This window comes from Streptomyces sp. NBC_00353 (assembly GCF_036108815.1).
Classification (GTDB): domain Bacteria; phylum Actinomycetota; class Actinomycetes; order Streptomycetales; family Streptomycetaceae; genus Streptomyces.
Genome location: NZ_CP107985.1, coordinates 1,827,639 through 1,885,158 on the forward strand (window position 1 = coordinate 1,827,639; position 57,520 = coordinate 1,885,158).

47 protein-coding genes and 1 pseudogene (2 of these 48 only partly in view) are annotated in these 57,520 nt (G+C 70.2%); 12 read left to right on the forward strand and 36 right to left on the reverse strand.

All coding sequences use genetic code 11. The features are described 5' to 3' along the window. Positions 1-631, forward strand: partial view of a PP2C family protein-serine/threonine phosphatase gene (locus OHA88_RS08695; protein ID WP_328624970.1) — the 3' portion only. Its footprint begins 188 nt before the window's first position; only the last 631 of its 819 coding nucleotides appear in the window; the start codon falls outside the window, past its left edge; it ends in the stop codon at positions 629-631. Positions 632-824: 193 nt separating this feature from the next. Here the strand turns inward: OHA88_RS08695 and OHA88_RS08700 are convergent, their stop codons facing one another. The 3 genes from OHA88_RS08700 to OHA88_RS08710 form a co-directional block, all read right to left on the reverse strand. Continuing rightward, positions 825-998 (reverse strand): hypothetical protein, encoded by a 174-nt coding sequence (locus tag OHA88_RS08700; RefSeq protein WP_267008580.1) that lies wholly within the window; start codon positions 996-998, stop codon positions 825-827. A gap of 273 nt (positions 999-1,271) precedes the next feature. Then, positions 1,272-1,403, reverse strand: a complete 132-nt coding sequence (locus tag OHA88_RS08705; RefSeq protein ID WP_328624971.1) for a hypothetical protein — start codon at positions 1,401-1,403, stop codon at positions 1,272-1,274. Beyond that, a complete protein-coding gene (locus tag OHA88_RS08710; protein ID WP_328624972.1) occupies positions 1,400-2,854 on the reverse strand; it encodes a purine-cytosine permease family protein in 1,455 nt (484 codons plus the stop codon). Before OHA88_RS08710 ends, OHA88_RS08705 begins: the two co-directional genes overlap by 4 nt. Before the next feature lie 69 nt (positions 2,855-2,923). On the opposite strand from OHA88_RS08710, the gene OHA88_RS08715 reads away from it, so the two are divergent. The 3 genes from OHA88_RS08715 (at position 2,924) to OHA88_RS08725 (ending at position 8,141) form a co-directional block, all read left to right on the forward strand. Then, entirely contained in the window at positions 2,924-3,637 is a 714-nt protein-coding gene (locus OHA88_RS08715; protein WP_328624973.1) for a TetR/AcrR family transcriptional regulator, read from the forward strand. A gap of 31 nt (positions 3,638-3,668) precedes the next feature. Then, a complete protein-coding gene (locus tag OHA88_RS08720) occupies positions 3,669-5,291 on the forward strand; it encodes an amidohydrolase (RefSeq protein ID WP_328624974.1) in 1,623 nt (540 codons plus the stop codon). A gap of 468 nt (positions 5,292-5,759) precedes the next feature. Beyond that, entirely contained in the window at positions 5,760-8,141 is a 2,382-nt protein-coding gene (locus OHA88_RS08725; protein ID WP_328624975.1) for a phosphoketolase family protein, read from the forward strand. A 167-nt stretch (positions 8,142-8,308) separates the two neighbouring features. On the opposite strand, the gene OHA88_RS08730 is transcribed toward OHA88_RS08725, so the two are convergent. Further along, positions 8,309-8,725 carry a MerR family transcriptional regulator gene (locus OHA88_RS08730; RefSeq protein WP_328624976.1) on the reverse strand — a complete coding sequence of 139 codons (417 nt, stop codon included), beginning with the start codon at positions 8,723-8,725 and terminating at the stop codon, positions 8,309-8,311. 238 nt (positions 8,726-8,963) lie between these two features. Between OHA88_RS08730 and OHA88_RS08735 the strand changes: the two genes are divergently transcribed. Next, entirely contained in the window at positions 8,964-9,941 is a 978-nt protein-coding gene (locus OHA88_RS08735; RefSeq protein ID WP_328624977.1) for an aldo/keto reductase, read from the forward strand. Positions 9,942-10,193: 252 nt separating this feature from the next. On the opposite strand, the gene OHA88_RS08740 is transcribed toward OHA88_RS08735, so the two are convergent. The 16 genes from OHA88_RS08740 to OHA88_RS08815 form a co-directional block, all read right to left on the reverse strand. Further along, positions 10,194-10,418, reverse strand: coding sequence for a DUF6480 family protein (locus tag OHA88_RS08740; protein WP_267008572.1), 225 nt, complete (start codon positions 10,416-10,418; stop codon positions 10,194-10,196). A 143-nt stretch (positions 10,419-10,561) separates the two neighbouring features. After that, positions 10,562-12,790, reverse strand: coding sequence for a xanthine dehydrogenase family protein molybdopterin-binding subunit (locus OHA88_RS08745; protein ID WP_328624978.1), 2,229 nt, complete (start codon positions 12,788-12,790; stop codon positions 10,562-10,564). 9 nt (positions 12,791-12,799) lie between these two features. Further along, positions 12,800-13,783: an FAD binding domain-containing protein gene (locus tag OHA88_RS08750; RefSeq protein WP_328624979.1), complete on the reverse strand. Its 984-nt coding sequence runs from the start codon at positions 13,781-13,783 to the stop codon at positions 12,800-12,802. Then, positions 13,780-14,304, reverse strand: a complete 525-nt coding sequence (locus OHA88_RS08755) for a 2Fe-2S iron-sulfur cluster-binding protein (RefSeq protein ID WP_328629627.1) — start codon at positions 14,302-14,304, stop codon at positions 13,780-13,782. Before OHA88_RS08755 ends, OHA88_RS08750 begins: the two co-directional genes overlap by 4 nt. A 359-nt stretch (positions 14,305-14,663) precedes the next feature. Beyond that, a complete protein-coding gene (locus tag OHA88_RS08760) occupies positions 14,664-15,653 on the reverse strand; it encodes a sugar kinase (protein WP_328624980.1) in 990 nt (329 codons plus the stop codon). 10 nt (positions 15,654-15,663) lie between these two features. Then, positions 15,664-16,566: an SMP-30/gluconolactonase/LRE family protein gene (locus OHA88_RS08765; RefSeq protein WP_328624981.1), complete on the reverse strand. Its 903-nt coding sequence runs from the start codon at positions 16,564-16,566 to the stop codon at positions 15,664-15,666. Beyond that, a complete protein-coding gene (locus tag OHA88_RS08770; protein WP_328624982.1) occupies positions 16,563-17,198 on the reverse strand; it encodes a bifunctional 4-hydroxy-2-oxoglutarate aldolase/2-dehydro-3-deoxy-phosphogluconate aldolase in 636 nt (211 codons plus the stop codon). The genes OHA88_RS08765 and OHA88_RS08770 overlap by 4 nt, the downstream gene beginning before the upstream one ends. Before the next feature lie 26 nt (positions 17,199-17,224). Beyond that, the gene (locus tag OHA88_RS08775) at positions 17,225-18,022 is read right to left on the reverse strand and encodes a hypothetical protein (RefSeq protein WP_328624983.1); all 798 of its coding nucleotides are present in this window, start codon (positions 18,020-18,022) and stop codon (positions 17,225-17,227) included. Further along, complete coding sequence (gene dgoD, locus OHA88_RS08780; protein WP_328624984.1) at positions 18,016-19,161, reverse strand: galactonate dehydratase; 1,146 nt, start codon at positions 19,159-19,161, stop codon at positions 18,016-18,018. Before dgoD ends, OHA88_RS08775 begins: the two co-directional genes overlap by 7 nt. After that, entirely contained in the window at positions 19,158-19,919 is a 762-nt protein-coding gene (locus tag OHA88_RS08785; protein ID WP_328624985.1) for a FadR/GntR family transcriptional regulator, read from the reverse strand. Before OHA88_RS08785 ends, dgoD begins: the two co-directional genes overlap by 4 nt. A gap of 57 nt (positions 19,920-19,976) precedes the next feature. Then, the gene (locus tag OHA88_RS08790) at positions 19,977-20,735 is read right to left on the reverse strand and encodes an SDR family NAD(P)-dependent oxidoreductase (RefSeq protein ID WP_328624986.1); all 759 of its coding nucleotides are present in this window, start codon (positions 20,733-20,735) and stop codon (positions 19,977-19,979) included. 58 nt (positions 20,736-20,793) lie between these two features. Further along, positions 20,794-22,905 carry an alpha-galactosidase gene (locus tag OHA88_RS08795; RefSeq protein ID WP_328624987.1) on the reverse strand — a complete coding sequence of 704 codons (2,112 nt, stop codon included), beginning with the start codon at positions 22,903-22,905 and terminating at the stop codon, positions 20,794-20,796. Further along, positions 22,902-23,813, reverse strand: a complete 912-nt coding sequence (locus tag OHA88_RS08800) for a carbohydrate ABC transporter permease (protein WP_328624988.1) — start codon at positions 23,811-23,813, stop codon at positions 22,902-22,904. The genes OHA88_RS08795 and OHA88_RS08800 overlap by 4 nt, the downstream gene beginning before the upstream one ends. After that, positions 23,813-24,709, reverse strand: coding sequence for a carbohydrate ABC transporter permease (locus OHA88_RS08805; protein ID WP_267008560.1), 897 nt, complete (start codon positions 24,707-24,709; stop codon positions 23,813-23,815). The genes OHA88_RS08800 and OHA88_RS08805 overlap by 1 nt, the downstream gene beginning before the upstream one ends. A gap of 2 nt (positions 24,710-24,711) precedes the next feature. After that, entirely contained in the window at positions 24,712-26,004 is a 1,293-nt protein-coding gene (locus OHA88_RS08810) for an ABC transporter substrate-binding protein (RefSeq protein ID WP_328624989.1), read from the reverse strand. A 207-nt stretch (positions 26,005-26,211) separates the two neighbouring features. Then, entirely contained in the window at positions 26,212-28,323 is a 2,112-nt protein-coding gene (locus OHA88_RS08815) for a glycoside hydrolase family 27 protein (protein WP_328624990.1), read from the reverse strand. Positions 28,324-28,746: 423 nt separating this feature from the next. Here OHA88_RS08815 and OHA88_RS08820 point away from each other — a divergent pair, with 423 nt between their 5' ends. Further along, entirely contained in the window at positions 28,747-32,826 is a 4,080-nt protein-coding gene (locus OHA88_RS08820; RefSeq protein WP_328624991.1) for a discoidin domain-containing protein, read from the forward strand. A gap of 133 nt (positions 32,827-32,959) precedes the next feature. Here the strand turns inward: OHA88_RS08820 and OHA88_RS08825 are convergent, their stop codons facing one another. Continuing rightward, positions 32,960-33,727 (reverse strand): NPP1 family protein, encoded by a 768-nt coding sequence (locus OHA88_RS08825; RefSeq protein ID WP_328624992.1) that lies wholly within the window; start codon positions 33,725-33,727, stop codon positions 32,960-32,962. Positions 33,728-33,979: 252 nt separating this feature from the next. Between OHA88_RS08825 and OHA88_RS08830 the strand changes: the two genes are divergently transcribed. Continuing rightward, positions 33,980-34,606 (forward strand): hypothetical protein, encoded by a 627-nt coding sequence (locus OHA88_RS08830; protein WP_328624993.1) that lies wholly within the window; start codon positions 33,980-33,982, stop codon positions 34,604-34,606. Positions 34,607-34,651: 45 nt separating this feature from the next. Here OHA88_RS08830 and OHA88_RS08835 read toward each other — a convergent pair whose 3' ends face one another. Beyond that, positions 34,652-35,080: a PPOX class F420-dependent oxidoreductase gene (locus tag OHA88_RS08835; protein ID WP_267008554.1), complete on the reverse strand. Its 429-nt coding sequence runs from the start codon at positions 35,078-35,080 to the stop codon at positions 34,652-34,654. A gap of 271 nt (positions 35,081-35,351) precedes the next feature. Between OHA88_RS08835 and OHA88_RS08840 the strand changes: the two genes are divergently transcribed. Both OHA88_RS08840 and OHA88_RS08845 read left to right on the forward strand, forming a co-directional pair. Then, positions 35,352-37,241 carry a LamG-like jellyroll fold domain-containing protein gene (locus OHA88_RS08840; protein WP_328624994.1) on the forward strand — a complete coding sequence of 630 codons (1,890 nt, stop codon included), beginning with the start codon at positions 35,352-35,354 and terminating at the stop codon, positions 37,239-37,241. Positions 37,242-37,600: 359 nt separating this feature from the next. Next, complete coding sequence (locus tag OHA88_RS08845; protein WP_328624995.1) at positions 37,601-38,542, forward strand: lysylphosphatidylglycerol synthase transmembrane domain-containing protein; 942 nt, start codon at positions 37,601-37,603, stop codon at positions 38,540-38,542. A 123-nt stretch (positions 38,543-38,665) separates the two neighbouring features. Here OHA88_RS08845 and OHA88_RS08850 read toward each other — a convergent pair whose 3' ends face one another. From OHA88_RS08850 to OHA88_RS08865, 4 genes are all read right to left on the reverse strand, one after another. After that, complete coding sequence (locus OHA88_RS08850) at positions 38,666-39,799, reverse strand: glycosyltransferase 87 family protein (RefSeq protein ID WP_443044199.1); 1,134 nt, start codon at positions 39,797-39,799, stop codon at positions 38,666-38,668. After that, positions 39,796-41,154, reverse strand: a complete 1,359-nt coding sequence (mptB, locus tag OHA88_RS08855) for a polyprenol phosphomannose-dependent alpha 1,6 mannosyltransferase MptB (protein ID WP_328624996.1) — start codon at positions 41,152-41,154, stop codon at positions 39,796-39,798. Before mptB ends, OHA88_RS08850 begins: the two co-directional genes overlap by 4 nt. Before the next feature lie 322 nt (positions 41,155-41,476). Further along, positions 41,477-42,118: an HAD family hydrolase gene (locus OHA88_RS08860; protein WP_328624997.1), complete on the reverse strand. Its 642-nt coding sequence runs from the start codon at positions 42,116-42,118 to the stop codon at positions 41,477-41,479. Between the two features lie 139 nt (positions 42,119-42,257). After that, positions 42,258-42,686, reverse strand: coding sequence for a Fur family transcriptional regulator (locus tag OHA88_RS08865; RefSeq protein ID WP_267008551.1), 429 nt, complete (start codon positions 42,684-42,686; stop codon positions 42,258-42,260). Positions 42,687-42,879: 193 nt separating this feature from the next. Here OHA88_RS08865 and OHA88_RS08870 point away from each other — a divergent pair. From OHA88_RS08870 to OHA88_RS08880, 3 genes and pseudogenes are all read left to right on the forward strand, one after another. Beyond that, positions 42,880-43,299, forward strand: a pseudogene (locus tag OHA88_RS08870) (transcriptional repressor). Then, entirely contained in the window at positions 43,269-45,500 is a 2,232-nt protein-coding gene (katG, locus tag OHA88_RS08875; RefSeq protein ID WP_328624998.1) for a catalase/peroxidase HPI, read from the forward strand. Before OHA88_RS08870 ends, katG begins: the two are co-directional and overlap by 31 nt. A gap of 371 nt (positions 45,501-45,871) precedes the next feature. Further along, positions 45,872-47,284, forward strand: coding sequence for an MFS transporter (locus OHA88_RS08880; RefSeq protein WP_328624999.1), 1,413 nt, complete (start codon positions 45,872-45,874; stop codon positions 47,282-47,284). Positions 47,285-47,597: 313 nt separating this feature from the next. Here the strand turns inward: OHA88_RS08880 and OHA88_RS08885 are convergent, their stop codons facing one another. The 10 genes from OHA88_RS08885 to OHA88_RS08930 form a co-directional block, all read right to left on the reverse strand. Then, on the reverse strand, positions 47,598-48,386 hold the full coding sequence (locus OHA88_RS08885; protein ID WP_328625000.1) for a hypothetical protein: 789 nt from the start codon (positions 48,384-48,386) through the stop codon (positions 47,598-47,600). Between the two features lie 64 nt (positions 48,387-48,450). Then, entirely contained in the window at positions 48,451-49,032 is a 582-nt protein-coding gene (locus OHA88_RS08890; protein ID WP_443044200.1) for a hypothetical protein, read from the reverse strand. Further along, positions 48,999-50,270, reverse strand: coding sequence for an MlaD family protein (locus OHA88_RS08895; protein ID WP_328625002.1), 1,272 nt, complete (start codon positions 50,268-50,270; stop codon positions 48,999-49,001). Before OHA88_RS08895 ends, OHA88_RS08890 begins: the two co-directional genes overlap by 34 nt. Continuing rightward, positions 50,267-51,577 (reverse strand): MCE family protein, encoded by a 1,311-nt coding sequence (locus OHA88_RS08900; RefSeq protein WP_328625003.1) that lies wholly within the window; start codon positions 51,575-51,577, stop codon positions 50,267-50,269. The genes OHA88_RS08895 and OHA88_RS08900 overlap by 4 nt, the downstream gene beginning before the upstream one ends. Continuing rightward, positions 51,574-52,740 (reverse strand): MCE family protein, encoded by a 1,167-nt coding sequence (locus OHA88_RS08905; RefSeq protein WP_328625004.1) that lies wholly within the window; start codon positions 52,738-52,740, stop codon positions 51,574-51,576. The genes OHA88_RS08900 and OHA88_RS08905 overlap by 4 nt, the downstream gene beginning before the upstream one ends. Continuing rightward, on the reverse strand, positions 52,737-53,717 hold the full coding sequence (locus OHA88_RS08910; protein ID WP_328625005.1) for an MCE family protein: 981 nt from the start codon (positions 53,715-53,717) through the stop codon (positions 52,737-52,739). Before OHA88_RS08910 ends, OHA88_RS08905 begins: the two co-directional genes overlap by 4 nt. Continuing rightward, positions 53,714-54,748: an MCE family protein gene (locus tag OHA88_RS08915; protein ID WP_328625006.1), complete on the reverse strand. Its 1,035-nt coding sequence runs from the start codon at positions 54,746-54,748 to the stop codon at positions 53,714-53,716. The genes OHA88_RS08910 and OHA88_RS08915 overlap by 4 nt, the downstream gene beginning before the upstream one ends. After that, positions 54,745-55,941 (reverse strand): MCE family protein, encoded by a 1,197-nt coding sequence (locus tag OHA88_RS08920; protein ID WP_443044358.1) that lies wholly within the window; start codon positions 55,939-55,941, stop codon positions 54,745-54,747. The genes OHA88_RS08915 and OHA88_RS08920 overlap by 4 nt, the downstream gene beginning before the upstream one ends. Before the next feature lie 78 nt (positions 55,942-56,019). Beyond that, positions 56,020-56,823: an MlaE family ABC transporter permease gene (locus OHA88_RS08925; RefSeq protein WP_328625008.1), complete on the reverse strand. Its 804-nt coding sequence runs from the start codon at positions 56,821-56,823 to the stop codon at positions 56,020-56,022. A 2-nt stretch (positions 56,824-56,825) separates the two neighbouring features. Continuing rightward, a protein-coding gene (locus tag OHA88_RS08930; RefSeq protein WP_328625009.1) for an MlaE family ABC transporter permease crosses the window boundary here: on the reverse strand, positions 56,826-57,520 show its 3' portion. It continues 76 nt past the right edge of the window; 695 of the gene's 771 nt are visible here — the last part of the coding sequence; its start codon lies beyond the right edge, outside the window — the gene reads right to left on this strand; it ends in the stop codon at positions 56,826-56,828.

Sequence of the window (57,520 nt, forward strand, 5' to 3'; positions counted from 1 at the left end):
GCCGGATGCTCGAATCGGCGGGGATCTGTACGACCTGCTGGAGACCAAGTTCGGCATCCGGGTGCTGTTGGGCGATGTCCGCGGCAAGGGATTCGAAGCAGTGGAGGTCGCCGCCGACATCCTCGGCGTCTTCCGTGACGTGGCCCGAACGGAACCCGGCCTGGACGGCGTGGCCACACGACTCGACGGCGCGATTGCCCGGCGCGGCCGGAGCGAAGATTTCGCCACCGCGATTTTGGTCGCCACGGAACCGGAGGAGAACCACGCGGCCGTCATCGTCAACTGCGGCCATCCCCCACCGCTGCTGCGCCACCGCGAGGGGACCGTCACCGAGGTATCGCCCGAGGTGGCTGCGCCACCACTGGGGCTGTGCGAGCTGGCCGGTGACTGTTATCGCTTGCAGAAGGTCCCCTTCCAGCCCGGTGACCTGCTGCTGCTCTTCACCGACGGCACCTGCGAAGCCCGAAATCGGCAGGGCCACTTCTACCCGGTCGCCGAACGCCTCCGAGGCATCCGCGAAAACGATCCGGGCGCCCTGCTCGACCGCGTGCTGGACGACCTGCGCTCATGGACCGGCGGCCGGATCCACGACGATGTGGCCTTGATGGCCCTGCGCTACATGCGGTGGTGACCGCCCGCCGAGCCTTGGCTTCTCCAGACCCGGCGCCCCACTCGCCGGTCGCTTCGGCGGCCTGGGTGCTCGGGAATGCTCGGGAGTGAGCGAGCCTGGAAGTCCGTGACCGGGCCCCAGCTGCGATGAAACACGAGCAGCCGCCGCTGCACTTTGGTTCCGTGCAACGGCGGCTGTGTCGGCAAGGCTGCTACTACAGCTCCCGCTCGATCTGGTTCTCGCTGACCTTGTCCTCGCGCATGGTCGCCTCGTTCTGGACGGCGTAGCGCGCCTGCGCCCCGCTGCCCTCGGCGCTGCGGATCTCGCCCCGCTGGAGCTCGTCCTGCTGGTCCCGGTACTCCACGTGCTGTCCCTTGCGGTAAGGCATGGGGATCTCCAAGTCTCGTATGGGTCGGTGGGGGAGCTGGCCCGCCCGTTCGGCGGGGCGCTCCTGGCGCCGGCGACTATCGCCAGGCGCACTCACAGCCCACCTCTAACTACGCGCACCAGCAACCACTACGGGCCGAATGGGGGACGTCCCGCCCGGCTTCGTTCGAGCACTTCTGGGCAGTTCACGGTTCGGCAGCCCCTTCGAGTACGAGCCGTAGACGCAGCGGGGCCGGCTGTGCTGCGGGCGTACTCGCGTTCCGGGGCGCGCCCCCTACCTGGCGGCGGTGTGGCACACGGCGACCGGACCCTCCTCCTCGATCCCTTCCCGGGTCAGGCGGCCCCGGTGGTGGCCGCGCTCCCCCGGTCGCTCCCCCGCGACCTGGAGGACCGTGCGGCGGCTCATGCCCGCTGCGCCATGCCGAGCCCGTCGCGGGAGCGCCGCATCAAGGTCGCGTAGACGGCCGACGCCACGGCGATGCCGACAGGCAGGGCGAGGTCCACACCGCCCAGGGCGCGGGCGAGCGGCCCGGTGTACAGGGTGTTCACGCAGAGGGCGGCCGCGGCTGTGCCCGCGGTGAGCGCCAGAGCACCTGCCCAGTTGACGCCTGCGGTGAACCAGTAGGGGCTGTCGGAGGTTTCGTCCGTCAGCGCGAGGCCGTCGTAGCGATTACGGCGCAGCAGGATGTCCGTGGCGTAGACGGCCGTGCTGGGTCCGAGCAGGACGACGGTCAGCTGAAGGACGTTGCCGACGGTGTCGAGGAAGTTGGACACGAGCAGCGCGTACAGGGTCAGGGCGACACCGAGAATTCCGTCGACCATCACGCTGAGGGAACGGCGGATGCACACGCCGACGGCCTGGAGTGCGAGGCCGGAGCTGTAGGCGGTCATGGCGTTGATGGAGATCGTGCCGAGCACCAGGGCAAGCAGGAATACGGGGGTGAACCAGCTGGGCAGGATCGTCTCCAGCGCGGTCTGAGGGTCGGTCATGTCGACCGCGGTCGCGGCGAACGCGCCCAGTGAGGTGACGACGACGCCGGGCAGGAAGCCACCGAGCGAGGTCCAGCCCACGATTGCCTTCGGGGAGGTCGTGCGGGGCAGGTAGCGGGAGAAGTCGGCGCTGTTGGTGTACGAGAGCGGGCCCGAGGCGATGAGGGTGATGCCGCCGGCGAGGGCCGCCCACAGGGCGCTGCCGGTCAGCGGCTGGGCGGGCTCGTAACCGAAGTCGGTGTGCCCGAGCACGCTGAAGGCCAGGACGGCGAACGCGGCGGTGAGGGCCACGGTGATCGGGAGGTAGAGCTTCATGATCGTGGCGTGCCCGTAGACGCTGATGGCCAGGGTGAGCGCGGCGATGACCATCACGACGGCGATCTTGACACCTGCGTTCGGCACGATGCCGACCTTCTCGACCAGGGAGAAGGCCGCCAGCGCCGCGGCCGCCAGGTTGAGGGCGATGTAGCAGATACAGATCACCCAGCCGGTGACCGCGATGTTCACACGGTTGCCGCGGACGCCGAACATGGCCCGCATGATCACCTCACTCGGCGTGCCCGAGGCCGGGCCCGAGACGGCGAGGAGGCCGACGGGCACCCAGAACAGGTTGCCCACGATGATCACGCCGAGCGCCTGCCACAGGCTCAGGCCCATGAGTATCAGGGCTCCACCGACCACCAGGCTCAGGTAGTTGACGTTCGCCGCCGCCCAGACGACGAACAACTCCCGTGCACGGCCGCGGCGTTCCCGCTCGGGAATGTGATCGATGCCGTGGACCTCGATACGACCCGCCCGGTCCGCGGGCGGCGGCGTGTCGTGCACGGCGCGCGTGTCGGGGTGCGGGTCGGGAATCGTGGACGCCATGGGGCCCTCCGGGTGCTGGTCATACCCACCTGCTTGCTTATTGGTCGCACACTCAATAGCATCCGGGGTATGTCGTCAAGCGTCCAGCGCAAGCGAATTCGGAAATCACCCGCCGCCCGACGTGCGGAAATCGTCGACGCAGCCGCCACCATCGCCCTGACCGAGGGGCTGGAGTGCATCACCCTGCGGCGCATCGGCGAGCAGCTCGATGTCCGTCCCGGGCTCATCAGCCACTACTTCCCCTCGGCGGAGGACCTCGTGGCCGAGGCGTTCGGCAGCGCCGCGAGCACCGAACTCGACACACTCCTGCCGGCCGAGAGGGCCGACGGAACCCCCACGCAGCACCTGGCGCGGTTCTTCGCACACGCGACGGGAGAGGCGTACGACGACATCAGCCGGCTCTGGATCAACGCGCGGCACCTCAGCCGCTACCGGCCTGTCCTCCGGGACCGGGTCGGCGAGCAGGAGGCGGCGTGGCGCAGACGGCTCGAGAGCCTCATCCGGGAGGGCGTCGAGCAGGATGAATTCCATACGGACGACCCATATATGACGACCATTCAGATTCTTGTGGTGATCGACGGCCTCGGCGCCCATGCCAACACCGACACCAGCGATCGCCCCGAGGCAGTGACGCGTATGGCCATCACCACGGCGGAACGCGAACTGGGCCTGACGAGCGGCGCTCTCACCCGCCCCCTCGACGCATCCACCGACACGGACCAGGACCCGGCCTCCGCCGCCGGCACGGATCCGGCCGCCGAGTCGACCGCCACCCCCAACTGACCTTCCCCCACCAGTCCTTCAAGGAGCCGCCGTGCACACCCGTCTCGTCCTGCTCTCCGCCCGTCTGCTCGACCCGGTCACGGGCCGGCTCCTGCCGGAGACCGCGCTGGCCGTGTCCGGAGGGCAGATCTCCGCCCTGGGCGACGACCGCGGGATACGCGCACTCGCGGACTCCTCGACGACGGTGATCGACCTGAAGGGGGCCGTGGTCACCCCCGGCCTGGTCGACGGGCACCTCCATCCCGTCTCGGGCGCCGAATTGACCCAGGGACTTGACCTGTCGGGCTGCACCGACCTGGACGAGGTCCGCGAGACGCTGGCCCGCGAGGTCCGGACCCTCGCACCCGGAGCGTGGCTGCACGGATGGGGCCTCGACCCGAACGTCTTCGGGGGCCGGCCCGTCGAGGCCGCCGCCCTCTCCCCCGTACTCGACGGCGTACCGGCCCTTCTCCAGCTCTTCGATGCCCATTCCATGCTGGCCAGCCCGCGCGCACTCGAACTCGCAGGCGTCGACGGGCCACGCTCCTTCGCCCAGGCCGCCGAGGTCGTCTGCGACGACGCCGGACGGCCCACCGGGCTGCTCCTGGAGGACGCCGCCTGCGAGCTCGTCGAACGTGCGGCCCCGCAGCCCACGCACGCGGAGCGCCGCGCCGGGCTCGCCGCCGCGCTGCGCAGCATGGCCGCCGCCGGACTCACCGGCGGTCACGCCATGGACGCAGGCGGCGAAAGCCTCGCGCTCTACACCGAACTCGACGCAGCCGGCGAGCTGCCGCTGCGGCTGCGGGTCGCGCCCTGGTGCCAGCCCGGCACCGACGCCGACGCGCTGCGCGCGATCATCGAGCAACAGGGCACCGGCGGCGCGCTCTGGCGGACCGAAGGCGTCAAGCTCTTCATGGACGGCACCATCGACAACGGCACCGCCTGGCTGGAGCGCCCCGACTGCCACGGCGAGTCCACGCACGCCTTCTGGCCCGACCCGGACGCCTACACCCATATCGTCGGCGAGCTCCACCGGGCCGGGGTACCCACCGCCACCCACGCCATCGGTGACGCGGCCGTACGGCATGCCCTCGACTCCGTCGAGAAGGCCCTGGCCACCGGGGACCGCGGAGTCCGGCACCGGATCGAGCACATAGAGACCGTTCCCGACGACACGCTGCGCCGCTTCGCCGAGCTCGGCGTCGTCGCGTCCATGCAGCCCACCCACTGCTGCGACTTCACCCGGGCCGACCACACCGACAACTGGTCCCGCCGCCTCGGTGAGAAGCGCGCCTCCCGCGCCTGGCGCTGCCGGGATCTGTGGGACTCCGGAGCCACCGTCGTCCTCGGCTCCGACTGGCCCATCGCCCCCTACCCGCCGCTGGGCGTCATGGCGGGCGCCCGCCACCGTCGGCCCAGCCGCGATCTCACCCAGCCCCCGCACGGCCCCGACCAGGCGCTCACCGCCCTGGAGGCCCTCCAGGGCATGACCGTGAACGCAGCTCTCACGGCAGGCGAGGAGCACAAGGCCGGCCGGATCGCCGTCGGCCACCGCGCGGACCTCACGGTCTTCGCCGACGACCCGCTCACCACCGCCGCCACCGACCTGCCCGACCTGCCCGTGCTGCTGACGGTCCTCGACGGGCACCCCACCCACCGCGACGCGAGCATGTGACCCGTTCCGTCGACAGCCACCGATCGGGCCTCGTCGCCCATTCGGTCCCGTCAGGGGTGCCGCCGGGCCACGGACTGCGCACGCTGGACTCGTCCCGGAAGCTTCGTCGGCACAGCCGACATCTGAGCCGAACCGGGCAGCGCTGACCTCACCGGGCCATTCGGCAGCGCTGATGTTCCCGCCTCTTCGGACGTTCAACCGGGCGGCCGGCGGCCTTCGCCTCCGACGGCCGCGGGTCCGCGGGTTCCCGGGGTGTCGGCGCTCCGGGGCGCACCCGCCCAAGGCGCTCGTACCGTGCGAGAAGGAGTTGGCCAACGATGCCCGGACACCTCACCCCTCCATCGGGCTCCTGCTGCTCCGGGAGTCCGGCAGTGACTCGGCGTCCACGGTCCGCAGGCTCAGGCCCATGAGCCGATGACTCGGGTACCGCCGAGAGAACACCCCTTCACCGCGCAGACGGAGGCATGAATGACCACCGCTCCGGACTCGGTCGGCACGATCACCGACCAGGAGGCAGCCGCTCTCGACGCCCACTGGCGCGCCGCCAACTACCTCTCGGCCGGGCAGATCTACCTCATGGCGAATCCGTTGCTGGCAGAGCCGCTGCGCACCGAGCAGATCAAGCCACGGCTGCTCGGCCACTGGGGCACCTCTCCCGGCCTCAACCTCGTGTACACGCACCTCAACCGGATCATCAAGAACCGCTCCCAGGATGTGCTGTGCGTCTGGGGCCCCGGGCACGGCGGCCCCGCGGTGCTGGCCAACTCCTGGCTGGAGGGCACCTACACGGAGACGTACCCGGACGTCACCCGGGACACGGAGGGGATGGAGCGGCTGTTCCGGCAGTTCTCCTTCCCCGGCGGCGTGCCCAGCCACGTCGCGCCGGAGACCCCCGGCTCCATCCACGAGGGCGGCGAACTGGGCTACTCGCTCGCCCATGCTTACGGAGCCGCGCTGGACAACCCTGCCCTGCTGGTCGCCTGTGTGATCGGCGACGGCGAGGCGGAGACCGGCCCGCTGGCGGCCTCCTGGCACAGCAACAAGTTCCTCGACCCCGTCCACGACGGCGCGGTGCTGCCCATCCTGCATCTGAACGGCTACAAGATCGCCAACCCCACCGTGCTGGCCCGTATCCCCCAGGACGAACTCGAGCAGCTGATGCGCGGACTGGGGTACGAACCGCTCCACGTCAGCGGCGACGACCCCGCAGCCGTGCACCGTGCCATGGCCGCCGCGATGGACACCGCCGTGGACAAGATCCGCGCCATCCAGCACGCCGCCCGCCACGGCGGAGAGCGCCGACGGGCACACTGGCCGGTGATCGTGCTGCGCACGCCGAAGGGCTGGACCGGGCCCGGCGAGGTCGACGGCCTGCCGGTGGAGGGCACATGGCGGGCCCACCAGGTTCCGCTACCCGCCGTTCGGGAGAACCCCGCTCACCTCGCGCAGCTGGAGGAATGGCTGCGTTCCTACCGGCCCGAGGACCTGTTCGACCCCACCGGGCGTCCCACCGAGCAGGTGCTGGCGTGCGTGCCCGAGGGCGAACGCCGCCTTGGAGCCACCCTGTACGCGAATGGTGGCCGACTGCTGCGCACCCTGCCCGTACCGCCGCTGGAGGACCATGCGGTGCCCGTCGACAAGCCCGGGACGACCCAGCACGAGCCGACCCGCGTCCTGGGCGGGATGCTGGAGCGCATCATGGCGGATACCGCGCAGCGCCGGGACTTCCGTCTGTTCGGCCCCGACGAGACCGCGTCCAACCGACTCCAGGCGGTCTACGGAGCCAGCGGCAAAGCCTGGCAGGAGCAGATGCTGCCCGCCGACGAACACCTGGCCCGGGACGGCCGGGTGATGGAGATTCTCTCCGAACACACCTGCCAGGGCTGGCTGGAGGGCTACCTCCTCACCGGCCGCCACGGTCTCTTCTCGTGCTACGAGGCGTTCGTCCACATCGTCGACTCCATGGTCAACCAACACGTCAAGTGGCTGCACACCTCTCGTCAGCTTCCCTGGCGCGCGCCGATCGCCTCGTTGAACTACCTGCTCACCTCGCACGTGTGGCGCCAGGACCACAACGGCTTCTCGCACCAGGACCCCGGATTCGTCGACCACATCCTCAACAAGAGCCCCGAAGTGGTGCGCGTCTATCTGCCCCCGGACGCGAACACCCTGCTGTCCATCACCGACCACGTGCTGCACAGCCGGGACTACGTCAACGTCGTGGTCGCCGGCAAGCAACCGTGTTTCGACTGGCTCAGCATGGAACAGGCGCGTCGCCACTGTGCACGCGGCGTCGGCATCTGGGAGTGGGCCGGAACCGAGAACGGCGACCGTGAACCCGACGTCGTCCTGGCCTGCGCCGGTGATGTCCCCACCCAGGAAGTGCTGGCCGCGGCCGACCTCCTCCGGCGTCACCTGCCGGACCTGATGTTCCGGGTGGTCAACGTCGTGGATCTGACCCGGCTGATGCCCGCGACGGAACACCCGCACGGTATGCCCGACGTCGAGTTCAACGCGGTCTTCACCACGTCCAAGCCGGTGATCTTCGCGTACCACGGCTACCCATGGCTGATCCACCGGCTCGCCTACCGCCGGGCCGCCCACCCGCACCTGCATGTGCGGGGCTACAAGGAGTCCGGCACCACCACGACGCCGTTCGACATGGTGGTGCGCAACGACCTGGACCGCTACCGGCTGGTCATGGACGTCATCGACCGGGTTCCCCACCTGGGCGCCCGGGCCGCCGCCATCCGGGAGGCCATGGCGGACGCCCGCAGTCGCCACCACGACTGGATCCGCGAACACGGCGACGACCTGCCCGAGGTCGCCCACTGGACCTGGTCGTCGTGACACTCCGACCGGTCGCCGATTCTGACCGTGTTCACGGCTGAACCCGGCAGCGAAAGCCCGGAAGGAATCGAGTTCCTCGCTCGCACCCTCGGTGATCGGCTCCCCTGACACGCGCAGTCAGCCATGAGAGCGGCGAGCTGCGTGGGCCGCAGGGGAGGCGGCGGGTGTCACGGTTCGTGTGTTCCGACGACGTTCCGGTACACAGCGATCTTCCGGTCGATCGCGGCCAGGTGTTTCCGCGTCTGCTCCATGCGCGCGATCACCTCGCGGCGGTGCCGTTCGAGGATCTGCAGACGTTCGGCGTCGGTTCCCTGCCGACGGGCCAGCGCCGCGTACCGCCGGATGTCCGCGATCGGCATGCCCGTGTCCCGCAGCATGACGAGCCCGGCCAGCCATGCCAGGTCGCCGGAACCGTAACGGCGGCGCCCGGACGGCGAGCGCGGCGCGGGGTGGAGTGTCAGGCCCTCGCGCTCGTAGTAGCGCAAGGTGTCGACGCTCAGACCACAGAGAGCTGCCGCCTCCCCGATGGGGAAGCCCTCGGGCGGCACCTCGACGGACACATCGGGCAATATCACCTCGTCCATCCCACCACTATGCAACCTGGAGTGCGCTCCAGGTCAAGCGCCGCCGTAACCGGTGGCGCCGTCGGCCGCGCAGCATCACGGGCGGCACGGCTTCCGCTTGACCTGGAGCGCGCTCCAGGAGGCACGGTTGGCACGTGGCCGCGCCGCACCACCTGCTCCGGGCGAGAACCGGGATCCCAGGTCCCGTGACGGTGCGTGCCACCGGAAACCCTGGCAAGCACGAGAAGTGAGACCAACCGTGAAGACGATCGATCTGGGCAGTAACGGCCTGCGAGTACCGATGCAGGGCTTCGGCGCCATGGGCATGAGTGCGTTCTACGGGGCACGGGACGAGTCCGAGGCGGTGGCCACTCTCAACCGTGCGGTGGATCTCGGGGTGACGCTCATCGACACGGCCGAGGCGTACGGGCCGTTCGAGAACGAGAAGCTCATCGCCCGGGCTCTGGGCCACCGCCGCTCCGAGGTCACCATCGCGACGAAGTTCGCCATGGACTTCGACGCCGACGGCACACCGCTGGACGGGCGGGCCGAGCACGTCCGCCGAGCGGTGGAACGGTCGCTTCGTCATCTGGAGACGGAGACCATCGACCTCTACTACCTCCACCGTGTCGATCCCGCCGTCCCGATCGAGGAGACCGTCGGCGCCATGGCCGAGCTGGTCACGGCGGGCAAGGTACGTCACCTCGGGCTCTCCGAGGCCGCCGCCGCAACGATCCGCCGCGCGCACGCCGTCCACCCGATCACGGCCGTGCAGTCGGAGCTGTCCCTCTTCAGCCGGGATCTCCTGGAGAACGGGATCAAGGAGGTGCTGGACGAGCTGGGAATCGGCCTGGTCGCCTTCTCTCCCCTCGGCCGCGGCTTCCTGTCCGGAGCCATCCGCAGCGTCGACGACCTCGACCCCGACGACGCGCGCCGGGGTCTGCCCCGCTTCTCACCCGAGAGCATCGCCGCCAATCTCGCACTCGTGGACCGGGTCGCCGCGATTGCCGAGGCGCGCGGGGCGACCCCGGGGCAGATCGCCCTGGCCTGGGTAGCGGCGCAGGGCGCCGTCTCCATCCCCGGGACCAAGCGGCGGGCCTATCTGGAGGAGAACGTCGGAGCGGCCGGCATCACCCTGACCACGGCGGAGCTGAGCGCCCTGGACGGCGCTGTGCCGACCGGGGCCGTCACCGGCGCGCGGGACACCGTCGAGGGGCTCGCGCTCACGAACCACTGACAGGAGTACCGGTGCGCGGCCGGGGCACGTGTGGCCGGCTCGACCACACAACCGCGCCGGGCATCGAGCACCGGAGTGATGCCGGAGCCAGTGGTCCTGGCGACGTCGAGCGCCGATATGGCACCGGGCTCACCGCGCCCGCGAGTACGGGTCGAGACACAGCCGAGGGACGCCACCCAAGTAACCCAAGGGCTCAGATCAGTTGGCACTGTTCCGCCTGGCGTCCCGTCGGCATCCGCTCCTGCAGTGCGGTCACTGCGCCACAATGATCGCGTACACCAAGAAGAACGCGGCGCACAGCACGACGACGATCCCGATGGCGATCAGGGGCCCCTTGGTCCAGCCTCGGGTCACGTCACCTCGTGGTCCCGTCTCCGGCCCTGTGCTGCTCTCGGCAGGTGGAGTCTCCTCCGGCGGAACCGTCCGCTCGTGCTGGGCGCGGCGGCCGTTGTGCGGATCAGGATTCGCATCACTCATTCGTTCAGAGTGCCCCCTGCCGGACAGGCCGGCGCGCCGGGACACCCAATCGTGGACGGGCCTTGATCCGGTCGGGCCGGCGACGGTCCCGGTATCGCCGGCTCACACCCACCGGCCGGCGAACCGGCACCGTCGTCACGGATTCAGGCATCCATCAGTGGCAGACCGGGCAGCACCTTCTCGATGGTGATGGGGAAGTCACGCACGCGCACGCCGGTGGCGTTGAACACCGCGTTCGCAACCGACGCACCGGCGCCGCAGATGCCCAGCTCGCCGACACCCTTCGCGCCCAGGACGTTGGCCTTGTCGTCGTACCCGTCAAGGATGACCGCGTCGACGTCGGGGATGTCGGCGTGGACCGGCACCAGGTATTGCGCGAAGTCCCGGTTGACGAAGGCGCCGGATCGCAGGTCGACCACTGCCTCCTCTTCGAGGGCCGCTCCGGTTCCCCAGATCATGCCGCCGATCAGCTGCGAACGAGCCGTCTTCGCGTTGAGCACGCGGCCCACCGAGAACACGCCGAGCATCCGCCGCAGACGGATCTCGGCGGTGTCCGCGTCGACCCCCACTTCAGCGAAATGGGCCCCGTAGGTGTTGATCGAGTAGTCCGTGTAGTTCGGGTCATCGCCCATGAAGCGGGTACCTCCCTCCGCCTCGACACCTTCCGGATGGTTGCGTGCGACGATGTCGCTCAGCGCCTCGGACGCGCCGCCGACAGCCACGTTGCCATCGGAGAACACGGCGTCCGCCGGGTCCAGTCCGTGCAACGGGGAGCGCGTGTCGCCGCGCGCCGCGGCCAGGAGCTGCTCGCGCAGTGTCATGCACGCACCATGCACCGCATTGCTCGAGTTGGTGGCGCCCCACGAGCCGCCGGACCCCCAGCTGGTGGGAAACTCGGAACGCCCGAGCTCGATCCGCACCCGATCCGGCGGCAGTCCGAGCCCCTCGGCCGCGACCTGGGTCAGGACGGTGTACGTGCCCGTGCCGAGGTCGGTCATGTCCGTCTGGACGACGGCGGTGCCGTCAGTCTCCAACCGCACGCGCACCGCTGTCGGCCCTTGGAAGTGCCCGCGGATGGCGGCCGACATGCCGTAGCCGACCAGCCAGCGCCCGTCGCGCATGCTCGCCGGGGTGGCGGGGCGGTGCTCCCAGCCGAACCGGCGCGCGCCTTCGCGCAGACAGTCGACCAGGTGCCGGTCGCTGTACGGCACGTCTCGCTCGGGATCGACTGTGGGCTCGTTGAGGATCCGCAGCTCGACCGGGTCCATCCCGAGCGCATGGGCCAGCTCGTCCATCGCCGACTCGACCGCCAGCATGCCCGGTGCTTCGCCCGGCGCGCGTACGTCCGACCCGGGCGGCAGATCGAGCGGCGCCAGCCGGTGGCTGGTCAACCGGTGGGGCGCGGCGTAGAGGCTGCGGGTCGTGGCGGCGGTCTGCTCGGCGTACTCCACGTCGGGGTTGGTGTGCATGGTGACGTCATGGGCGATCGCGATCAGCTGTCCGTCCTGCTCCGCGCCCAGTCGGACCCGCTGGCTGGATGTGGGGCGGTTGCCGACGAGCTGGAAGATCTGCTGCCTGGTCATCGCGACCTTGACCGGTTGACGCAACTCGCGAGCGGCGAGCGCGGCCAGGATCGTCTCGGAATGGATGCCGAGCTTGGAGCCGAATCCCCCGCCGACGAAGGGGGTGACGATGTGGACCCGCTCGGGGTCGATCCGAAGCGTGGCGGCGACCGAGGCCTGCGCCGCGTCGACGATCTGGCAGCTGACGTAGACGGTCAGGTCCTCGTCGCGCGGTGCCACGAGACACGCGTGCGGTTCCATCGGCATCGAGAGCTCGTACGGCGTCGTGTACTGCTGGTCGACCTTGACCACCGCGCTGTCGAACCCGGCATCGAAATCGCCCACCGCGGTGTCGGTGGGGAGACCGGCGTTGACCACCTTCGGGATGTACACCTCGTCTTCCTGCTCGGCGAAGTTGAAACGTCCCCGCCCGCCGGTGTATTCGACTTCGACCAGGTCGGCTGCCGCTCGGGCCTGCTCGAGGGTCGTGGCGACGACGAGTGCCACCGGCTCGCCGTAATAGTGGACGTCGGGGCCGGTCAGCACCGGCTGGGCGCGCCAGTATTCGAACGGAATGGACACATCACGGACACCCTGCGCAGGAGCGTTGTGATGGGTCATCACCATCTTCACGCCGGGTGCGGATTCGGCGCTCTCGGTGTCGATCCGGGTGATGCGGCCTTTGCCGATCGTCGCGCCGACGATGAACCCGTAGAGAGGTTGGCCGGCCCCCCAATTCTCGTAGGCGTATGTGGCCCGGCCGGCGACCTTCAACGGGCCGTCGACGCGGTTCAGAGCTTGCCCGATCATCTCGTCTCCTCAGCTCGCCCGGGCTGCTTGCGCCAGCGTGCGGCACAGCGTGCGCTTGGCCAGCTCGATCTTGAAGTCGTTGTGCCCCTGCCCCACGGCGTCGCGCATCGCGGCCTCGGCGGCGGCGCGATAGGTGACCATCGTGGCGGGACGGCCGGTCAACGCGGTCTCCGCCTCGATGGACCGCCAGGGCTTGTGCGCCACACCGCCGAAAGCCACCCGCGCCTCACTGATGGCTCCCTGGTCGGTCGAGACCACAGTCGCCACGGAGACCAGCGCGAACTCGTACGACGCCCGGTCTCGCACCTTCCGGTAGATCTGCCGGCCCGACGGGGGCGGGGGCAGGAGCACGCTCGTGATCATCTCGCGAGGACGCAGCACGGTTTCGATGTGCGGCGTATCCCCCGGCAGCCGGTAGAAGTCTGCGATGGCGACGCGGCGTACCGACCCGTCGGCGTCGAGCAGCTCGATCTCCGCCTCCAGCGCGGTCATCGCGACGGCCATGTCCGAGGGGTGGGTGGCGATGCAGGAGTCGCTGACGCCGAGGAGGGCGTGAATCCGGTTGAACCCGCCGATCGCCGAGCATCCGGAGCCGGGATCCCGCTTGTTGCAGCCTGCAGCCGTGTCGTAGAAGTAGGGGCAGCGAGTGCGCTGCAACAGATTTCCCCCGGTGGACGCCTTGTTGCGCAGCTGGCCCGAGGCGCCGGCCACCAGCGCCTCCGACAGCACCGGATAGCGGGTACGCACTCGGGCGTCGGCGGCCACATCGGAATTCGCCGCCTGGGCCCCGATGCGCAGTCCGCCGTCCGGGAGCTCCTCGATGTCCCGCAACGGAAGCCGACTGATGTCGACCAGATGGCTGGGCTTCTCGATGTCGAGCTTCATCAGGTCGAGCAGATTGGTGCCGCCGCTGATGAACTTCGCGCCGGTTCTGGACACCGCAGCGACGGCGGCCTGTGCGTCAGTCGCTCGCTCGTACGTGAAGGACCTCATTCCGGGCCTCCCGCCGCGATGCCGCGGATGGCCGCGACGATATTGGGATAGGCGGCGCACCGACAGATGTTGCCGCTCATCCGCTCGCGGATCTCCTCATCGGTCAACGCGATCCGCGGCGAGGCCACGTCAGCGGTGGCGTGGCTGGGCCAGCCCGCCTCCACCTCGGCGAGCATCCCGACGGCCGAACAGATCTGGCCTGGAGTGCAGTAGCCACACTGGAAGCCGTCACGCTCGACGAAGGCGCGTTGCATGGGGTGCAGGCCATCGGGATCGCCCAGGCCTTCGATCGTCACGATCTCGTCGTCCTCGTGCATCACGGCGAGCGTCAAACAGGAGTTGACGCGCCGGCCGTTGATCAGCACCGTGCAGGCGCCGCACTGCCCGTGATCACACCCCTTCTTGGTCCCGCTCAGGCGCAGATGCTCGCGCAGCGCGTCGAGCAGCGAGGTCCGTGGATCCACCTCGAGCCGTCGCATCTGATCGTTGACGTTCAACTCGATCGCCGACAGTTGGACCATCTCGCCCTGGCTCCGCCCCGCGGCGCCCGTACCCGAATCACTCACCACAGCCCGCCTTCCTCGCTGGGTGCGAGTGTCACCCTGGACATGCGTCGCCACTGTGGGGCGCGCTCCTCCTCAAGGTCTCGCAGAAACCGTCGCACCGCTCGTCGGAAGGCGGCCGACCGCGCCCGCAGGGTTCCCGGTGCCGCAACCCGCTCGGCCGGGCGCTCCTGCGCGGCAGCCCGGCGAGCATCCGCGCAGGAATCCGGTGAACCGGCGCCGGGCGGCGAAGATGCTCTCGAATCAGCCGGGTGGCGGAGTGCCGTGAAGACCGACCAGGGTCGACGAGCCGGTCTTCGGGATCCGCGATCTGCTTCTCAGCGCAGCGGAGAGTCGATGGTGGCGGCGCGCCACGTCTCCTCGTCGGCGTCGAGCAGCGCGGCGATGACGGCGGGGTCCGGCAGGGGGCCGTGATCGGCGACGACCCGGAGGGCCGAGGCCGCAGTCAGATGGCCCAGGCGCAGGGAGCGCTCCACGGGCAGCTGCCGCAGCAGGCCGCTGAGGAATCCGGCGGCGAAGGCGTCGCCGGCGCCGACCGGCTCGACCACGCGGACGGTCAGGGCGGGCACACTGTGGGCGTCCGGGCCGACGAAGGCCGTGGCCGCGCGGGCCCCGTCCTTGACGACGAGGATGCGGGGGCCGGGAAGGAGGTCACGGACCGCGCGGGCGTCGGTGAGCGCCTCTCCCCACAGGTCCTGGGCCTCGTCGAGGCCGACGAGCACGATGTCGGCCCGGTCCGCGAGGGGCCGCAGGATGTCGGCGGCGGACCGGCCGGTCCAGAGGGCGGGGCGGTGGTTGACGTCGAAGCTGACGCTGTAGGAGCGGTCGGGGCGCAGTGCCCGCTCGACGAGCGCGTGGCAGCCGGAGGACAGGGCGGGGGTGATTCCGCTGAGGTGGAGGAGTGCGGCGTCCGCCACGGCGGGGTCGTCGAGGAGTTCGGGGGTGAGGGCCGAGGCGGCGGATCCGCGGCGGTGGTAGTGGACGCGGGTGCCGTTCCCGCCGGGGTCCTTCAGGAGCAGTCCGGTGGGCCGGTCCGGGTCGGTCCGGACGCCACTGATGTCGACGCCGCCCGCGGCGACCCGCTCACGGACACGCCGGCCGAAGGGATCGTCGCCGAGCGCGGACACCCATCGGGCGGGGATGCCGTGGTCGGCGAGGTACAGAGCGACGTTCGACTCGGCGCCCGCGATGTCGACCCGGAGAAGGTCCGCGGCATCGAGCGGGCCGAGGGGTTCGGGGGCGAGGGCGGCCATGGTCTCGCCGACGCAGACCACGGGGCCGGGGCGCAGCGGCCGGGGGGTGCTCATGGTGGGTCTCCTAGCGGGTGTCGGCGAAGACCGCGGTGGTGTCTGCGGTGCCCGCCGGGCGGTACGGCGCGGCGGGCGCCCCGGGTATGGCCACGCGCGAAGCGAAGACGGCGCCGTCGAGCGGACCCGGATCGGGCAGGCCGATACGGGCACTGGTGACAAGAAGGGTGCGGCCGTCGGGGCCGCCGAGGCAGAGTCCGGCAGGCTGGGCGGCGGCCAGTTCCACGATCCGGTCGAGGGCGCCGTCGGGGTGGTAGCGGTGGACCTGTCCGGTGCCCCAGACGGCGGTCCACAGCCCGCCGTCGACGTCGGCCGTCATGCCGTCCGGGCTGCCGGAACCGAGGGTGACGAAGGGACGGGGCTCGCCCAGGTCGCCGGTGGCGGGGTCGACGGGGTAACGCCGGATGATGCCGCGGGCGCTGTCGGCGAGGTACATGACGGTGCCGTCGGCGGTGAAGGCCGGGCCGTTCGGGACCGTGATGTCCCGCAGCACGCGGGTGACTCGGCCGTCGCGGTCCACGCGGTAGAGCGAGCCCGCGTCCTCGGTCGCCTCGTAGGCCATGCTGCCGGCCCAGAAGCGGCCGTGCGGGTCGGCGACGCCGTCGTTCATCCGCATCGGCACCGGGGCATCGTCCTCGGGGCGTGCGATCCAGTCGACGCGTCCGGCGTCGTCGATACGGCAGATGCCGGTACCCGCCGCCGCGATCCAGTGGCCGGGGCGTCCTTCGACAGGGGCCACCGCACCCAGTGGAAAGGGCAGTTGCGCGATCAGTCCGAACGGTGCGGCGGGGTCGTCGGGGGCGGACAGCAACCGCCCGGAGAGGATGTCGGTCAGGACCGCGCGGCCGTCCGTCCACCGGATGCCCTCGCCGAGTTCGAGTCGGTCGATCCCGTGGACCGTGGGCGTGGTCACGGGCGGGGCTCCGGACGGACGACGTCCAAAAACTCCCGTGCGCGCTCGCGAAGGCCGGCCAGGCTGCCTCCGCCGGCCGCGTCCGCGATCAGGGGCGAGCCGACGCCGACGGCCGTGGCCCCGCTCCGCAGATAGTCGGCGGCGGCCCGGGCGTCCACTCCCCCGACGGGCACGAAGGGCAGGTCGGGGAAGGGGCCGCGCAGATCCCGCAGATATCCGGGGCCTCCGGCGCTTCCGGCGGGGAAGAGCTTGAGGGCGTCGGCCCCGAGGCGCAGCGCCTGGAGGACGTCGGTCGGTGTCATGACGCCCGCGAGCACGGGGAGCCCGAGCTCCCTGCCGGTGGCGATGCCGTCGCTGACCGCCGGGGTGACCAGGAACGCGGCTCCGGCCCGGTGGGCGGCCCGCGCGTCGTCGGCGGTGAGGACGGTGCCCGCGCCGAGGGTGGCGTCCGGGCCGAGCGCGGCGCGGGCCCGGGAGATGACGTCGAGGGCGTCCCGCCCGCTGAGGGACACCTCGACGAGTGTGACGCCCTCCTCCGCGAGAGTGAGGACGGTCTTGAGTGCGGCATCCGGGTCGCTGCCGCGGACGATGGCTAGCAGCCGGTGCGCGCGCAGCGCGGTGAGCAGGTCCATCGGGCATCCCTTTCTGTTGCTGGGGTTCAGGAGCGGCGGTTCGCGGTGATCGTGAGCCGCCAGGTGACCTCGCCGGACGCGGGCACGACGGCCGTGTCGCCGTCGTGCGCCGCCGTGCGGTCGAAGACGCGGCCGAGCAGGGGCTCCACGCCGACCGAGCGGTACGGCGCGCCTTGGGGAAAGCCACCGAGGTTGCGCCACAGGGCGATGGAAACCGGTTGGCCGGGGGCCTCGACGGACAGGTGGAGTGTGTCCTGGCCGTCGTGTACGGATACGTGCGGGGCGAGGACGACTGCGCCGACGGCGGTCCCGTCGTCCGGTCCGAGCCGGTCCAACGGGATGCCGTTGACGCGCGGCCAGGTGCCGGTGACCCAGCGCGCGCCCTCGTCCGGATACAGCCGGGTCACGGCGGGGCCCTCGACGCCGATCCGGGCGGCCCGGGACAGGTCCAGCAGGGCGTGCGCGGCCCAGACGAAGCGGTAGCCCGGTTCGGCGGTGAGCGTGTAGTCGGCGATCGCCGCCCCCGCGTCCGAACCGAGACGGCGGGTCAGTCGGAACTCGGGGCACTCCACGACGTCGCGGTGCCCGTCCCGCCGCCACGGCCGCGACCAGGCGTCCCCGTGGTCGGGGAGCCCGCGCACCGTGGGCAGGCACTCCTCCAGCCCTCCGGCGTCGGCGAACACGTCTCCGGGCACGACGCGGGCGCGGCGCGGCTCGTCGCGGTGCCAGAGCCATTCGCGGCCGCCGGCCGTCAGCGAGGTCCAGCGTCCGCCGTGCCCGGGGTCGGTGGCGACGGACACCGGGAGCCGGATGCCGCTCACCATTCGGCGAAGGAGCCGTCGGCGTGTCGCCACACGGGGTTGCGCCAGTTGTGGCCCGAGCGGTCGGCCGCGCGGACGGCGTCCTCGTCGACGGTGATGCCGAGGCCGGGCAGTTCGGTGCGGTGCGCCTGGCCGTCGACGAAGCGGAAGGGCTCGGTGTCGACCACGTACGACAGCAGGTCGGCGTCCTTGTTGTAGTGGATGCCGCGGCTCTGCTCCTGGATCAGGAAGTTGGGCGTGGCGAAGGCGACCTGGAGGCTGGCGGCCAGCGCGATGGGCCCGAGCGGGCAGTGCGGTGCCAGGTGGGCCCCGAAGGTCTCGGCGAGCGAGGCGATCCGGGTGACCTCGGATATCCCGCCGGCGTGCGACAGGTCCGGCTGGGCCACGGCGATGCCCGCGGTCAGTGCCGGGAGGAATTCGGCGCGTCCGTAGAGCCTTTCACCGGTGGCGAGCGGGACGGACGACGCGGCGACCAGCCCCGCGAGCAGGTGCGCCTGATCGGGCAGCACGGGTTCCTCGACGAACAGCGGGTGCAGCGGCTCTATCTCGTGCAGGACACGGCGTGCGTTGGCGGCGCTGAACCGGCCGTGGAAGTCGACGGCGACGTCCCGGTGCGGACCGAGTGCCTCGCGGGCCGCCGCCACCCGCTCGACGACGGCGGCCGTCTCGGCGGGGCTGGTGAGCGGCGGAGTGCGCCCGGCGGCGTTCATCTTGACGGCGGTGAAGCCTGCCTCGACCTGGGCGGTGATCTCGTCCTTGAGCCGAGCGGGTTCGTCGCCGCCCACCCAGGCGTACACCCGGACCGTGTCGCGGACAGGCCCGCCGAGCAGGGTGTGCACCGGCACGCCCAGGGTGCGGCCGGCGATGTCCCACAGGGCCTGGTCGAGGCCGGCCACGGCGCTCGAGAGCACGGGCCCTCCCCGGTAGAAACCGCCCTTGCTCAGCACCTGCCAGTGGTCCTGGATGCGCAGCGGATCCTGGCCGACGAGGTGTTCGGCCAGGACCTCGACGGCGGCTCGCACCACCTCGGCCCGGCCCTCGACCACCGGTTCGCCCCAGCCGACCACACCCTCGTCGGTCTCGATCCGGCAGAACAGCCAGCGGGGCGGGATGAGGAAGGTCTCGACACGCGCGATCTTCACTTTGCCTGGCCGTCCTTCGCTTCGGCGGAGCCGTCCGCGCTCTCGGCCCCGTGCGGGCCGCTGACCTTGTCCAGGTCGCGCATCGCCTGGTCGAGCAGGGCGCGCATGGCGCGCTCGGCGGCGTCCGGATCCCGGTCCCGTACGGCATCGAGAACGGCCCGGTGGCTGGGCACGGGGTCCTCGCTGTGCGGCGCGCTGTGCACGATCTGGTCGCGCTGGGCGAGGCCCGACTCGATGACCATCTCCATGCGTTCCAGCAGTTCGTTGTGGGTGGCCGCCAGCAGCGCCCGGTGGAAGGCGAGGTCGGACTCGACGGCGTGACTCGCGCTGCCCTCCTCGCCCATGGCGGCCAGCGCCGCCTCCAGCGCTTCGAGGTCGGCGTCGGTACGGCGGGTCGCGGCCAGCCGGACGGCGGCCGGTTCGATGATGCCGCGAACCTCGCCGAGGTTGCGCAGCAGCGCGAGGTCGGCGCCGGTTCCGTTGCTCTCGGAGAACTGCCACCGCAGGACATCGGCGTCGAGCAGATTCCAGTTGGCGCGCGGCCGCACGAAGGTGCCGCGCTTCTGGCGGGCGTCCACCATGCCCTTGGCCGCGAGGACCTTCAGCGATTCGCGCAGGGCCGTCAGGCTGACGTCCAGCTCGCTCTGCAGGGCCGCCATGTCGAGCGTCGCTCCCTCGGGGATCTCGCCGCTGAGCACCCGGCGGGCGAGGGTCTCCACGGTCTGGCCGTGCACTCCGCGGCGCGCGTATGGCGTCATGTGTTTGCCTTTCTTGCTGGTCGGTCGGGGGCTGGGGTGGCGGGCCGGCCGGGCCCGTCAGGCGGACGCTTTGACGACGCTCCAGCCGCCGTCCACGAGCAGGCTCGATCCGGTGATGTACGAGGCTTCGTCGGCGGCGAGGAAGGCCACGGCTGCGGCGACCTCCTCGGGGGTGCCGAAGCGGCGGGCCGCGGTCTCCTCGACGCTCAACTCACGCTCGTGCTGCGGCACCCTGTCCCACGCGGCGGTGAGGATGGGCCCCGGCAGCACGGCGTTGACCCGTACCTGCGGGCCGTACTCGACCGCGAGCTGTCCGCACAACGAGAGCAGTGCGCCTTTGCTCGCCGCGTACGCCGGGTGGCCGGGGATGCCGCGGTGGGCGTGCACGGAGGAGGTGAGCACCACGGCCCCCCGGTGGTCGCGCAGATCGGGCAGCGCCGCCCTGAAGCCGAGGAAGGCCCCGGTGAGGTTGACGGACAGCTGCCGTTCCCAGGAGGCGAGCGTCATCTCGTGGGCGGGCAGCACCTGCACCGTAAAGGCGTTGCTGACCAGCACGTTGACGGGTCCGAAGGTGTGGGCGGCGTCCATCACCCGCTGCCAGTCCTCCTCCTGCGCGACATCGGTGGCGACGAAGACGGCCTTCGCGCCGTCCTTGCGGAGCCGCGCCGTCGTGTCCTCGCCGCGTTCGGCGTCGATGTCGGCGAGGACGACGGCCGCACCCTCGGCGGCGAGGCGCGCCGCGGTGGCCGCCCCGATGCCCGAGGCGGCGCCGGTGACTACGGCAACACGGTTGGTGAAGCGGGCCGCTGGGTTCATGGGGCGGTTCGTCTCCTGTCCGAGGGTGGTGGTGAGAGTGCAGATTCTGTCGCTGTCGTCACTGCCGGGCCAGGACGACCAGTTCCGCGTCGTGCCCGGCGGTCCAGGCGAACGGCAGTCCCGAGTGGAGCAGATGGGCGCCGCTGTAGCGGGTGCCGGAGTCCTGGTCCGTGTAGACCGCGTCGGGCGACAGGCCGCGCAGCCGCAGCCGGGCGGCCCTGCCGGGCACCAGGGGTGCGCCGTCCAGGGTCCCGGTGCTCCAGGCCGTCACCACCAGGCGTCCGCCGCCGGGTTCCTCGTACTGGATGCCGCAGGTGGGGTCGGCCGGGCTGCCCAGCAGGTGCACCTCGCCGTGGTGCACGACGTCGCGGACCTCCTTGTAGCGATCGATCCACCCGGTCGCCTCGGCACACTGCTCCGTCGTCCACTCGCGGATGTCGGCACCGATGCCCAGCACGCCGGCGATGGAGTTGACGAACCGGAAGGCGAGCGAGCGGGGCCGGGGGTCGAAGACACCGGCGGCGTCGGTGACCCAGGAGCTCATGGTGTGCGGGGCGTGGGCATGGAGGTAGCCGTACTGGATACGCAGCCGGTCCAGCGGTGCGGTGTTGTCGCTGGGCCACACGACGTCGGTGCGGGCGAGGGTGGCGTGCTCGACGCGTGCGCCGCCGCCCGCGCAGCCCTCCACGGTGACGTGGGGGTGGGCGGCCCGCAGGTGGTCCAGGACCCGCAGGTAGCCGGCCACATGGGCGGCGTCCAGATCCAGGTGCTCCGGGTCGTCGCCCGAAGGACTGTCGGGGCGGCCACGCTCGGTGGGTGGCCGGTTCATGTCCCACTTCAGGTAGCTGATGGCGTGGTCGCCGAGGAGCCGGTCGAGGGTGGCGATGACGAAGTCCTGCACGTCCGTGCGGCCGAGGTCGAGCAGGAGTTGATTGCGTACGAGCGTGGCGGGGCGGCCGTCGAGACGGTAGACCCACTCGGGGTGCTCGGCGTACAGCTTGGATCGGGGGCTGATGCCCTCGGGTTCGACCCACAGCCCGAAGTCCATGCCGAGTGCGCGGACCTCGTCGACGAACCGGTCGAAACCGCCGGGGAACTCGGCCGGGTCCGGCTCCCAGTCGCCCAGGCCGCCGGTGTCGTCGTGGCGTCCGGTGAACCAGCCGTCATCGACGACGAACAGCTCGGCGCCGAGGTCCGCGGCAGCCTTGGCGAGTTCCAGCTGCCCTGCGGCGTCGACGTCGAAGCCGGTCGCCTCCCAGGAGTTGTAGAGCACCTGGCGGGGCCGGTTCATACGGTCACCGGTCAGCCGCCGCTCGTAGCGGTGCCACACACGGGCCAGCCCGTCGAGACCGTCCGCGCTGAAGGCGCAGGCCAGCCGGGGCGTGGTGAGGGTGGCGCCAGGAGCGAGGCGGACGGCGCCCTCGTGCGGCACCCGGCCGGCACGGACCCGGACCGAACCGCCGGGCTCGGCGTCGGTGCTGATCCGCCAGTTCCCGGACCACTCCAGGGCGATGCCGTAGGTGGGGGTGGTGCCCTCGGCCGGGGCGGCCGCGTCCTGGACCGCGAGCCAGGGGGCGTACGCGTGACCCGCCGAGCCCTGGGTGCTCTCCATCTCGAAGCGGCCGCGTTCCAGTTCCAGGTGCTTCAGCTGGAACTCCTGCGACCACTGGCCCGCCAGGTAGGTCAGCCTGGCACCGCCTTGGACGGGCACGTTGACGGCGGCGGAGTCGAAGCGCTCAAGGCGCACCTCCCGCTCGCCGGTGCAGGTCAGCTCCGTCCAGCGCAGGATGACGTCGGTGCCCGGGACGGTCTCGTAGCACAGCGTCGTACGCAGACCGAGGACCTCGTCGGCGAACTCCAGGCGCAGCGCGCGGTCCCCGTCCGTAGTGGCGCCGGTGAACCGCCACCAGCTGCCGCGGTCGCCGCCCGCTTGCCGGGCGATCAGGTCCGCGCCGGTGAACGGCCGCAGCCCGTACGGGATGTACTCGGCGGGCGCCGCGTCGGCGGGGGTGATGAAGTGGGTCCGCCGCGACCAGTCCATCGGCGACGGACCATGTTCCGCACCGTGCGGCCCCCACGCGGCGAGTTCGGCCCAGCGGCCGTCGCCGCCGAGGGTGACGGCATAGGTGGTCGTGTCGGTACGCAGCAGCCACTGCTCGAGCCCGGTCACTTGACGGCCCCCAGGTTGAGTCCGGCCACGAAGTGGCGCTGGAAGCGGAGGAAGACGGCCACGGTCGGGGCGGCGGCGATCACCGATCCGGCGGCGATGACGTTCCACATCGACACGTACTGGCCCTGCAGCCCGATGAGGGACGCGGTGATGGGCATCTGGGTGTCCGTGCGGAGCACGGTGATGGCCCACAGCAGGTCGTTGAAGATCCAGGTGAACGACAGGGCGCTCAGCGCGGCGAGCGCCGGGCGGGCCAGCGGCAGGATGATCCGCCAGTAGATCTGCCAGGGGCTCGCGCCGTCGATGACGGCGGCCTGCTGGATCTCTCCGGGGATCGATCGCATGAAGCCGTGCAGGACGAAGACGTAGAAGCCGACGCCGAAGCCGACCTGCACCCCGATCAGCGCGTACAGCTGGTCGTAGATGCCGAGCACCTCGCTGAGTTTGGAGACGGGGATCAGCAGGATCTGCGGGGGCAGCAGGTTGCCGCCGAGCATCAGGAGCAGCAGGACGCGGCGCAGCGGCAGGTCATAGCGGCTGAGTGCGAACGCCGCCGTGGAGGCGAGGCCCAGCGAGAGGAGCACGGTGGGGACGGAGACCAGCATGCTGTTGATGAGGGCCTGCTGCTGGCCTCCGTCCACCCACGCCTGACGGAAGCCGCCGAAGGTGAAGGAGTGCGGCCAACTGCCCACCCCGTGCGCGGCGATGTCGTCGAAGGTGCGGGTGCTGGTGACCAGGACGAGGACGATCGGCAGCAGCCACAGAGCGGACAGCAGGCCTGCGGAGACGTGGAAGCCGGTGGTACGCCAGGCGCGGCCGCGGACGACGGGCCGGCCTGCCGCCGGAGCCGGCACGGAGGACGGCCCCGGGTGGTCCTTGACGGGTGCGGGAACGTGGGTCGCGGTCATCAGTCGGCCTCCCGGAAGGCGCGCACGAGGTAGCTGGCGATGACACCGAAGGCCAGCAGGAAGATGACGACGGCGAGCGCGGAGCCGTAGCCCAGCCGCAGGGACTGGAACGCGGTGGAGTACATATAGGTGCTCAGCAGTTCGGAGGAGTGGTACGGGCCGCCACGGGTGAGCGCCCACACGACGTCGAACGAGCGCAGCGAGTCGATGACGATGACCGACAGGACGACCGCGTTGACGCTCTTGAGCTGCGGCAGCGTGATGTGCCGGAACTGCTGGAGGCGGTTCGCGCCGTCGACCTTGGCCGCCTCGTACAGTGCGGGGTCGATGCCCTTGAGGCCGGCGAGGTAGAGCACCATGACGTAACCGACCTGGCGCCACAGTGCGGGCACGATCACCGCGTAGAAGGCGGTGTCCTGGTCGGCGAGCCAGGCGTGCCGCCAGCTCCCGAGGCCGATGGCCGACAGCACATTGTTGATCAGACCGTCCGGCTGGTACATGGCCTGCCACACCAGCGCGGTGGCGACCAGTGAGAAGACCACCGGCAGGAACAGCGCCGCCCGGTAGAACCCGACGCCGCGCCGCTCCTGCTGGAGCAGCAGCGCGGCACCGAGTCCGAGGGCGGCGGACAGCCCGCCGAAGAGAACCAGCCACAGCACCGTGTTCAAGGCGGCCGTGCGGAAGACCGAATCGTGCACCATCTCGCTGAAGTTGCCGAGTCCGACGAAGGTCGGCGCCGAAAGGCCGTCCCACGAGGTGAGCGAGAGGTAGAAGCCCTGCATAGCGGGCCAGAAGACCCAGAAGGCCTCGGCGAGCAGCGGCAGGAGGACGAAGGCCAGGACCACCGGGGGCACCCGCGTGGCCCTGGACCTTCGTGCGGAGCCGATCAGCGCCATGTTCACTGACTCCAGATCTTCTGGGCGCTGCGCTGCCAGGTGGTGAGGATGGAGCCGACCTGCTTGGGCTTGGCCAGGTAGTGGACCAGTGCCGTGTCGGCGGTCGGCTGGAGGGCGTCGCTGGAGTCGCGGTTGAAGAACTGGGTGAGGTCGGCGGCGCTCTCGATGAGCTTGCGGCCCTTGAGGACCAGGGGTGTGCCGCTGTCCTTGGCGTCGGGGTGGGTCGGCAGCGTGGTGCCCGAGGAGCTCTTGAGGTAGAGCTCCTGCGCCTCGGCGGTGGCCAGGTAGCGCATCAATTCCTTGGTGCCGTCGGTGCGCTTGGTGCGCGCGCTGGCGAAGTAGCCGTCGGTGGGGGCCTCCTCGGCCACCGGGATCTTCGGGTCGATGATGGGGAACTGGAAGAAGTCCAGGTCGCCGAGGGCGTCCTTGGGCGCGGCGTCGGCGAAGAAGGTACCGATCAGCATCATGCCCGTACGGCCCTGGAGCAGCGCGGTGGTGGCGTCCTGGAAGGGGATCGCCGTGCCGTTGGGGTCGAAGAAGGGGCGCGCCTCGTCCCAGCGGTCGAAGACCTTGCGGACCTCGGGGTCGTCGAAGCGGTGCTTGCCCGCCAGGAGTTCGCGGTGGTACGTCGCGCCGTTGACGCGGATGTTGAGGTAGTCGAACCATGCGGAGGCCACCCACGGGGTGTCACCGCCGGCGCCGAGGCCGATCGGGGCGACGCCCTTGCTCTTGAGCTTGTCGCACAGGTCGAGGAACTCGTCCCAGCTCTTGGGCTCCTGCACGCCCCACTTGGCGAAGTTGGACTTCCGGTAGAACATGCCCCACCAGTAGTAGCTGGTGGGCACGAAGACCTTCTTGCCGCTGGAGGCGGAGGTGCACAGCTTCTTCAGCGCGTCGGAGTATCCGGCGAGCTCCGGCTTCTCCCAGATGTCGCTGATGTCGAGGAGGAGGTCCTTCTTCGCGTAGGACTCGGCGACCGACCCCGGATACCAGGTGTAGACGTCCGGCGGGGTGGCCGAGGTGAGGTAGGTCGGCAGCTGCGTGCGGAAGGTCTCCGAGGCGACGGTGTTGAGCTGTGCCTTCGCGTCCCCGCGCTTGTCGAATGCGGCGACGATCGCCTTCATGGCCGTCTTGGCCTGCGGGGAGGAGAGGTTGGACTGCAGGGTCACCGGGCCGCCGGACTTTCCTCCGGTGGCGGACGGGCTCTGGGTGACGCAGCTGCTGAGCAGCGCGCCGGCGCCGACGGCGCCTGATCCTACGAGGAATCTGCGGCGGGTGGCGTTGAAGGCGGTCATTTGTGCACTCCCTATGTGCCCACGGAACGGAGTTGAGGCCCCCTGACGGCCCGGCTCTGGGTGCGGCAGACATAGCCTGTCGCAGAGGTCGGAGCACCGTCAAGATTAATTACTAATTTATTTTTCAGAGGGTGTGCCCCTGGGCCTTGTACGGCCCGGAGGCACACCCACACCAGGTGGAGCAGGGTGAAGCAGGGGAAGCGGTGCTCAGAGCTCGCTCTGGTGGACGCGGCCGTCCACCCCGCGGAATGCGGCCAGTACGCCGCCGTCCGGCCCGGCGACGGCACCGAGCGCGCCGTCGAAGACACCGCTCACGAAGCCGTTGTGCGGGGTCCAGCCGGCCCAGCCGTCCGCCGCGGTCCAACTGCGTTGCCAGAGCGTGTAGTCACCGGCCCGCGCGTACAGGTGCACCGTGCCGCCGGAGGCGACCAGTGTCGGACTGCCGCTGGTCGTGCCGCCCAGCGCGGTCCACGACGACCAGGTCCCGGAGGTGTCCCTGGTCCGCCACCACACCGCGTCGTCAGCGGTGCGTACGGCCACATGGAGCCGCCCGGCGTCGTCGATGACGGCCGACGGCCGCCCGGAGAACGGCCGGTCCTGCGGCGCCCCCAGCGACGTCCAGCCGGAAGCGGGGCCGCGCGACCACACGCTGCCGTCCGCGCCGCGCGCGAAGAGCGTCCAGTCGTCCGGGGCGGCGAAGGCCGCCGTCGGCGCGTCCGTCAGCGTCCCGCCCAGGCTCTGCCAGCGCCCCCAACGTCCGTCGGCGTACACCCGCCGATAGGCGGTGTCGTCCGTACCTCGGACGAAGACGTCGATCCGGCCGCCGGACGAGGCATAGGCGGCCGGCTGGCCGAGGATGCGGCCGTGCGTCGGCCCGCCCAGATCGGTGGTCGCGGCCCTCGACCAGTCGCCACCGGGCGCGGTCTGCGCGCGCAGGGCACCGTCCGTACCGCGGGTGAACGCCGTCAGCCGATCACCGTCGCGCACCAGTGCCGGGCTCGCCGAGGACCGTCCGGGCAGCAGTGCCCCGGGGGCATCGTCCGTGCCCGTCAGCTTGAGGAAGGCGGTGCCGTGCGCCGGGACCCGCACCGTGTACGAGCCGGTGTGCGTGCCCCGCGCCGTACGGGCCCGCAGGTCGCGCACCGCGACCGGGCCGCTCAGCCCGGCGTCGGAGAACCGCACGGTACGATCCTGCGCCTGGTCGGAGCGGTTGAGCACGACGACCGCGCGCTTGCCCGCGCCCTTCAGCACCTTGCTGTACACGTCGCCGACCGAGTCGGTCGCCATGCGCACGCCCTGAATGCCGAGCGGATCCTGGTCCACGGCGATGATCTCGGGGTTGCGCAGGGTGTCGATCATGGACTGCGGCAGGGTGCGCGGGTCGCTGCCCAGCACCAGCGGCGAGGCCATCTCGGCCCACATCACGAACTGCGTGGTGGACTCCTCCTCCGACAGCTCGTATCCGCCCTCGGCGAGCTTGCGCATGGGGATGAGGTAGTCGGGGTCGTTGTAGTGGCCCGGCCCCTGGGCCTCGGGGTGCCAGGCGTTGGCATCCATGTTGCGCAGGATGTTGGGCCACTCCCCCGCCGTCGGGATGCCCCAGGCGATGTCGGTGCCGGTGCGCCAGGAATCGGCGGTCGTCGGCCCGTAGACGAAGGCGTTGTGCGCGTCCTGCTCGGGGGTGTGCGGCAGACCCCAGTCGTCGGTGAGCGGGTTGCACAGGTTGAGCAGCATCCGCCGGCCGGACTTGGCGACGGCGTCACTGAACTCCTTGAACGCCGGGCCGGGATCGAGCTTTTCGCCGATCCCGCACAGGAAGTCCACCTTGATCGCGTCGACCTTCCACCCCGCGAACTGGCGGGCGTCCTGCTCGTAGTGACCGCGGCTGCCCAGCCCACAGCTCTTGCCGCCGTCGTAGGTGCCGGCGTCGGTGTAGATACCGGCCTTCAGGCCCCTCTGGTGAAGGTAGGTCACCAGCGCCGGAACTCCCGAGGGGAAACGGGTGGGGTTGGCCACGAGCCGCCCGGTCGCCGCGTCGCGCGGCTCGTCGGCCTGCCAGCCGCCGTCCAGCCAGACGATGTTGTAGCCGCTGTCGCGCAGCCCGCTGCCGACCAGATGGTCGGCGACCTTTCTGACCTGGTCCTCCGTCGGAGCGCCGAGCCCGTAGTACGTGTTCCATCCCATGTACGGCGTGGGGGCGAGGCCGCTGTCGTAGTACTGCGGCGCGCCCTGGTCGTCCGCGGCGTGCGCCGCGGGAACTGCCGTCCCGACCAGCACCACGGCGCCGAGCACGACCGCGGTACGCCGCACTCGCGCCATCCCTGCACGATGCGAAGTCACTCAAATCTCCAGAGAGTTGGGTCCACGAGGTAACCCCGCCCGCCGATTGCGGCGGGCGGCGGTGCCACGGCGGAAACTGTGGTCGGGCCCCCGAAACCTGTCAACATTAATTGCTAATTAACTTAAAAACGGATTCTCGGAGAGCGTTCTGTCCACCGGCCACGCGCCGTGGGCCTACCTGACAACCCGTACTCGGCGCGCACCCGCCAAGACCTGGACACGCTCGTCAACATGTCCCGGACAGCCGTCTCGACCGGCAGGCCTCCCGGGATCCACGAGCCGGACATCGCGCCGACTCTTGACAGAACCTTCACCGGATTACAGCCTATGGCAACGTTGTCAGGCGGGCTCGTACAGGCCGCCTGCTCTTGAGGGATTCACCTGAAACGGATCACGTCACTCATGCCTGACCAGTCATCTCGCCCTACCCGCAGAGCAGTTGTCGCGACCGGCTCCACACTGCTCGCAAGCCTCGGGCTCGGGGTCGCACTCCCCGGGACGAGCCATGCGGCCGGGTCCGCAATCTCCACCGGCAGCGCAACCCGCTCCCGAGGCGAACTCGCCGCGTACCGCCCGGTCGAGGTTTCGTCGGTCGACTACGCCCCCACACCGGCCGAGTTCGTGGTGGACAGGCTCAACTCCACCGGCGTGAAGGGCAGCGGGTGGCGCGCCGCCGCCGGCGACCCGCAGTGGATCTCCATCGACCTCCAGTCCGAGTGCGAGGTCGACTCGCTGCGGCTGACGTTCGAAGCCACCAAGGACGACCCCGTCTTCACGCCGTCCACCAGCGGCAATCCGCGTGACAGCACGACCGGTCAGGAGATCCTGTCCAGCTGCGCGGTGGAGTTCACCATCGAGACGTCCCGGGACCGCCATGCGTGGACCACGGTGTACCGGACCACCTCCGGCGCCGGCGGGGTGATGGAGATCGAGCTGGACAGTCCCTCCACAGCACGCTGGGTGCGGATGACCGTGACGAAGCGGTCGAACTCCAACCCGCTGGGTCTCAACGGCTTCGAGGTGTACGGCACGGCCAAGGGCCACAGGCCCGCCGCCACGGGGTGGACCGACTGGGGCACGCACAACCACGAGGCACCGGCGCTGAAGGTCGCCGACGACGGTACGGTCCCGCTGGAGTCGGGCTGGACCCTGACGATGGACGACTGGGCCGGCGCCGAGGGCGCCGAACTGTCCCTGCCCTCGGTGGACACCAGCCGCTGGCTGCCCGCGACGGTGCCGGGTACGGTTCTCGGCTCCCTGGTGGACCAGGGCCACCTGCCCGACCCGGTCTCGGGGATGAACAACCTCCACATCCCGGAGGCCCTGTCGCGCCACGCGTGGTGGTACCGGCGCGGCTTCCGTCTGCCGCGCGGCCTGCGCACGGGCTCGGGGCGCCATGTCTGGCTGGAGTTCGACGGTGTCAACCACAAGGCCGACATCTGGCTCAACGGGCAGCAGGTGGGAGGGCTGACGTACCCCTTCGCCCGCTCCGCCCACGACGTGACGCGCCTGCTGGCGTCCGGCGGCGAGCAGGCGCTGGCCGTACGGATCACACCGATGCCCTTCCCCGGCAGCCCCGGGGACAAGAGCGAGGCGGGCCTGGCGTTCGTCGACGCCGGCGCCACCATGATGAACCGCAACTCGCCCACGTACCTGGCCGCCTCCGGCTGGGACTGGATGCCGGCCGTACGCGACCGCGTCTCCGGCATCTGGAACCACGTGCGGCTGCGCTCGACGGGGCACGCGGTCATTGGCGACCCGCGTGTCGACACCACGCTCCCCCACCTGCCCGACACCGGCACTGCCGAAGTGACGATCGTGGTGCCGGTGCGCAACGCCGATTCCGCCGAGCGGCGCGTGACGGTCACCGCGTCCTTCGACGACGTACGGGTCTCGCGGACCGTCACCGTGCCGGGTGGTGAGAGCACCGACGTGATCTTCGCGCCCACCGACCACGCACAGCTGCGGGTGCACAATCCCGAGCTGTGGTGGCCCAACGGCTACGGCGAGCCCGCCCTGCACGACCTCACGCTCGTCGCATCGGTCGACGGCGCGGAGAGTGACCGGCGCACCACACGATTCGGCATCCGCCAGTTCGGTTACGAGTACGCGGTGCCGCTGCCCTTCGACGGTGGGACCAACGCGTACACGCAGTCGGTGGAGCTGGGCCCCAGAAAAGCGCAGTACGTGCGGATCAGGTGCCTGACACGCACCACGGACTGGGGTTCGTCGCTGTGGGGCCTCTCGGTGATCGACAGCGCGGCGCCCGGTACCGACCTGGCCCTGCACCGGACCGCCACGGCCTCGACCGTGGACGAGCCGGGCCACGAAGCCGCCAACGTCACGGACGGGGATGCGAAGACGCGATGGTCGTCGTCGTTCGAGGACGACCAGTGGGTCCAGGTGGACCTCGGCGAGTCGGTGTCCTTCGACCGGGTGGAGCTCGTCTGGGAGCAGGCGTACGCCAAGACGTACGTGGTGCAGGTCTCCGCCGACGGCGACACCTGGACAGATGCGAAGTCCGTCGACAACTCGGCGGTGCCGCTGCCGTTCCAGAACGCCAACGCAAGCCTGCAGAGTGTGGAGATCGGCCACCGCACTGCACGGTATGTGCGGCTCGATTGCGGTGAGCGGGCGACGAGTTGGGGAACCTCGCTGTGGAGCCTGTCGGTGATCGACAGCGGGACGCCCGGCACCGACCTGGCCCTGCACAAAACCGCCACCGCCTCGACGGAAGACGGCTCGAACACGGCGCAGAACGCCACCGACGGCAAGCCCGGCACTCGCTGGTCCTCGGAGTACGAGGACAACCAGTGGATCCGGGTGGACCTCGGTGAGTCCGTCTCCTTCGACCGCGTCGTCGTCGTGTGGGAGTCGGCCTACCCCAAGACGTATGTCGTCCAGATCTCCGACGACGGGGACACCTGGACGGACGTGAAGTCCGTCGACAACACCCCGGAACCGCTGAAGATCAGCGTCAATGGCGTGCGGGTCTTCTGCCGGGGCGGCAACTGGGGCTGGGACGAACTGCTGCGCCGGATGCCGGCCGAGCGGATGGACACGGCGGTGCGGATGCACCGGGACATGAACTTCACCATGATCCGCAACTGGCTCGGCAGCAGCAACAGGGAGGAATTCTTCGCAAGTTGTGACGCGTACGGCATGCTCGTGTGGAACGACTTCCCGAACGCGTGGGCCATGGACCCACCGGACCACGACGCCTTCAACAGCCTGGCACGGGACACCGTACGGCGCTACCGCATCCACCCCAGCGTCGTCGTCTGGTGCGGTGCCAACGAGGGCAACCCGCCCGCGGCGATCGACACCGGTATGCGCGAGGCCGTCCGGTCGGAGGCACCCGGTGTCTTCTACCAGAACAACTCGGCCGGCGGCATCATCTCCGGCGGCGGCCCCTACGGCTGGGTGGAGCCGGAACGCTACTTCTCCCGGTCCACCTACGGCGGCGGCCACTTCGGTTTCCACACCGAGATCGGCATGCCCGTGGTGTCCACTGCTGAGAGCATGCGCAGCCTCGTCGGCGACGAGCCCGAGTGGCCGATCGGTGACGCGTGGTACTACCACGACTGGAGCACCAGGGGGAACCAGGCTCCGCAGAACTACCGTGCCGCAATCGAGGCCCGGCTCGACACGGCCGACGGCCTGGACGACTTCGCCCGAAAGGCACAGTTCGTCAACTACGAGAACACCCGGGCGATGTTCGAGGCCTGGAACGCCAATCTGTGGAAGGACGCCAGCGGCCTGATGCTCTGGATGTCCCACCCGGCCTGGCACAGCACCGTATGGCAGACCTACGACTACGACTTCGATGTCAACGGCACCTACTACGGGGCGCGCAAGGCCTGCGAGGCCGTCCATGTGCAGGCGGACCCGCAGAAGTGGGAGGTCGTCGCGGTCAACCACACCGCGCGCGGCCTGAAGGATGTGACCGTCACCGCCCGGCTATTCGACCTGAACGGGCGCCGGCTCGGGTCCACCCACCGTACGAAGGTGGATGTCGCCTCGTCGGGCACGACACCGACGTTCACGGCCGACTTCGGGAAGGATCTGCCCGGCCTGCACCTACTGCGGCTGACCCTGGAGGACAGCCGTGGCAGAACCCTTTCGGAGAACACGTACTGGCGCTACCGCGAGACGGCCGACATGAAGGCGCTCAACAAGGCCAGGACAGTCAAGGTCACCGCCGACCTCGGCCACGTCTCCCGGTCGGGGACGCGCCGCACGATGCCCGCGACCATACGCAACCGGGGCTCGGCAGTCGCGTCGATGGTGCGGCTGGCATTGCTGGACGCCGACGACGGCGGGCGCGTGCTGCCGACGCTCTACAGCGACAACTACGTGTGGCTGCTGCCCGGGGAGTCGCGCACGGTGACCCTCTCCTGGCCCGCGGAGGCGCTGCGGTCGGGGCGGCCCGCGCTGCTGACCGAGGGATACAACAGCGCGCGAACGGTGACACGCGCGTAGCGTCCGCTGCGGGGCCGGCCACTTGCGCGGCCGGCCCCGGTCGACGGCGGCGCAGGGCATCAGTCCGGCCGGCAGGTCAGGAGGCGGGGCTGCGGCTGCCCGTGCCGCACCCGCCCCCATCCCCGCCCATCCGTCAGGCGTTGGGGTCGAATGAGATGTTGGCCGGCTTGGCCTTTTCGAGGTGGTAGTTGAAATTGCCGTCCTTGAGGCCGAAGACGGCGCTACCGAAGTCGGCCTGGCTCAGCCTGTCCCGCAGGCCCGCGGGGTAGCCGTTCCAGCCGACCAGGCGAGGGAACTGCCACGCGTGGTAGTGATTCTCCGGCGGCTCGTCACCTGTACTCGCAGGGCGGAAACAGTGCGTGCTCACGCCGTCCTTGTGGTAGACGATCTTGGGATGCGTCCCGTCCCACTGGATCTGGTCACGGCCGTAGACGTTGAAGTTGCCGTGGGCGGAGGTGGATACGTAGCGGACCTCGTTGTTCTGCACCCACACCACGACGTGCTCCCAGTCGTGCCTGTGCCCGCCGAGCCCGCTGCCGGCCACGGCCTGGTCCTTCTCGAAATAGAGCCCGTACATGATGGCGCACCAGCCGTTGTTGCACTTGTAGCGGGCGTATCCGTTGGTGTTGTCGAGGTCCCAGGAGTCACGGCACTGACCGTTGACGGCCCCGGTGGTGTTGAGGCCGGGGGCTATGGACCCGTCGGGGCCGATGGCGGGAGTGGGGTAGCAGCCGTCCGTGTCGTAGTCGTACGCGGGTTGGAACGTCTGCTCCAGTCCGTCCGCGTTCGCGGGCAGGGCGGTGGGCGGGGCGGCGAGAGCGCTGCCGGGTACAGCGATGACCAGCGCGATGGCGCTGCCGACGACGAGCGAGACCTTGCGGGTCCGTGCTCTGTTTTTCACTGCGTCCTCCTGGTCGACGCGTGGCGGGGGCACGCGACTGTGATTGGCATGCCCATCACAACCAGGTTGAATCGCGCGGTGAGCGGGCCGAACGCCGCCAGGTGACGTAGCGATGAAAGGCCGGCCAATACACAGCGAGTGAGCCGGTCAAGAGGCGCCTGGCCGGCACGGTGCCCGGACAGGCAGGGGCTGTCTCGCCGACCACCAGCACGGCGTCGGCGTCACGTCTGTGTGATCGATAGGGTGACGGCCATGCGGATGAAGATCATTGTGGCTGTCGGTGTGGCGGGCTTGCTGGCCACGGGATGCACGGATGGAAGTTCCGGCTCGGACAAGGATGCAAAGTCGGCGCCGGCCCCTACCGTGCTGCCGCAGAAGCTGACCAAGCCGAACACGGAGCCGGAGACGGAGCCGCAGCCCTCCCCGGCCGACGACGCCCCGTTCGACGAGAATCTGGCGTACGAACTGCGCCTCAAAACCCTCAAAATGGCCCAGGCCACAGGCAGGACCACCGCCGAGTGCCCCAAGGGCCTGGAATCGAAGAGCGGTACGCGGGCGAGCTGCACAACCACCTACGAGGGTCTGAAGGTGGTGTGGGATGTGACCATCAGCAAGAAGGCCGGCTGGTCGGACAACGTCGTGGAATTCGACGCGGTCCCGGACAAGGGCATCCTCACCAGCGACGGCGTCGCACGCCTGCTGTACGGCAACTACCGCGACAGCATCGACCACGCGCGCTGCAACGACATCCCCAAGGCCGTACTGGTACCGCTGAACGTGAAGACCAAGTACTCCTGCGAGGTCGTCTTCAAGGGCAGGACCCCGGGCGGCCCGGCCGAACCGGTGCGCGCCACGGACGCCGGACCGCGGGTCCACTGACCACGACACGCCGCTTTCATTGACGCCCGCCCGGAGAGCGGCACTTCACTCGCTGATGCCCGACACTGCGAGCACCTTGTCGATGCGTACCCGGACGAGCAGCTGGCCGGGGACGCCGTTGCGGGCGCCGTACTCCTCGGCTCGGTCGGCACCCACATAACGGGCCGCGATCCGGGTGGCCCACTCCCGGAGCTGCGGGAGGGCGTCGCTGAGCTCCGCGCGACCTTGCAGTACCGCGTACCCGAACGGCGGTCGCTCATCGTCCACGCACAGCGCAACCCGGCCGTCCCGGGCGAGGTTGCGACCCTTGACCGTGTCCTGACCGGTGTTGAACACCAGCTCATCGCCGTCGAGCAGGAACCAGACGGGGGCGATGTGCGGGCTGCCGTCCGCGCGGACGGTGGAGAGCTTGCCGGTCCGGGTGCCGGACATGACGAATGCGCGCCACTCGGCGTCGCTCATCTTCTGTGCCATGGCCGCATGCTGCCTGATGGAAAGCCGGCTGATGGGAACTGACGCGCGGAGTGCCCCTTTCCCTCCATGCGGCTCAGCCACTGATCCACTTTCGATACACGCTCCGGAGATCACCGGCCATCGCGACGACGCGCAAATTCACCGGCACCGTGCGCATGGCCACCCGAAGGCGTCCACCATCCTGCCCTTGTGGTTTGGACCACCGTCACCGTCCGGCTATCGGCGATCAGCATCATCCCTGCTGTCACACGGGGTAGTTCAGGGAGATCGCATGAGCAGAACCAGTCATCCCGGACCGGGTCGCCGCAGCCTGCTGCAGGCGGCGCTGGCCGTACCGGCGGTCGGAGCGGCCGGCACGGTACTGGGCACGCAGTCCGCGCAGGCCGCCACGGCGCAGTCATCGACAGCCGGCTCCGGCAGCCACCGTTTCGACACGGAGAGCCCGCGCTTCGCACTGGCGGTCCTGCCGGACACCCAGTACCTCTTCGACGCGGACAGCGCGGACCCGGAGCCGCTGAAGGAGACGTTCCACTACCTGGTGGCCCAGCGCCAGGAGGCGAACATCGCCTTTATGACGCACCTGGGCGACGTCACCGAGCACGGCAGCGAGGAGGAGATCGGTCTCGCGGCGGACACCTTCCGGACCATCCACGGCAAGGTGCCCTACAGCGTCCTCGCCGGCAACCACGACATCAACTCGGGCACCGACGACCAACGCGGTGACACCCCCTATCTCCGGGCGTTCGGGCCGCAGCGCTTCACCTCCATGCCGACCTTCGGCGGCGCATCGCCCGACGGCTACAACAGCTACCACGTGCTGCAGGCGGCCGGGCGCGAGTGGCTGGTACTCGCCCTCGACTGGCGAGCCTCCGAGAAGGGGCTGGCCTGGGCGCAGGGCGTCCTCGACGCCCACCCGACCCTGCCGGCCGTCCTCACGACCCATGACATCGCCTGGGCCGAGGACAACGGCCAGGCGCACCTGTCCGACAACGGACAGCGGCTCTGGGACCGCATCATCCGCGGCAACGACCAGATCTTCATGGCACTCGGCGGCCACTACTGGCCTCCGGGGCGCACCGTGCTCACCAACGACGCCGGCCATGACGTACATGTCCACATCACCAACTACCAGGACCGCTACTACGGCGGTGCGGGGATGGTCCGGCTCTACTCCTTCGACCTGGTCCGCAACGTCGTCGACGTCGAGACGTTCTCCCCGTGGTTCCTCGCCCGCGACCCGGAGAAGCGCACGCCGCTGGAGGCGGAGACCATCGAACTGACCGGTCCGGTGGACCGGTTCTCGCTGGACATCGACTTCGCGGAGCGGTTCCGGGGATTCGCCCCGGTGGTTCCCCCGGCGCCGCGTCCGGCCTCCCGGGTGATGCCGCGGGGCACCGTCGCCTACTGGCGGTTCGACTCCTCCGGTCTCGCGGGTGCCGGCACTGCTGGTTCCGCGGTGGCCGCGGGCACAGTGGCACGCGACCTGTCCGGGCACGGAAACGACCTCCGGGTCCAACTGCTCCACGACAGCGCCTCGAAGGCCCTCACCTGGTCGGGCGACCACCACACCGAGCAGCCGGCCCACGCCAGCCTCCGCTTCGACGGCGGCAAGGGGCCGGACCGGGGCGCGATCCTCACCACGGCCGCCCAGGCGCCGCTGAACAGCTTGACGTTCACCTCGGGCTTCACCATCGAGACCTTCATCAAGCTGCCGGAACCGTTCGAGGGCGACCACGCCTGGATGGGCATCCTCAGCTGGGAGGGCCGCAACGGAGACGCCGGAAAAACCACCGGCTGGTCGACGGAGGAGCCCACCTGCAGCCTCAATGTCACGCCTGAGCGCTTCCTGCAGTTCGTGCTCTACCCGCACGTCCAGGACGCCGACCCGACCTCATGGAGCCACGCGCTGCCCGTGGGCCGCTGGACCCACATCGCGGTCGTCAACAACGGTCACCGCACGGTGATGTACGTCGACGGGTCGAAGATCGCCCGCAACCCGTCCCAGCCGGCCACCGGCATCGCGACGCTCGGAAAGCCGTTCGTCATCGGCGGCACCCAGTTCGCCGAGCAGTTCGGCCAGAGCTTCTACGGCTGGATCGGCGACACCCGCATCGTGGACCGGGCGCTGACGCCGAAGGACTTCATGGCCCCGTTCGCGTAACCGGCTGCAGCGGGCTGCCGGATGGCCGCCCGGGTCCGGTGCCCGGCCCGGGAGCGACGCGGTTGTCGCTCCCGGGCCGTGTTGCGTGGCCGGTGGGCCGAGGACACCTTCGGCCGGGGCGTCCGACAGCGGACAGAGCACAGCAGCATGGTCCGCGGCCCCGCGCGCCGTCCGGTGGGCACTGGGCAGGCCGGGGACGACCGGAGCCGATGCTGCCTGCGCGGTGCCGGCTCCCCTTCCGGCCACCACCTCGCCCACCGGGCGTCGGCCACACGACGCCGGGACGTCGCGCACGCCGGGGACGCTGTCGGCGAGCCCGCTCTCGACGGGTGCACGACGAGCAGGGACGACCGAGACCGATGGCCCTACCCCGCATGCCGTTCCTGCGCCGGATCGCCTGCCTGGTCCCGATCACTGTCATCGGCGTCTGGGTGGTCCTGAACTGGCCGGTCATCGCCTCCGGCGGCCGTGGCCTCCTCACCGCCAACCGCTACTGGCTGCTGGCCGCGCTGGCAGTCACCGGGCTGGGCTGGGTCGCGGTGTCCTTCGCGCGCCAGGGCGCGGTGCTCGAACCGCTCCCCGCCGGACGGCTGTTCGCCACCCAGTTCGCCTCAGGTGCCGCCAACCACCTCCTGCCGGCCGGATTGGGCGCGGGCGCGGTCAATCTGCGCTTCCTCAGGGGCTGCGGGATCCCGCTGACCCGGTCCTCGGCCGCACTCGCGTTGTACCTGCTGGCGGAGGCAGCGGGCCGGGTCGTGCTCCTGCTGACGCTTCTGACCGCCTACCCCGACGCGCTCCGGCTGGACGGCCTCGTCCCGAGAGCGGTTGCCCTCCCGCTCGTGTGGGCGGCGGTCGGGCTGGCCTGCACGGCAGTGCTCGCGCTTGTCGCCATACGTCCGCTCCGCAGGGTCATCGGTACCTTTCTGGGCACCGCTCTGACCGACGCGCGTGCACTGCATGCCAGGCCCGTACGGGCGCTGGCCCTGTGGGGCGGTTCATTGGCCTTCCCCGTCCTGCAGGCCGCCGGACTGGTCGCGGTCGCGCTGGCCGTCGGCGTACCGGTACCCGTGATCCATGTCGCGATCGCGTATCTCGCCGCCAGCATCGCGGCCGCTGCCGTCCCGACGCCCGGTGGCATCGGCTCCGTCGACGCGGCGCTGGTCGTCGCTCTCGTCGCCGCCGGGGCTTCGGTCACCGCCGCCGGTTCCGTGGTCCTGGGCTACCGCATCATCACGGTATGGCTGCCGCTGATCCCCGGGGCGCTGGTACTCGGCGCCCTGGTGCGCTCGAAGGTGGTCTGAAAACCGGTCGTGCGACGGTTCTGTCTCCCACCAGGCGGAACGGCCGTACGGTCACCGCCGGCGCATCGATGGGCCGCCGAGGAGTACGACGACGGCCGCAGGGCGAGCCGGCACCCGGCCGGCTCAGGGCGCTGCCTCCGGAGCCGGTTCGTCCGCGCGCCGAGCACAGCTACGCGACGGAAGCCGGGAGGACGCTTGCGGCCACAACGCCAGCAGCCCCAGGCAGATCCATACGTACGTGCTCCCGCCGAGGAAGCCGTCCACGCCGGACGGGTCATCACGCCACAGCCATACGACACTGCTGCACAGCACCACGTACAGGGCTGCGGCAACGGCGCGACGGCCGGTTCTGGCGAGCAAGGCTATGGCGGGCACCGCCCACACCAGGTGGTGCACCCAGGTCACGGGGCTGATCAGGCATGCCGCAAGGCCGGTGAGCGCCATGCCGGCCTCGTCGTCACCGACCGCCGCCGCCCGGCGCACCCGGTACGCCCAGAGGACGAGCACCACGAGCACGGCCGACACCCACACCGGGCGGGCCGCGCCCATCCGGGCCAGCGCGCCCTGCAGCGACTGGTTGGACACGTAGTCCAAGGCACCGACCCGGTGCGTGTCCCACAGCGCCCGGGTCCAGAACACCCATGACGCGCGCGGCGCCGCCAGCACACCGACCACGGTCGCTGCCACCGCCGTACCCGTGGCGACGGCAGCGGCCCGGCGGCGGCCGGTGAGCAGCAGGTACCCGATGAAGATGCCCGGCGTGAGCTTGAACGCCGCCGCCAGCCCGATGCCGACGCCCGCGAAACGGCCGCGCCCGCCGTCCGCGTACACCAGCGCCATCAGCAGCAGATTCACCTGGCCCAGGCTGAAGGTGTCCCGCACCGGCTCCAACATCACGAAAAGGCACCCGGTCACCACCGGCCCGCCTCGGCCCAAGGGCAGTTCGCGCAGTGGACCACGCAACAGCAACACCGACGCAGCCACACTGAGCAGCACGCAGCCCACCACCGCCCCGGTGCGTCCGACCAGGAGCATCGGCAGCATGCAGACGGCGGCGAAGGGCGGGTAGGTGAAGCCGTATCCGGTCCCGGGCAGCAGGTAGTCGTAGATCCGGCCGCCGTGCCGGATCCAGTCGTCGACGGTCCCGTAGTAGACGTAGAGGTCGAACCAGCCCCGGTAGTACGGCACCGTCACCATGAAGAGCACGGCGCCGGTGACCGGGACCACGGTGCGGAACAGCTGCCGCGGCCGGGTCACGGCAGCGTTCCCGGGACGTCGGCGGCCTGCGGCCGGGCCGCTGCCCGCCAGGTCAGCAGGGCCAGCGCCGCCAGTCCGCCGCCGCCCACCGCAAGCATCAACTGCCGTACGTCCGGGGCGAAACCGTCCGGGAGAACAGCGAGGGCGAGCACACAGCTGCCGACGGCCGCCCAGCGGCGCACCCGGCCGCTCGGTGCGGCGGCCGCGATGGGAAACAGCGCCCAGAGCACGTACCAGGGGCGGATCGCGGGGCCGAGCAGGGCGACAGCGGCCAGGCCGAGCCCGAGGGCGTACACCGGGCCGAGGCCGTGGCGACGGCGCCAGACCAGGAGCAGGACAACGGCGATCGCGGCGACGCCGAGGAAGCGCCAGGCGGGCACGGCGCCGGTGAGGCGGCCCAGAGTACCGGTGAGGGACCAGTTGTGGGCGGAGACGGGGGTACCGAGGGCGCCGATCCAGCCGTAGCCGGTGCCGGTGGCGGCGGTGGCGACCATCGTGGTCGCCACCGCGACGGCGAGGGTGGCAAGTCCGGTCCTGATCAGCCGGGCACGCCCGTGCAGCCTGTTCGACCAGATCGACGCGACCGCGAACAGCCCCAGCACGGCAGGCACCTTCACCAGCGCGGCCAGCGTGACCAGCACCGCGGCCCACACCGGCCACCGTCCGGACGCCGCGACCAGGCCCGCACCGAGCAGCCCCAGCATCACCGCGTCGTTGTGCGCGCCCGCGACGAGGTGCAGCAGGAGCAACGGGTTGAGCGCGCCCAGCCAGAGCGCGGCCGACCGGTCGGTGCCGCAGCGCTCGGCGAGTACGAGCAGGAAGGCGATCATCAGGGCGACGCCGGACAGCGCCACCAGCCGCATGCCGGCGATCCCGAGCGGTACCGCTGCCCTGGCCACGACCAGGAAGACCGGGCCGTACGGCGTCGGCGTGTGCTGCCAGATCGGCGGCACCTCGGCGGCCAGCGGCCCGCCGAGCCGGTCGGCACCGTGCGCGTACACGTCCATGTGCGCGGCGGCCATCGTGCCCTGCACCAGATAGCTGTACACGTCCCGGCTGAACAGCGGCGGACCCAGCACCAGCGGCACCGCCCAGATCCCCAGCGTCACCAACAGGAACCGCTCCCCCGGTGGTTCGGGCCCGCGCACCGCCCGCCCCAGCCACCACCACGCGGCGACCAGCAGCACCAGCCCGAAGTACGCACCGGCCAGCCCCAGTCGCCCGCCGTACGGCCCCACCGCGTCCCGCACCGGCAACGCCCCTGCAGTCAGCCCGCCCACCGCGACCGCGACCGAGCCCGCGAACCCGAGCCACCGGCAGCGGCGCGGGTCGGCGATCGCGTCCGGTACCAGCATGCGCGCACGGTAGCCCTGCCCGGGCCACCGGCAGCCGACCGTCAGGCGGACGGAATCCGGATGGCCGGTGAAAACCACGGTGTCCAAGGCCCTCGACCGGCAATGGCACCACCGAGCGGCTCCACCGCGTCCGGAGGTTCAGCCGCGCCGGGCGCACGAGGCGGGCTGCCGCCTCGGCGAGCTGCCGGCGGGTCGTACCGGAGCGGACGACGCTGCCGCAGTGGGGATGCGTGTACGTACCGCTCCTGCTGTGCGGCTACGCCTCGGATACGCAGACGGCCCCGCCTGGACGCAAGCTCTCAGGTGGGGCCATCCGGTTGCGTCACCCGTGGACGATGGCGGTCAGGTCGGTGAGTGAGTTGATGGACCAGTCCGCGGCCGCAATGACGTCCGGGTCGTCACCCCACCAATTCCCCCACGGTCCGCGGCGAATGTGGGCAACCCGCAGTCCGGCCGCCTTGGCCGGGAACACGTCGTTCACAGGGTGGTCACCGACGTACACCGTCTCGTGAGCAGCAGCACCGGACTCCTGCAGAACCCGCTGGAAGAATGCCGGATCAGGCTTCGCGACCCCCCACTCCGCCGAGGTGACGACGAGGTCTGCGGGCAGGTCCAGGGCACGCAGCAGGATGCCGGCCTTCTCGGTCTGGTTCCCGGCGACGAGGACGCGGACGCCGAGCTTGCGAAGTCCCGCGAGGACCGGCCGAACATCCGGGTAGAGGTCCGTCTCGTCGAGGTGCTCGCCCCGGCCGGCGGCTTCGCGCGCACGGTACTCGGCGCCGACGTCGATGTCGGGGCGGAGGATCCTCAACGCGTCCGTGTTGTCGCGGCCTTGGGTGACGACAGCCCCGACGAGTGCGCTGACGGTGTGCCGTGGGACGTCGAGCCACTCCGCCCAGGACCGCCAGTACCGGTCGTCCCTGGTGAGGGTTTCGCCGATGTCGAAGACGATGGTCTCAATCACCGTGCCGACCCTACGCGGAATGCATGGTCAGTCCTCGCTCGACGGGACGGGAGGCCGCCCCGGCTTGTTGCCCACCGGCAGCAACGGCGCAGTCCGGCTCCCTGCCACGTCCGTCGACTCACCGCGACCCACCACAAGATCAATGATCAGACACGGCCTGGGCGCACGACGGGCACAACCCGCGGTAGGTGACCTCGACCTTGGACACCGTGAAGCCGAACCGCTCCTCCGCCGGGAGGTCGGTCAGCGGATTGCCGGTCGGGTGGACATCGCGGATGATGCCGCAGCTGGAGCACACCAGGTGCTGGTGCGGGTGTTGTGCATTGGGGTCGTAACGCTTTGCGCGGCCGTCGGTGGAGAACTCCACGACCTCACCGAGAGCGACCAGCTCGCCCAGGGCGTTGTAGACGGTCGCCCGGGAGATCTCGGGCAGTCGCTGTACCGCACGGGCGTGCACCTCGTCGGCCGTGAGATGCACATGCTCACCATCGAGGACCTCCGCAACGACACGACGCTGGGAGGTCATCCGCCAGTCACGCCCTCGCAGTCGCTCCAGCAGGTCACTCATATCGGTTCACCTATTCAGGTTCGGTTGGATACCCGAAGGTGCCGACGCACGTCCGGGTTCCTGCTGGATATGGGTTTGGCGTGCTTCTTGACTTGGATTCTGTCCATTGTAGGATCGGTTTCGTTGATAGCCAAGGGACAGGAAGACTCCAGTACCGCAGGAGAAAGAGCCGTGCCGGACCACCCTCGAGGAGCTGCGCAGTGCCAGCCTGTGGGTCACAGCCGCCCGCGTCGCGCTGCTTGAGGCCGTCCAGGGCGATGACCACCTCGGCGTCGAGACGATCACCGCCACGGTGCGCGATCGCCTGGGCCGTATCTCCCTTCACGTCTGTGAGACCCCCCGCGCGCTCACCTCGGCGCGACACGTACGCCGCATCGAACCGGCCGGAAGCCCGGCCCGGTTCGAGGGACGCATCGCGTCGACGTCGACTGCGCGGTCGGCGAGGCCCCCTGCTCCTGTCGCGCCCGATGGCCAAGCCTTCTCGATCGACAAGGCCGAAGCCGACTACTGGGGCCCATGCCCAACTGTTCCGCCGTCCACAGTTCCTGAGCACCGTGATCCGCCTGGTCCGGAAGGATTCCCATGTCTGAGAACCATGATGCAATCGTCGTAGACGCGAAGGCGGAGGGCGGAGGTGGCTGCCCGGTCGCACACGGGCGCGCCCCGCACCCGACTCAAGGCGGCGGAAACCGCCAGTGGTGGCCGGAGCGGCTCAACCTGAAGATCCTGGCCAAGAACCCCGGCGTGGCCAACCCCCTCGGCGAGGAGTTCGACTACGCCGAGGCGTTCAAGACTCTCGACCTTCCGGCAGTGAAGCGGGACATCGCAGAGGTGCTGACGACCTCGCAGGACTGGTGGCCCGCCGACTTCGGCCACTACGGCCCGTTCATGATCCGGATGGCGTGGCACAGCGCGGGCACCTACCGGATCAGCGACGGCCGCGGCGGCGCCGGGGCCGGCCAGCAGCGGTTCGCCCCTCTCAACAGCTGGCCGGACAACGGGAACCTCGACAAGGCCCGCCGCCTGCTCTGGCCGGTCAAGAAGAAGTACGGCCAGGACCTCTCGTGGGCCGACCTCATGATCCTCGCAGGCAACGTCGCCCTCGAGTCGATGGGCTTCAAGACCTTCGGCTTCGGCGGCGGTCGTGCGGACGTCTGGGAGCCCGACGAGGACGTGTACTGGGGTCCCGAGACCACCTGGCTCGGCGACGAGCGCTACACCGGGGACCGTGAGCTGGAGAACCCTCTCGGTGCGGTCCAGATGGGCCTCATCTACGTCAACCCGGAGGGTCCGAACGGAACTCCGGACCCGCTCGCCGCGGCCCGCGACATCCGTGAGACGTTCCGCCGGATGGCGATGAACGACGAGGAGACGGTCGCCCTGATCGCGGGCGGCCACACCTTCGGCAAGACCCACGGCGCCGGCCCGGCGGACAGCGTCGGCGCCGACCCCGAGGCCGCCCCGCTCGAGGAGCAGGGCCTCGGCTGGAGGAACTCCTTCGGCACCGGCAAGGGTGGCGACACGATCACCAGCGGCCTCGAGGGCATCTGGACGAACACCCCGATCACCTGGGACAACAGCTTCTTCGAGATCCTGTTCGGTCACGAATGGGAGCTGTTCAAGAGCCCCGCCGGCGCCCACCAGTGGAGGCCGAAGAACGGCGCCGGGGCGGGCACCGTCCCCGACGCCCACGACCCGTCGAAGAGCCACGCCCCGACAATGCTGACAACCGACCTCTCGCTCCGCTTCGACCCGGCCTACGAACAGATCTCGCGACGTTTCCTCGAGAACCCCGACGAGTTCGCGGACGCCTTCGCCCGGGCGTGGTTCAAGCTGACCCACCGCGACATGGGTCCGATCGTGCGCTACCTCGGCCCGGAGGTCCCCGCCGAGGTGCTGTTGTGGCAGGACCCGCTCCCCGAGGTGACGCACCAGCTCGTCGGCGCCGAGGACATCGCCGCCCTCAAGGGACGGATCCTCGCCTCGGACCTGTCGGTGTCCCAGCTCGTGTCCACCGCATGGGCGTCTGCCTCCTCCTTCCGCGGCAGCGACAAGCGCGGCGGCGCCAACGGCGCGCGCATCCGTCTCCAGCCGCAGAGCGCATGGGAGGTCAACGACCCCGACCAGCTGGCGACGGTGCTGCGCACCCTCGAGGGGATTCAGGAGTCCTTCAACTCGGCCCAGAGCAGCGGCAAGCAGGTCTCGCTGGCCGACCTGATCGTGCTCGCCGGTGGTGCGGGTGTCGAGCAGGCCGCCAAGGACGCCGGCTTCGAGATCCAGGTCCCCTTCACGCCGGGGCGTGTGGACGCGTCGCAGGAGCAGACCGACCTGGAGTCGTTCGCCGCGCTCGAGCCGACCGCCGACGGATTCCGGAACTACCTCGGCAAGAGCAACCGGCTGCCGGCCGAGTACCTGCTGCTCGACAAGGCGAACCTGCTGACGCTGAGCGCCCCCGAGTTGACGGTCCTGGTCGGTGGCCTCCGCGTCCTGGGCGCGAACCACCAGCAGTCGCCGCTCGGCGCCTTCACCACGACCCCCGGGTCCTTGACCAACGACTTCTTCGTCAACCTGCTCGATCTGGGCACCACGTGGAAGGCGACGTCCGAGGACGCGAATACGTTCGAGGGCCGCGACGCCGCCACGGGCCAGGTCAAGTGGACCGGCAGCCGAGCCGACCTCGTCTTCGGGTCGAACTCCGAGCTGCGCGCGGTCGCGGAGGTCTACGCGAGCGATGACGCGAAGGAGAAGTTCGTGAAGGACTTCGTCGCGGCGTGGGACAAGGTGATGAACCTCGACCGGTTCGACCTCGTCTGATCATGGCGTCCAGGTCGGCCCCCACCGGCCGACCTGGACGTGCTCGGTCCGAAGCCCGGCTCCACCGGGTCTACCGCCGGTGCGCGGTCGGCCGGGGCAGGCCGCAGACCGGCGGCAGTTCCCGCCCCATACCGTCCGTCCCGTCCGTCCTGACCACCAGCACGATCGCCGCCGGCTCTTCGCGATCACCGCACCGCGGTCGGTCCCCGCCCCGCGGACGCGCGGAGGGCTACCTCCACACGGGTGACATCGCGACTCAGTAACCGGGGTCCTGATGCGCGCCGTTGAGACGCATCGCAGCGCGAGAGCTCGGCGCGCCACCGGACTGCTCAAGCCGCGGGAGGCGTTCGTCCCGGGAATACCCTGTCGCCATGGTGCGCGCCGGCAGTCCCGAAGCCGATGTACCGGATGGCCCTGCGGCTTCGGGCCGGTCCCTGGCTCCGCTTCTCGCGGTCTGCGCGGGCTACTTCATGGTCATCCTGGACGTGACGGTCATCAACGTCGCCGTTCCGGTGGTGGGACGGGAACTGTCGGCCTCGCTCACCGGGATCCAGTGGATCACGGACGGTTACACCTTGGTCTTCGCCGGCCTGTTGCTCACCGGCGGCGCGCTGGGCGACCGGCTGGGAAACCGTCGAATCTTCTGCACCGGGGTGGTGGTGTTCACCGTCGCCTCGGCCGGCTGCGGACTGGCACAGAGTGCCGGGGCCCTGGTCGCCGCCCGGCTGTTGGAAGGACTCGGCGCGGCACTGATCGTCCCCGGCTCCCTCGCCCTCCTCCAACAGGCGTACCCCTCACCCGCCGAGCGCTCCCGGGCCTTCGGTATTTGGGGCTCGGTGGCGGGCGTCGCCGCCTGCGCCGGCCCCCTCCTGGGCGGCCTCCTGGTCACCACCTTGGGCTGGCGCTGGGTGTTCTTCATCAACCTGCCCGTCGGATGCGCCTGCCTGTTGCTGACGCTGCGCCGCGTGCCCGCTTCGGCCCGGCGCCCGGACCGCCCCGTGGACTGGCCGGCCCAGTGCGCGATCATCGCGACGGTGGCCCTGCTCACCGCCGTCCTGAACGAGGCCGGACGACGTGGCTGGGCAGACCCACTGATCCTCACCGGGGCCGGCCTGTGTCTGCTGGCAGCCGCCGCGTTCGTCCTGCGCGAGCGTCTGGCCCGCACACCCGTGGTGCCCCTGTGGTTGCTGCGCTCCCGCGCGATGAGCGGCGGCGCGGCCATCGGCCTGCTGTTCAACTTCGCCTTCTACGGCATGATCTTCACCGCCAGTCTGTACTTCCAGCACCAGCGCGGCCTGACCGCGCTGCGCACCGGGATCGCCCTCTTCCCGGCGGTGGCCATGACCATGTTTGCCTCCGTCCTGTCCGGACGGCTGTCAGGCACCACCGGACACCGCCCGCTTGTGGTCACGGGCATGCTCCTTGGCGCGGCGGGCCTGGCCGGCTGGGCCGCCGCCGGACCGGACCCGGACTACCTACTGATCGTTGCGCCGATGATGGCGGCGGGCTTCGGCACGTCCTTCGCCCTCACCGGATCAACCGCCACCGCGATGTCAGCCGCCCCCGACAAGTACTCCGGCACCGCCTCGGCCCTGTTCAACACCACCCGCCAGGTCGGCAGCGCCGCAGGCGTCGCGCTGGGGGGCTCGCTACTGGCCGGCGCAGCCGACTTCACCACCGGGCTGCGGACCAGCATGGCCATCGGCGCGGCCGCGTACCTGGCGGCCGCCGCCCTCGCGCTCTTCTGCATCCCACAGAAGGCAACCCGCCACGCCGCCGACTGAAGACCTGCCAACCCGTCGCCGACGCTCCGGGAATCCACGGAAGCCGGAGCGACCTGCAGCTTGCCGTGAACGCCGAACAACATGGCGAGTCCGGGACCGTGACGTGGGGCGCGAACGGCAAGCTGCTGGGCGAGATGGCGTGCACCCTGGTCGATGGTCGGATCGTCGAGATCCTGTCCGTGAGCGCCCCGGAGCGCCTCGCATCCATGGGCCTCCCGGACCCGGCAAGGCAGGCCCGGGCTCGCCCGACCGCCGCCGCCCGCCGGCCCGGTCTCCAGACCTCTGCGCTTCGGGCCATCCGCGGGCGATACGGCTACAGCGCGTCCACCGCACTCACCTTCCAGCCCGCGGACGTACGCGTCAGCGTCATTCGCACCCGGTTCAGGTCGACGCGCGGCCCCGTAACTTGCGTGCTCGTGGTCACCTGATTGACGAAAAGCAGGACCACGGCCTTGTCCGGCGAGGCCGACACCACGGAGGCGACCGGTGCGCCACCGCCCGGCGGCTTCACCACCGTCGCCTTGACCACCCCGTGGTACTTGACGGCGGTCGGCGCCACCACCCGTGTGGTGGTCCTGCCGTATTCGTCACGGAACTTCCCGGTCAGGTGGCCGCGCGCCGCCGCGAAGTCCTTGTCGAGCCGCCGGTAGTCGTACGACAGCACCACGGGCGCCGCCTTCTGCGCCGCGACGAGCGCCTCCAACCGCGCGCCGTCCGCCTGTCGTCCCTCCTCGTACTCCCACCCCAGCACGGCGGCCGCGGCCGGCATCGCTGCCACCAGCACGGCCAGTACGGCCGGCACTGCGCGGAACCGGCCACGTATCCGACTCTGCGCAGAGGCGACCACCGGATCGTCGGCATGCAGCACCGGCCCGGCCTGTTGATCTTCCGCCTTCCGGCCCTGGCTCGCGTCGTCGGGTGCTTCCGGAGACGCCTCGTCCCGAGCCGGCGGATGCGTCCTGTCCACTGTCTTCGGACGCATCTCGTCCGCACTGCGGGTTGCGACCCGTTCCGTCCGCCGGGCCGCCGCTCGGGCGGCGGCGGCCATCGAGCGGCGGCCGGGGGTTGCGGCGCCGGGGCCTCGTCCAGTCGGGTTCGCCACGGTGTTGCTCCTCACTGCCTTGCTCCTCACTGCAGGTGGTACGGGTGTGTCCTCCGGCACCTGGTCAGCCGACGAACTCGACATCGGACGTCAGCCAGCGGCCGTGCTCGAGTACGAGATCGAGCTGGAGCCGATAGGTGCGGGCCTGACCCCCGGGGGCGGCGGAATTGGTCACCTTGCTGTCGGCGACGACCAGGACGCGTGCGGTGCGCTCGTCGGAACGCGCGATGCCTGCTTCGAGCACCTGCCCCTGCGACACCGACTTGTTGGCCGCGACCAGCTTCGTCAGCTCGGCGGTCTGCGCGGAGAACTGCTCCTTGAAGGCACCGGTGGCGCCCTTCAGCACGTTCTCGCTGTCCTGCTCGTAGTGCCGGTAGTCGAGCGAGGTGAAGTTGAGTGCGGACTGGCGGGCGGCGGCCAAAATGTCCTGGCGCCGCTGCGCCTCCGCGCGCTGCTCGTACACCTGGACGCAGAGCCAGCCGCTCAGCGCCGTGGTCACGACCGTCGCCACGGCGAGCGTCGCCGCCACGGTCCTGCCACGCCGGGCCGAGGCCGCCGCCGTGGTGCCGAGCAGGCGGAGCGAGCGGGTCAGGCGCGCGAGGATGCCCGCGTTCATGCCATAGGTCCGACGAGCAGCCATTGCCACGAGTCCTTTCCGAGCACACTCTGTTCGCCACCCGTCGAGCCGATCTCGACGGGCGTTCCGTCCGGACCGGCGGCGATGCCGGTCTCCGGGTCGTAGGGGGCCACATACGCGGCCCGCCCGGTCCCCGTCGAAGTCGAGGCACCGGGCACGTTCTGCGCGCCACGGACCGAGGTGGCGCTGCCGCGCGGGGCCGTGCAGCGCGCGCCGGTGTCGGCGGGGCGCTCGCTGGTGTCCGCGGGGTCACGCCGCTGGGTGCCGTATCCCTGACGGCACGGCGCCGGCTCGTCGGCCCCGGCGACCAGGCCGAAGTGGGTGGTGCCGTCGCTCGGGACGACCGTGGGACTGCCCGCGACGACGACCGGAAAGGTCACCAGGGCCTGTTCCACGCCGGGCAGCCGCGCCACGGTGATCTGGCCGCCGCTGATCAGATTTCCCAGCAGCACGGGCAGAGCGGTCTCGTTCGCCTTGAGCAGCGAGTTCAGCTCCTGTGCGGCCGGCGCGGTCGAGCCGATCAGCCTGCGCAGGTCCCCGTCACTGGACTTCAACTCGGTGGTCAGGGCCGCCAGGTCGTGCGAGAACGACCTGATCGCCGACCCCTTGTCGACCTGTGTCTTGAGGACCGTGCGCGAGTCCTCGATCAGCGAGACGGTCTGCGGCAGCGACGCGGACGCCGACTCCACCAGGTTGTTGCCCGAGTCCACAAGACGGCTCAGATGCGGGCCGGTTCCGGCGAAAGCCTTGCCGAGCTCGTCGACCGTGATCCGCAGATCTTCCTTGCCCACGGAGTTGACCAGCCGGTCCAGGCTCAGCACGACATCCGTGATGGGCAGCGGCACCCGGGTGTCACCGCGGGCGATCACGCTCCCGTCCCTCAGATACGGGCCGTCGCTGTCCCGCGGCTGCAGATCGACGTACTGCTCGCCGACCGCCGAACGGTTCGCCACCACCGCCAGTGTGTTGGCCGGTATGCGCGCCCCGTCCTCGATCTCCAGCGCCACCGACACCCCACGGGAGCCGGACAGCCGCAGCTCACCGACGCGGCCCACTGGCACCCCGCGGTAGGTGACCTCCGCTCCCGGGAAGACGCCACCGGACGCGGTGAACTCGGCGCGCACGGTGTAACCGCGGTCGAGGAGTGCATCCGCCAGGCCGGTGTACCGGGCGCCCACGTACGACACCCCGACGGCCGTGACCGTGGCGAAGGCGAGCAACTGGGCCTTGACCGTACGAGTGATCACAGTTGCATCCCCTTCAGCATGAGCTCGGCAAGGGAGAGCGACACCCCGGGCGGAAGGCGGTCTGCGTCCCTGCCTCCGTAGGTGGCGTAACTGCCGGTGCACACCGGCGGACACAGCGGATCGGAATCGACCGGTGGCCCGGACGGTGTGCCGGGCTTCTTGGGCACGTCCGGAGCCTTCGGCAGCGCGGTAGGCAGCGGTACGCCGGGTGCACCCGGCGACTCCGGCAGCTCCGGTAGGTCTGGTAGCTCCGGCAGCTCTGGCTTGTCCGGTGCGCCCGGCTTCTTGGGCTCTTCGGCGAGATTGCCGTAGACGCTCGCCAGATCCAGATCGGCGGTGATCTTGAGATTGACGTAGTCGCCCTTGATGGCGCCCGTCACATTGCGCGGGAACGGATACGTCGTCAGAAGCTCCAGGGAGTTGGGCAGGTCGCTGCCTGCCTTGTTCAACTGCTGCAGGATCGGCCGCAGACTGCGCAGATTGGCGGTCAGGTCGGCCCGCGAGGCATTGACCACCTTGGTGCCGGCCGTGCCGAGCTTCGACAGAGACGTGAGCATCGCGGTCAGCTTGCGGCGCTGGCTTGCCAGCACCTTCAGTGCGCCCGGCATGGTGTCGACCGCCGTGGCGATGGTCCTCTTCTCCCGCGCCAGCCGTGTGGCCAGCCGGTCGATTCCTTCGAGCGCGCGGACGATCTCCTTGCGCTGCCCATCAAGACCGCCCAGAAAGGTGTCCAGCTCGGTCAGCAGGGACTTCACCCGGTTCTCCCGGCCCTCCAGGGCCTTGTTCAACTCCGTGGTGACCGTCTTCAGCTGAGCCACCCCACCGCCGTTGAGTAGCGCTGACAGCGCGGAGAGCACCTCCTCGATCTCCGGGTTTCGCCCGCTGCGGGACAGCGGGATCCGGTCACCGTCGCGGAGCCTGCCCACGGGTGCCCTCTCCGCCGGGGCGGACAGGGCCACGTACTTCTCGCCGAGCATGCTGGTCTGGCGCAGCTCGGCAATCGCGTTACCCGGCAGCTTCACCGCGCCGTCGACCCGGAGCCGCACACGGGCATGCCAGTCGACCAGTTCCACCTTCTCGACCGAGCCCACCGTGACGTTGTTGACCTTCACGGCCGACTGCGGCACCAGATCGAGGACGTCCCGGAACTCGACGGTGACCCGGTAGGCGTTGCCGTTGTCGGCCGCGCCACCGGGCAGCCCCACGTCGTACAGGCCGTTGAACTCGCAGCCGGTGAGCACCACCGAGCCCACTGCCGTCCACAGGGCCGCCGCCCTGCCACCGCGCCTCACTCTGCTGATCGTCATGCCCCGGCCTCCAGGATTCCGCCAAGCGTCCGGTCGACCGGCCCGGTGCCCGACACCGGTACGGCACTGGGCAGTTGGGGCAGCGTGTCGAAGAGCTCCTGGAGCTCCTTGCAGTCCGGGTTCTTGCCGCCGGCGTCCCCTGTGGTCCTCAGCAGCGAGCAGAGCAGCGCGGCCGGATCCTGGGGCTGGTCCACGTTGTTACGGGTGTCGAGGGTGCCGGACGAGGGGTTGTAGGCGTTCTGCAGGTTGGAGAGCCCGGCCGGCGCGACCTCCAGCAGCTCCGCCAGGGCGGCACGCTGGGTGACCAGCACCTTGGTGACCTTGCTGAGCCCCTTCACATCCGCCGTCAGCGCCTTCTTGTTGCTGCGTACGAACGCGGCCACATCGCCCAGCGCCACCCCCAGATGCCGCAGCGCCGCCGCCAGGTCCTTTCGTTCCCCGGCGAGCTGGTCGGCCACGTCGGAGAGGCTGTCGTTGAACGACCGCACGTTCTTGTCGTCGGCGGCCAGCGCCGCGGTGAACACCTGCAGATTCCGTACGGTGCCGAACAGGTCCTTTCGGCCGTCGGAGAGGGTGGTGACCGCCAGTGACAGGCCCTCGACCGTCTGGTTGAGCTGTGCGCCCTGGCCGTCGAGGTTGTCCGCGCTCACCCCGAGCAACCGGGACAGCGAACCGTCCTCGTTGGCGCCTTTCGGGCCGAACGCCGCGGCTGTCGTGTGCAGGCTGTCGAAGATTCGGTCCAGCTCGACCGGCACAGCCGTGCGGCTCTCCGGGATGAACGCGCCGTCCTCCATCACGGGACCGCCACGGTAGACGGGCAGCAGCTGTACGTAACGGTCGCTGACGACCGAGGAGTTGATGATCGCGGCCTGCGCGTTCGCGGGAATCCTGCGCCCGGGCTCGTACTCAAGCTCCACCCGCACGTGGCCGCCTTCCGGCGTGATCTTCCCGACCTCACCGACGCGGACGCCGAGGACGCGTACGTCCGAGCCGGGGTGGAGGCCGACGGTGCGCGGGAAGTACGCGGTGACATGGACAGGGGTTGAGCGCGGCCACAGGACGACTGCCGCCGTGCCCGCAACGAGCGCGAACGCGACGACCAGGGCCAGCCGCCGGGCAAGACGTCCCCTCGGTGTGAGAGGCGGTATGAAACGGGTCCTCATCGCGAGCCTCCCGTCCGCGGAACCGCCGGAGCGGCGACCACGTTCTGGATATAGCTGTCGAACCACCGCCCGTTGCCGAGGGTGTTGGTGAACACCCGCACGTAGGGCGCGAGCAACTTGATGCTTCGGTCGAGGCTCGCCTGGTTGCGTTCGAGCATGGTGACCACCGAGTTGAGCCCTTTGAGCGCCGGGCCGATCTGCTTACGGTTCTCCTCGACCAGGCCGGAGAGCTGGATGCCGACCGCGGCCGAGCTCTTGAGCAGCGAGTGGATCGCCGCCCGCCGCCTGGCGATCTCCTTGAAGAGCTTGTCGCCGTCCCTGACCAGTACGACGAACTCCTCGGAGCGGTTCTTCAGCACACCGGTGACCCCATGGGCGTGATCGAGGAGTTGCCGCAGCGACTGATCGCGGGAGGCGACCGTCCGGGAGATCTTCGACAGGCCCTTGATGGACGCCCGTACCTCGGTCGGCGAATCCTCGAAGGTGGCGGAGATGGTGTCGAGAGCCTTCGCCAGCCGAGCTGTGTCGACCTTCTCCGTGGTGGTTGTCAGATCACTGAACGCTGCCACGACGTCGTACACGGGAACCGTCCGGTTCAGCGGAATCTCGCTGCCGGGCCGCAGCTGCCCGGTGCCCTTCGGCTGCAGTGCGAGGTACTTCGCGCCCAGGATCGTCTTGACCCTGATGGCAGCCCCGGTCCGGGTGCCGAACTCGGGCTGTCCCTTGACCCGGAAGGTGACTTTGACATGGTCACCGTCCAGGTCGACCTCGTCGACCTTGCCCACCTTGACCCCGGCGATCCGCACCTCGTCGCCGGGCTTGAGGCCGCCCGCCTCGGCGAAGGCCGCACTGTACGTCTCGCCGTCGCCGATCAACGGCAGGCTGTCGGCGTTGAACGCGGCCAAGGCCAGCAGCACGAGCGTGGTGATGCCCACGGCTCCGATCACCACAGGATTCTTCTCGCGGAACGTAATCATGAGCACCTCGCCCGGGCCACATGGAGCTCGGGGGTGAGGACCTCCCTGGTCTTCGGCAGCACGATCCGGCCGTCGAAGTCACAGAGGTAGAAGTTGAACCAGGAGCCGTACGAGGCGGTCCCTGTCAGCTTGTTGAGCTTGCTCGGCAGCCGCTTCAGCACGCCCTCCACGGTCTTCTCGTTCGCGTTCAGCGTTCCGGTGAGGTCTCGCAGCCCGGCGATGTCGTCGCGCAGCGGAGGCCGAGCATCCTGGAGGAGGCCCGAGGTGGCCTCGGTCAGCCCGTCGATGCCCGCCAGTGACGCGCCGATCGGCTTACGGTCGGCGGAGAGGCCGGAGATCAGCCGTTGCAGCTGCTTGAGGAGGCCGGAGAAGCGGGCATCGCGCTTGTCCAGAGTCCCCAGCACCGTGTTGAGGTTGTCGATCACGGAGCCGATCAGTTCGTCGCGATCGGCGATAGTCGTGGTGAGCGACGCGGTGTGCGCGAGCAGGCTGTTGACGGTCCCTCCTTCGCCCTGCAGGGTCTTGATGATTTCGGTGGCGAGCTGGTTGACGTCTTCCGGGCTCAGCGCCGCGAACAAGGGCTTGAACCCGCCGAGCAGGGCGTTGAGATCGAGCGCGGGCTTCGTCCTGGCGAGCGGGATCACGCCGCCCGGCTTGAGGCGCGTACCGTCGCCCGCGCCCTCGGTCAGGGCGACATAGCGCGACCCCACCAGACTCCGGTAGCGGATGACCGCGCCGGTGCTGCTCAGCAGCGGCCGGTCACGTGAGACGGTGAACGTCACCTCGGCCAGCGTGCGGTCCTTGATCGCGATGTCCTGGACCTCGCCGACGCGAACTCCGGCCACCCTGATGTCGTCGCCCTCCTCCAGGCTGGTGACATCGCTGAACACCGCCCGGTAGGTGTCCTCGGGAGTGAAGGAGATATTGACGATGGTCGCCGCGAGCAGCGCGGTCGCCAGCACCGTCACCACCGCGAACACACTGAATTTGACCAGCGGCGCCATGGCATCGGTGGCACGTGCTCTCCTCATGCGACGCTCACCGCCGTTCCGCGGGCCATCGGGCCGAACAGCAGCGTCGCGACCGCGGGCACCCGGTCGGCCGGCACCCCGAGGACGGGGGCCACGAGCGAGCCGACGGCCTCCTGCTCGGCCGCGGTGGCGGACACGCCGGCTCGGCCGGGCGGTCCGCCCGCGCCTGTCCGCGACGTACCGTCGTCGAGATGGACATCGGGTGCGGGGACATGGGGGTTGGGCAGGCCCCTGCAGTCGGGTCCTGAGCGCTCTGCATAGCGCGGTTCCTCACCGGGTCGGTACGCGGGCCGTGGGCGGACGAATTCGAGCGTGATGTGCATCTCTCCGCCCCTGAACGCCTCTTCGGACGCCGCCTCCTGCTTCACCAGGCCGTCGAGGAGGCAGGGGTATTCGGGTGCGTAGCGGGCGAACAGCGCCAGTGTGGGCCGGGAGACACGGCCGAGCGTGATGAGCCGGTCGCCGTTGCCGTCGAAGAACTTCTCCGCGGTGCCGGCGACCGTGGTGGTCGTCTTCAGAGCCTCGGCCAACCGGTCCTGCTGCTCGACGACTGTGCGGCTGGTGGTGACGGAGTTGCGCAGGACCCGCATCAGATCGGGTGCGGCGTCGCCGTACACCTCCGCCACATCGGCGAAGCGCGCGATGTCCTCCTTGATGGACGGCATATGGGGGTTGAGGTTGTGCAAGTAGCCTTCGACGCGGGTCAGATTGGCGCCGATGCGATCCCCGCGCCCTTCCAGAGCGGAGGCGAACGCGGACAGGGTGGCGTTGAGCTCCGCGGGCCGTACGGTGCGCAACAGCGGCAGCAGGTCGTTCATCAGCTGCTGCAGCTCGATGCCGACCGTCGTGCGGTCCTGGGTGATGACATCGCCGGCGCGGATGTGCCGGGCGCCCGACCCGCGCGGCGGCACCAGGTCGACGAACTTCTCGCCGAACAGCGTCTTGGGCAGCAGTCGGGCGTGCACATCGGCCGGGATACGCGAGACGTGCTCCGGCTCGAGCGCGATGGTGAGAGTCGCCTTCTCACCGTCGGCCCGCACCGCGCGCACCTCGCCGACCAGCAGCCCGCGCAGTTTGACGTCGGCCCGCGGGTCCAGCTGGTTGCCCAGCGTGTCGGCCTCCAGCGTGATGCGTACGACCGAGGTGAACACCTGTTGGTAGACGGCCACGGACAGCGACAGCAACAGCGCCATCACCACGAGGAAGGCGACGCCGTACAGCCTCAGCCGGGTGCCTCGTGCCACGGTCGGTCCTGGAATGCGCATCGCTCGTTACCCCGCAATCCGTACGGTCGTATTGGCGCCCCAGATCGCCAGGCTGAGGAAGAAGTCGAGTACGTTGATGGCGACGATGGAGGTGCGCACCGCACGGCCGACCGCGACGCCGACGCCGGCCGGGCCACCGCTCGTGTAGTAGCCGTAGTAGCAGTGCACAAGGATGATCACGACGGCGAATACGATCACCTTGCCGAAGGACCAGAACACGTCGACCGGCGGCAGATACTGCTGGAAGTAGTGGTCGTAGGTGCCGGTGGACTGTCCGTAGTAGCCGGTGGTGATGGTGCGTGCGGCGAAATACGAGGACAGCAGCCCGATCACATAGAGCGGGATCACGGCGACGAAGCCGGCGATCATCCGGGTGGTCACCAGGTACGGCAGCGAGGGAACACCCATCACCTCGAGCGCGTCCGTCTCCTCGCTGATCCGCATCGCGCCGAGTTGGGCGGTGAACCCGGCGCCGACCGTCGCGGACAGGGCGAGACCCGCCACCAGCGGTGCGATCTCACGGGTGTTGAAGTACGCCGAGAGGAACGCCACGAAGTTCGAAGTGCCCAGCTGGTTCAGCGCCGCGTACCCCTGCAGGCCGACCTCGGTGCCGGTGAAGAAGGACAGGAAGGCGATGACACCGACGGTTCCGCCGACGACGGCCAGCGCGCCGCGGCCGAAGCTCACCTCCGCGAGCAGCCGCAGGATCTCCTTCTTGTAGCGGCGCAGGGTCCGTCCGGTCCAGGTCAGTGAGCGCCCGTAGAAGGCCAGTTGGGTGCCCAGCTCCTCGAGCCATTGCGTGAGTCCCATCCTCATCCCTTCTGCGGCACGATCTGGAAGTAGGCGGCGGTCATCACGAAGTTGGTGACGAACAGCAGCATGAAAGTGATCACCACAGACTGATTCACGGCGTCGCCCACGCCCTTCGGGCCGCCCTTGGCGGTAAGTCCCTTGTACGAGGCGACGATCGCGGCGATGGCGCCGAAGACCAGGGCCTTCAGCTCGGCCGCCCACAGGTCCGACAGCTGGGCGAGGGTGGTGAACGACGCGAGATAGGCGCCGGGCGTGCCGTTCTGCAGGATCACGTTGAAGAAGTAGCCGCCGGCCACGCCGACGACCGAGACCAGGCCGTTGAGCAGGACCGCCACCACCATCGAGGCCAGTACGCGCGGTACGACCAGGCGGTGGACAGGGTCGATGCCCAGTACCTCCATGGCGTCGATCTCCTCGCGGATCTTCCGCGCCCCGAGGTCCGCGCAGATCGCGGTACCTCCCGCCCCGGCGATCAGCAGCGCCGTCACGATCGGCGAGGCCTCGCGCAGCACGGCCAGGACGGACGCAGCTCCGGCGAAGGACTGCGCGCCCAGCTGCCGGGTCAGACTGCCGATCTGCAGGGCGATCACGGCGCCGAAGGGAATGGACACCAGCGCGGTCGGCAGGACCGTCACACTGGCGATGAACCACGCCTGCTGGATGAACTCCCTTGCCTGGAAGGGGCGTCTGGGCA

What these genes read in the sequence shown, in the direction of transcription:
- OHA88_RS08700 (WP_267008580.1), bottom strand. Translation starts at nt 998, where the DNA reads ATGCCTTACCGCAAGGGACAGCACGTGGAGTACCGGGACCAGCAGGAC.
- OHA88_RS08705 (WP_328624971.1), bottom strand. Translation starts at nt 1,403, where the DNA reads ATGAGCCGCCGCACGGTCCTCCAGGTCGCGGGGGAGCGACCGGGGGAG.
- OHA88_RS08710 (WP_328624972.1), bottom strand. Translation starts at nt 2,854, where the DNA reads ATGGCGTCCACGATTCCCGACCCGCACCCCGACACGCGCGCCGTGCAC.
- OHA88_RS08715 (WP_328624973.1), top strand. Translation starts at nt 2,924, where the DNA reads ATGTCGTCAAGCGTCCAGCGCAAGCGAATTCGGAAATCACCCGCCGCC.
- OHA88_RS08725 (WP_328624975.1), top strand. Translation starts at nt 5,760, where the DNA reads ATGACCACCGCTCCGGACTCGGTCGGCACGATCACCGACCAGGAGGCA.
- OHA88_RS08730 (WP_328624976.1), bottom strand. Translation starts at nt 8,725, where the DNA reads ATGGACGAGGTGATATTGCCCGATGTGTCCGTCGAGGTGCCGCCCGAG.
- OHA88_RS08740 (WP_267008572.1), bottom strand. Translation starts at nt 10,418, where the DNA reads ATGAGTGATGCGAATCCTGATCCGCACAACGGCCGCCGCGCCCAGCAC.
- OHA88_RS08745 (WP_328624978.1), bottom strand. Translation starts at nt 12,790, where the DNA reads ATGATCGGGCAAGCTCTGAACCGCGTCGACGGCCCGTTGAAGGTCGCC.
- OHA88_RS08750 (WP_328624979.1), bottom strand. Translation starts at nt 13,783, where the DNA reads ATGAGGTCCTTCACGTACGAGCGAGCGACTGACGCACAGGCCGCCGTC.
- OHA88_RS08755 (WP_328629627.1), bottom strand. Translation starts at nt 14,304, where the DNA reads ATGGTCCAACTGTCGGCGATCGAGTTGAACGTCAACGATCAGATGCGA.
- OHA88_RS08760 (WP_328624980.1), bottom strand. Translation starts at nt 15,653, where the DNA reads ATGAGCACCCCCCGGCCGCTGCGCCCCGGCCCCGTGGTCTGCGTCGGC.
- OHA88_RS08770 (WP_328624982.1), bottom strand. Translation starts at nt 17,198, where the DNA reads ATGGACCTGCTCACCGCGCTGCGCGCGCACCGGCTGCTAGCCATCGTC.
- OHA88_RS08775 (WP_328624983.1), bottom strand. Translation starts at nt 18,022, where the DNA reads ATGGTGAGCGGCATCCGGCTCCCGGTGTCCGTCGCCACCGACCCCGGG.
- OHA88_RS08785 (WP_328624985.1), bottom strand. Translation starts at nt 19,919, where the DNA reads ATGACGCCATACGCGCGCCGCGGAGTGCACGGCCAGACCGTGGAGACC.
- OHA88_RS08790 (WP_328624986.1), bottom strand. Translation starts at nt 20,735, where the DNA reads ATGAACCCAGCGGCCCGCTTCACCAACCGTGTTGCCGTAGTCACCGGC.
- OHA88_RS08800 (WP_328624988.1), bottom strand. Translation starts at nt 23,813, where the DNA reads ATGACCGCGACCCACGTTCCCGCACCCGTCAAGGACCACCCGGGGCCG.
- OHA88_RS08805 (WP_267008560.1), bottom strand. Translation starts at nt 24,709, where the DNA reads ATGGCGCTGATCGGCTCCGCACGAAGGTCCAGGGCCACGCGGGTGCCC.
- OHA88_RS08810 (WP_328624989.1), bottom strand. Translation starts at nt 26,004, where the DNA reads ATGACCGCCTTCAACGCCACCCGCCGCAGATTCCTCGTAGGATCAGGC.
- OHA88_RS08815 (WP_328624990.1), bottom strand. Translation starts at nt 28,323, where the DNA reads ATGGCGCGAGTGCGGCGTACCGCGGTCGTGCTCGGCGCCGTGGTGCTG.
- OHA88_RS08820 (WP_328624991.1), top strand. Translation starts at nt 28,747, where the DNA reads ATGCCTGACCAGTCATCTCGCCCTACCCGCAGAGCAGTTGTCGCGACC.
- OHA88_RS08830 (WP_328624993.1), top strand. Translation starts at nt 33,980, where the DNA reads ATGCGGATGAAGATCATTGTGGCTGTCGGTGTGGCGGGCTTGCTGGCC.
- OHA88_RS08835 (WP_267008554.1), bottom strand. Translation starts at nt 35,080, where the DNA reads ATGGCACAGAAGATGAGCGACGCCGAGTGGCGCGCATTCGTCATGTCC.
- OHA88_RS08840 (WP_328624994.1), top strand. Translation starts at nt 35,352, where the DNA reads ATGAGCAGAACCAGTCATCCCGGACCGGGTCGCCGCAGCCTGCTGCAG.
- OHA88_RS08845 (WP_328624995.1), top strand. Translation starts at nt 37,601, where the DNA reads ATGGCCCTACCCCGCATGCCGTTCCTGCGCCGGATCGCCTGCCTGGTC.
- mptB (WP_328624996.1), bottom strand. Translation starts at nt 41,154, where the DNA reads ATGCTGGTACCGGACGCGATCGCCGACCCGCGCCGCTGCCGGTGGCTC.
- OHA88_RS08865 (WP_267008551.1), bottom strand. Translation starts at nt 42,686, where the DNA reads ATGAGTGACCTGCTGGAGCGACTGCGAGGGCGTGACTGGCGGATGACC.
- katG (WP_328624998.1), top strand. Translation starts at nt 43,269, where the DNA reads ATGTCTGAGAACCATGATGCAATCGTCGTAGACGCGAAGGCGGAGGGC.
- OHA88_RS08880 (WP_328624999.1), top strand. Translation starts at nt 45,872, where the DNA reads ATGGTGCGCGCCGGCAGTCCCGAAGCCGATGTACCGGATGGCCCTGCG.
- OHA88_RS08900 (WP_328625003.1), bottom strand. Translation starts at nt 51,577, where the DNA reads ATGACGATCAGCAGAGTGAGGCGCGGTGGCAGGGCGGCGGCCCTGTGG.
- OHA88_RS08905 (WP_328625004.1), bottom strand. Translation starts at nt 52,740, where the DNA reads ATGAGGACCCGTTTCATACCGCCTCTCACACCGAGGGGACGTCTTGCC.
- OHA88_RS08910 (WP_328625005.1), bottom strand. Translation starts at nt 53,717, where the DNA reads ATGATTACGTTCCGCGAGAAGAATCCTGTGGTGATCGGAGCCGTGGGC.
- OHA88_RS08915 (WP_328625006.1), bottom strand. Translation starts at nt 54,748, where the DNA reads ATGAGGAGAGCACGTGCCACCGATGCCATGGCGCCGCTGGTCAAATTC.
- OHA88_RS08920 (WP_443044358.1), bottom strand. Translation starts at nt 55,941, where the DNA reads ATGGCGCTGTTGCTGTCGCTGTCCGTGGCCGTCTACCAACAGGTGTTC.
- OHA88_RS08925 (WP_328625008.1), bottom strand. Translation starts at nt 56,823, where the DNA reads ATGGGACTCACGCAATGGCTCGAGGAGCTGGGCACCCAACTGGCCTTC.